Consider the following 54,986-nt stretch of genomic DNA (forward strand, 5'->3'; position numbering starts at 1 on the left):
CGCGGGGTTGCTCGATGGCCGCCAGTGCACCACCCACCACGCGCTGTGCGAGGCATTGCAGGCCCTGGCGCCCAAGGCCCGCGTGTTGGAAAACCGGCTGTATGTGACGGACGGCCCGGTCAGTTGCAGCGCCGGTGTCACGGCGGGCATCGACCTGATGCTGCACCTGCTCGCCGAGTTGGCCGGGCCACGCCTGGCCTGCAGCGTGGCGCGCGACATGGTGGTGTACATGCGCCGCAGCGGCGCCGACCCGCAGCTCTCAGCCTGGATCACCGGTCGCAACCACCTGCACCCGGCCGTGCACCGAGTGCAGGACGCCATCACCGCGGCGCCCTGTGAAGCCTGGACCGTCACACGCATGGCCGAACTGGCGTGCACCAGCAGCCGACACCTGGCGCGGCTGTTCCACGAACACGTTGGCATCAGCCCGCTGGATTACCTGCACACGCTGCGTATCACCGTGGCCCGTGAACTGCTCATGGCGTCGAGCCTGGACATGGAAACCGTCGCCGAGCGCGCAGGCTTTGGGTCAGCCCGGCACCTGCGGCGTATCTGGAGCAAATATGAGGTGGGGACGCCTTCAAGCGGACGTGTCGGCGCCGCTGGTTGAGGCTTGATCGGCCTCGGCTTCGAGTTTGGCGCGGTCTGCCTTGCTGATGTACTTGTCTTTGCTTTTCGGCGCCAGTTTGGCGCTGGCCTTCTTGGCTTTAGCCTTGAAGAGCTGCTTTAGTTTTTTCTGGCGGTTCATGTGTCGGTGCCTGATGGGTGAAGGCCCGGATGATATCAGGTTAAAAACCTGGGTCGCTTTTTAGCGTCAATCTGTGCATTGAACACCCTGGGGTTTTACCAATAATCGGGCCGTGAATTCAGCACAAACGGAAAACACCGATGAGCCTCCACACCCGCACCAAACGCCTCACCGTCCCGCAACTGGTCGCCATGAAGGGCCAGCAGAAAATCGTCTCCCTCACCGCGTACTCCAGCGCCATCGCCAAGCTGATCGACCCGCTGGTCGACTTCATTCTGGTGGGTGATTCCACGGCGATGGTCGGCTACGGCCGGGCCTCGACCTTGAGCATGCAGCTGGAAGAAATCATCGGCCACACCCGCGCCGTGGTCGACAGCACGCGCCTGGCCTGCGTCATTGCCGACATGCCCTTTGGCAGTTATCAGGAATCCAACGAGCAAGCGTTTCGCAACTGCGCCCAAGTGCTGGCGCGCACTGGTTGCGATGCGCTGAAGCTGGAGGCCAACGTGGCGTTGGCGGGCACCGTCGAGTTTCTGGTGGCGCGTGGCATTCCAGTGATGGCCCATGTGGGGTTGATGCCGCAGTTCGTCAACGTGATGGGTGGGTTCAAGGCCCAAGGGCTCACGGCCGAAACCGGCGCAGTGATTGCCGCAGATGCCCGTGCCAATCTGGAGGCGGGCGCCTTCAGCCTGTTGCTCGAAGGTGTGGCCGAAGGCGTCGCGCGGCAGATCACCCTGGATTCAAAGATGCCCACCATCGGCATTGGCGCTTCACCGGCCTGCGATGGCCAAGTGTTGGTGACCGAAGACCTGTTGGGCCTGGGCGGCGAACACCTGCCGCGCTTCGTCAAACAGTACGCAGATGTAGGCGCGGTGATTCGCGATGCCTGCGAGCGGTTTGCCGACGATGTGCGCCATGGCCGTTTCCCTGATGCGCGGCATTGCTACGGGCTTTGATCGATCGCCTCGGCCAATCGCTTCACGGCCTGGGCGATATCCTTGCTCCAGTCGAGGGTGTAGCTCAGGCGCAGGTGTTGCGGCCAGGCGCCATGCTGGCTGAACAGCTCGCCAGGGGCGATGACGATGCGTTGGGCCAGCAGGCGCTCAAATACCTGACGCATATCCACCGCATGCGGTGCTTGCAGCCAGAAGCTGGCGCCGCCTTGGGGCGCGATCACCTGCCAATGTTCCTCCAGCAAGGCTTTCATGCCGGTCATGCGCTCCAGCAGCAGCGCCCGCAGCGCTTTTAAATGCGCGTCGATACGCTTGGAGGTGAGCAGCTTGGCGATCGCCTTTTGCCGGATCGGTGACAGGCGAAACCCACGCTCCAGAAACACCCGCTGCAATTGCGGCGCGTGCCCGTGGCACACCACATAGCCATACGGCGCTTCCGAGCCGATGACTTTATCGAAGGTCGAAAACACCAGCAGCTTCTGCAGGTCGGCGAAGTCGCGATAACGCGGCGGCGGCGCTTCGAAATACAACTCGCCGTAAGTGTCGTTTTCGAACAGCCAGATAGCCCGCGCCGCCAGCCAGCGGCAGATCTGCTGCTTGTCCTGTGCCGGCATCACGCCGCCCTGGGGGATATTCACCGTCGACGACAGCACCGCCAGGCGAATCGGCTCACGCATCAGCACGCCTTCCAGCGCCGCCAGGTCGAAACGCCCGTGGGCGTCGAGCGGCATTTCGATCACGCGAATCTTCGCCGCTTGCAACTGGCGCAAAATCGCCCACGAACACGGTGACTCCACCAGCGCCACGGTGCCGCACAGGTCCAGAGCATTAAGTGCCGCATCCAGCACGCTGTGCAAGTCCGCGCCGATATACACCTGGTCGGCCTGCCAGTAGCGGTCGGCGGATTGGGTGTAGTGCTCGGCCAACGCGGCACGCAACTCGGGCTCACCGAAGGGTAAGTAAAGCGGCGCGAGAGAGCGTGGGTGCTGGCGGGTCAGTTCACGCTCAAGCATCAGCAGCGGGTTTTCCAGCGACAACAGCATGGCCGGTGCATCGCTGCTCAAGGCAAGCATTCCCGGCTGGCGGGCATTGGCAAACACCTGGTCGAGCAGGTTGGTTTCAGTTGTTACCCGTGCAGGCATGGCCCTCGTGAAATAACCCTGTTTGGGCCGCGCGTAGATCCGCCCTTCATCCTCAAGCAAGGCGTAGGCGTACTTGGTGGTCGACACCGATACGCCAAGGCGCTCGGCCAATTGGCGCAGGGACGGCAGTTTGCGTTCGCCTGACAACGGGCTGGCGTCGATCAACTCGACGAGGTAGCGGTAGACCGTCTGATAGGCAAAGCCGGCGTCTTTGGGTTTATCCATGGTCCTTTGAGCTGCGCAAAACAGAGTGGGAAGAGAGCCTGGCAGTATCACTCAAGGCGATCTTATTTGCGCGCGTCTCGGGCTGAACAGCCCATGGCTCGGCCCATTGGATTTGAGGCAACCCATCATGAACAGGGCTAAAGGTTTAGTGAAATCGTTTCATTATCTCTTGCTCTATAGCCAGCATAGACTCCACCTTAATTATTGAAACTGTAAAGACTTGAGTCAAACGTCGGCGTGTTGCTAAAAGGCAAGCAGTGAACTCAAGTCTGTCTCAACTTTTAAGGTGTCAGGTGGTCATGGATAACGCGTTTGAATTTACGATTAAGAGTGTTTGTTTTGACGAGCACTATCGCCCCTCCGAAAACACGCGCACCACCACTAACTTTGCTAATTTGGCCAGGGGCGAGCGTCGTCAGGAAAACTTGCGCAATACCTTGACGATGATTAATAACCGCTTCAATGCCTTGGCGCATTGGGATAACGCTGGCGGTGATCGGTATGCGCTCGAACTCGAGATTGTTTCGGCTGAAATGCAGATCGGTGTTGAAGGCAATGGGCAGGCCATTCCGCTGATTGAAGTGTTGAAAACCACGATTGTGGACCGCAAAACCAATGAGCGCCTTGAGGGCATCGTCGGCAATAATTTTTCTTCGTATGTACGCGACTATGACTTTAGCGTGGTGTTGTTGGGCCACAACAGAGGCCAGGCTGAATTCAGCACGCCCGATAATTTTGGCGACCTGCATGGCAAGCTGTTCAAGTGCTTTGTGAATTCAGCGGCGTACAGGCAGCACTTTAAGAAGTCGCCCGTCATCTGCCTGAGCGTTTCGAATACCAAGACCTATCACCGGACTGAAAACCAGCACCCGGTATTGGGCGTTGAGTACCAGCAGGATGAGTATTCGCTGACCGATGAGTACTTCAAGAAGATGGGCTTGAAGGTGCGCTATTTTATGCCGCCCAACAGTGTTGCACCCTTGGCATTTTATTTTTTCGGTGACGTGCTGAGTGATTACACGACGCTTGAACTTATCAGCACCATTAGCACGATGGACACCTTTCAAAAGATTTACCGGCCTGAAATTTACAATGCCAATTCTGTCGCCGGAAAACGCTACCAACCCAGTTTGAAGCATCAGGATTATTCATTAACACGCATTGTTTATGATCGAGAGGAACGTGGTCGGCTGGCGATTGAGCAGGGCAGGTTTGTTGAGGAAAATTTCATCAAGCCCTATCACGCTGTGCTTGAACAGTGGTCCGCGCAATACGCCGCTTGACTCATCAAACTTACAAGGTTGTGCCTGTCATGAAAAAGTTATTACCCACTTCTACAGCTGGCAGCTTGCCAAAACCGGCCTGGCTTGCTGAGCCCGAGACGCTGTGGTCACCCTGGAAGTTGCAAGGTGACGAATTAATTGAAGGCAAGCAAGATGCCTTGCGCTTGGCATTGCAAGAGCAGCAAGACGCCGGGATTGATATCGTCAGTGATGGCGAGCAAACCCGCCAACACTTTGTCACCACGTTTATCGAACACCTGAGCGGTGTTGATTTCGAGAAGCGTGAAACCGTCAGGATTCGTGATCGCTATGACGCGAGCGTGCCGACGGTTGTAGGCGCCGTTGCGCGCCCAAAGCCGGTGTTTGTCGAAGACGCCAGGTTCTTGCGCCAGCAAACCAACCAGCCGATCAAATGGGCGCTGCCAGGCCCCATGACCATGATCGATACGCTGTATGACAACCACTATAAAAGCCGCGAAAAACTCGCGTGGGAATTCGCCAAGATCCTCAACGAAGAAGCCCGGGAACTGGAAGCGGCGGGCGTCGACATTATTCAGTTTGATGAACCGGCCTTTAACGTGTTCTTTGACGAGGTGAATGACTGGGGCGTCGCCACCCTGGAACGGGCCATTGAAGGCCTTAAATGCGAAACGGCGGTGCATATCTGTTATGGCTATGGCATCAAGGCCAACACCGATTGGAAAAAGACCCTGGGGTCGGAGTGGCGGCAATATGAAGAAGCCTTCCCCAAGCTACAGAAATCCAGCATCGATATCATTTCGCTGGAATGTCACAACTCCCATGTCCCCATGGACCTGATTGAGCTCATTCGTGGCAAAAAAGTCATGGTTGGGGCCATTGATGTGGCAAACCACACCATTGAAACGCCCGAAGAAGTGGCCAATACCCTGCGCAAAGCCCTTCAGTTTGTCGATGCCGACAAGCTTTATCCGTGCACCAACTGTGGCATGGCGCCCTTGCCTCGCCGCGTGGCAAGGGGCAAGTTGAATGCGTTGAGTGCTGGCGCAGAGATCGTTCGAAGAGAGCTCAATAACGCGCGTTGAGCCACCATTGGAAGGGGTGTACCAAGTTGCACTCCCTGTTCAGGATTTACCATGTCATTTCCCACTACGACGGTCGAGCCACTGAGCTTTCGCGAAGCGCTCGGGCACTACGCGTCCGGTATTACGGTGATTACCTCGCACCTGGATGACGAGCCGGTCGGCTTCACGTGTCAGTCGTTCTACAGCGTGTCGATGAGCCCACCGCTGGTGTCATTCAGCGTAATGTCCAATTCGGCCAGCTACCCCAAGATTCGCCAGGCCGGTCGATTCGTGGTCAATATCCTGTCGGGTGAGCAGGCCGGGATTTCCAACCAATTCGCCCGCCGCGGCACAGACAAATGGCACGGCGTGCAATGGCAGCACTCGCCTTTGGGTAATCCGATCATTGCCGGCAGCCTGCACTGGCTGGATTGCGAAATTCACGCCGAACACGCCGCCGGTGACCACCTGATCGTGATTGGTGAAGTAAAGGCGTTAAGTCTGCGAGCAGCGGCTGCGGCGAAGCCCTTGCTGTATTTCAAGGGGCAGTATTGCAACATCGCCGCACAGGGCGTGGTTCACGGGTAGGTAAAGGTGTGGTTAATAATGTAAGTGCCTAGCGTGTTCGTACGCGCTGTCACCCAGGCAACGGTCATACCGCGTTTTATTTGATCGTCAAGTTCTGATCGGGTTGTGCACAGTTCGATATCGCGCTCAGTGTGTAGATCCTTGATCCATAAGCCCGCCTCGCAACGACTATATTTCCCATAAGCCGGTCCCGGAAACCTGATTTCATAGACGGATTTATAGTGGATTACTTCGCCAGGCAGCAGGTAGACGCACACGGCATAACTATTCAGGAGGAAAACGAATCCAAGGCTGAAGCCCCCTAAAAACTTGTTAGTCGAAGACATATTAGTGCTGTTGGGCGGGCGATTGCGTTCGGGCCTGAACGCACAATAGAGGCCTGTCACAACGCCGAATACCACATAGGTCGTCCATTCAGGAATCCATGCCATCAAGATGGTTTGCCTGGCAACCCGAGAGGCCCAGCCCATGTAAAACATCCATGCCCCAAGGACGAGAAGCACTAATATCAACGCCGCTATTCTTTTGAATTGTCTCCCGAGTGAGGGGTGTTTCATTGTTTTTTTTGCTCGGTTCGTTGGTCGGCTGGGTAGCGTTGAGTGAACACCGGTGTGTTCAACCGATCAATCCACTCAAGCAAAATACCATCTAACCGGGCGCGACGACGCCCACTACTTCTCTGTGCGGCGCCGCAGCAACGAGTGACTTAGCTTCGTAAAAACTCAAGCAAATCCGCGTTGATGACATCCGCATTCGTCGTCGGCATCCCATGGGGAAACCCTGCATAGGTCTTCAACGTGCCATTCTTCAACAGTTTTGCCGACAACGGCCCGGAATCTTCATACGGCACAATCTGGTCATCATCGCCGTGCATCACCAGCACGGGGATCGTGATGCGCCGCAAAGCCTCAGTAAAGTCCGTTTGCGAAAACGCCACAATCCCGTCGTAGTGGGCGATTGCGCAACCCATCATGCCTTGTCGCCACCAGTTCTGGATCACGCCTTCCGACGGTTTGGCACCCGGCCGGTTGTAGCCATAAAAAGGCCCCGATGGTACGTCGCGATAGAACTGCGCACGGTTGGCTTTGAGCTGCGCCTGCATGTCGTCGAACACCGACTTGGGCAAGCCGCCTGGATTGCTCGGTGTTTGCAGCATCAACGGTGGCACGGCGCTGATGATGGCGGCTTTGGATACGCGGTCTTCGCCGTGGCGGGCAATGTAGTGAATGACTTCGCCACCGCCGGTGGAGTGGCCCACATGGGCGGCGCCCTGTACACCAAGGTGGTTGACCACGGCGGCGACGTCGTCGACGTAGTGGTCCATGTCGTGGCCGTCCCAGACCTGGCTGGAGCGGCCATGGCCGCGGCGGTCGTGGGCGACGACGCGGTAACCGTTAGCCAGGAAGAACAGCATCTGCGCATCCCAGTCATCGGCGCTCAGTGGCCAGCCGTGGTGGAAGAAGACCACCGGGGCATCGCGTGGGCCCCAGTCTTTGTAAAAGATCTCAACGCCGTCCTGCGTAGTGACATACCCCATGTTCATCTCTCCAAAGTGATTGATCGGCCATCAACAGCAACGTGTTGATCGTGACCGGTTGAACAAAGTGCGGCTCAACCGATGGGCGGCCACGCTTGGCTGCCTGATCACTTGAGGTTTACAGTCCGCCTCAAGGTCAATGTGCGCGCGGAGTGGAACATGAGAATAGGCGAACTGGCGAAACTCAGCGGCTTGGCGCCATCGCGCATCCGTTTCTACGAAGCGAGCGGCCTGATCAAGTCGGTCACGCGCAAGGCCAACGGTTATCGGGACTATGCGCCGGAGGCAGCGGGGATGTTGCAACTGATCACGGGCGCACAGGCGGCAGGGTTTTCCCTGGAAGAAATCCGCCAATTGCTGCCGATGAACGCCGGCGGCTGGCAGCATGAGGCGTTGCTCGGTGGGCTCAAGCGCAAGGTCGAGGAAATCGAGCTGCTGCAGCAACGCCTGGCGCAGAATAAGGCCCAGTTGCTGCGGGTGATTGACGGCATCGAAGGCAAGCCTGAGGGCGTGGCGTGTGCGGACAATGCGCAGTTGTTGCTCAACCGCCTGCAGGATGAGCGCGAGAAAGCCGTGCATTGACCTGAAAAAAGCCATTGACCTTAAAGTTGGCTTTAATCTTATGGTGGTCCCACGCCAACTGAGGACTGCTCCATGAATCTGTTCGATCCCCTGTTATTACCCAACGGTTCGACCATCAACAACCGCATCGCCAAAGCCGCCATGGAAGAGAATATGGCAGACGCCGACCAGGCGCCTTCCGCCGATTTGCTGCGTCTCTACCAGGCCTGGGCCGATGGTGGTGCCGGCCTGATCATCACCGGCAACGTGATGGTTGACGGCCGCGCCATGACCGGCCCCGGTGGCGTGGTGTTGCAGGATGATCAGCAACTGGCCAAGTTCAAGCGCTGGGCGCAAGTGGGGCGCGCAGGTGGCGCGCAATTCTGGTTGCAGATCAATCATCCCGGGCGCCAGATGCAGGCCAATCTGGGGCAACAGACCTGGGCACCCTCGGCGGTTGCCATGGACCTGGGCACGTTATCCAAACACTTCAGCCGACCCCAGGCGATGACCGCCGAGGTGATTGCCGAGGTTATCCAGCGTTTTGCGCGCACCGCTCGCCTGGGCGAACAAGCCGGTTTTACTGGCGTGGAAATTCATGCGGCGCATGGTTATTTGTTGAGTCAGTTTCTCTCACCGTTGAGCAATCAACGCACAGACGCGTGGGGCGGCTCCCTGGAAAACCGCGCGCGGCTGTTGCTCGATATCGTCAAGGCGGTACGGGCGGTGGTTAGCAGGGAATTCGCGGTGGCGGTCAAACTCAACTCCGCGGATTTCCAGCGCGGCGGGTTCACCGCCGATGACGCCAAGCAGGTGGTTGAGTGGCTCAACGACTTGGGCGTGGACCTGGTGGAATTGTCCGGTGGCAGTTACGAAGCGCCCGCCATGCAGGGGGACGCGCGTGACGGCCGAACCCTGGCGCGTGAGGCTTATTTTGTTGAGTTTGCCCACGACATCCAGACGGTCGCCAAGATGCCGGTGATGGTCACCGGCGGTATCCGTCGACGCCCGGTGGCTGAAAGCGTGGTGCACAGCGGCGTGGACATGGTGGGCATCGGCACCGCGTTGGCGATTGATCCGCAACTGCCGCGTGCGTGGCTTGAAGGCAAAGACACAGCGCCCGAACTGCCGCCGATCACTTGGAAAAACAAAGCCTTCGCCTCCTTGGCCAATATGGCGCTGGTCAAGTTCCAGCTGCGCAAACTCAGCCAGCGCAAGCAGCCTGATCCCGGCGTATCACCGTTACGCGCATTGATCGAGCAGCAACTGGGCAACGCTTTGCGCACGCGGCAGTATCGCCGCTGGATCGCCAAGCGTAGCGCGTAGGCGGTGGTCAGGACGGGGTCAGTTGCGCCGCCGCAACCTTCACCCGCGTCGCGCGCCGCGCCATCACCCAGGCCAGCACCGGCGCCAGGGTAAACAGGGCAAACAACCACTGTGCCGCGTTGGCGATGCCGGCATTGCCGGTGGCGTCGTTGATACCCGCCACGTTGGAAATCACTCCCGCCAATGCCGCGCCCAGGGCCATGGCGAACAGCTGCAAGGTGGTGATCGACGCGGCGGCCGTGTCCTTGTCCTGCTCCGACGCCACTTGCAGGATGCGCGTCAGCAGGTGCGGCCAGCCCAGGCCGATGCCGAAACCGACCAGGAACAGCCCGAGGCAGATCGGCGCCAACCGCGCCCATTCACCCAGGCTTTCCACCGGCGTGGTGATGGCTAGCAGCACCAGCCCGGCCACGATAAACAGCGGCCCCGCGAGGATGGCGCGCTGTGCGCTGCGGCCGCTCCAGCTGGAACTGAGGATTTCCGACACGGTCCAGCCGGCCGCCATCAGCGCCGCCATGTACCCGGCAACCAGCGGTGATTGACCATGCAGGTGTTGCAGAAAATACGGCATGAAAATCTCGCTGCTCATGCCGATCACCAGCAGGCAAGTGGTTGCATACAGCGCGCACAGCGGGGCGTCGAACTTCAGTGCGTCCTTGGGCAGCAGGCGTATGGTCGCGGTGGATTCGTGGCGGACCAGTGCATAGACCAGCACGGCGCACACTGCGATGCCCAGCAGGTTCCAGCTCGGCAGCGCCGAAACGCTGCCTGCGCACACGGCCAGCACGGCGGCGGCCAACAGCACCAGTTGCGGCACCGGCAAGCGGCTGGCCGTGCTCGCCGTGGGATCGCGGGGCGGCAGCGCACGGTGGGTGAGTACCATATAAGCAAGGCTTATCGGCACCATGGCGCCGAAGGCGAAACGCCAGGCATCCATCTCGGCGAACACGCCACCGACCGCCGGGCCGACCAAGGTAGCCACGCCCCACATGCCCGATACCAGCGCCATCGCCCGCGGCCATAAGCGCTCTTCGAACACCAGTTGGATCATCGAGTAACACAGGGCCAGCAACATGCCGCCGCCCAACCCCTGAATCAAACGCCCGACCAGCATCACCGGCATGTTTGGCGCCAAGGCGCAGATCAGCACACCGACCATAAAGATCAACGTGGCGACGGTATACGCCAGCCGCGGCCCGGTGCGTTGCAGCAGCTTGGAGGTGAGGGCTGAGCCGATGATCGAGGCCACCACGTACAGGGTGGTGCTCCACGCATACAGGGCCAGACCGCCGATTTCGGCGACCACCGACGGTAGAATGGTCGTGGCGATATAGGTGTTGGTGGCATACAGCGCAATGCCGCCGGAGAGGGCGATGGAACGGGTGGCATTCTTGCCCCGGAGCAACTCGCTCCAGCTGCTGTCTTGGGTGTGCATCGACGATTCCTTGTGCCGCTGGCAGGCTTGGGTTAATTTGCCAAGTAATTGCTTTGAATATTGCGACGAGGCTGTTTATTTTGTCAAGAAACGACTTGGAATATTCGCCGGTGTCGCCGGCGGAGCGTTTGCTGCACCTGCTCAAGACCCGTGGGCCACAATTGGCCAGTGATGCTGGCGAGTTCCTCGGCACCACCGGTGAAGCGGCACGCCAGCAGTTGGTGAAGCTGGCGGCCAGTGGGTTGGTCGAGGCGCGCTCCGAGGTACGCGGGGTAGGGCGCCCGACCCAGGTTTGGCAGCTCACGGCGACGGGGCACGCGCGCTTTCCGGATACCCATTCCGAACTCACCGTGCAACTGTTGCAGACCGTACGCGAGACCTTTGGTGAAGAGGCTATTGAGCGTTTGATTGACGTGCGCGAGCGCCAGACCCTGGCGTTGTATGAACGTGAGATGCAGGGCGTCAGCGGCCTTAAAGCGCGGGTCGAAAAGCTTGCGGCACTGCGCACGCGTGAAGGTTATATGGCCCAGTGCAGCGAGCAGCCGGACGGTGCCCTGATCCTGGTAGAGAACCACTGCCCGATCTGCGCAGCGGCTACTGCGTGCCAAGGGTTTTGCCGCGCAGAATTGCAGGTGTTCGAGCAGGTGCTACAGGCCAAGGTCGAGCGCGTGGAGCATATTCAGTTGGGCGCGCGGCGGTGTGCTTATCGGATTCACTGAACGCGCCGCCGATTAAATGTGGGAGCTGGCTTGCCTGCGATAGCCATCGGTGTCTACACAGCTATTGAAGGTATCCACATTCCCCGGTGGCGAGCGGGCTTGCCCCGCGTTGGGCTGCGAAGCAGCCCTGAAATCAGACGCTGCTTTTTTTCAGAAAGAGCGCGGTGGCATTACTGGGGCCGCTGCGCAGCCCAACGCGGGGCAAGCCCGCTCGCCACAACAGCCCGTTCAGCCTGTAGCATCGCAGCGGTGCGACGATTCGGCACGTCAGCTCCCTTCTCCCAGTGCTACCGCTACCTCTTTGGCCACCTCGATAAACGCCCGCGCCGCCGCACTCTGGTACACACCTTTGCGCTGCATCAACACCGCCGTGCGCTGCAACCGTTGCGGCCCCAGTTCAATGGCTACCAACTCGGGATGCGCCCGTGCAATCGCGGCCGGCAGTAGCGTCGACAGCGTGGTCCGGCGCACCACCTCGATCAATGCGCCAATCACATTGGCCTCCATCACCACGCGTGGGCAGATGCCGTGTTGGTTGCAGTAGCGGTCGATCTGCTCGCGGGTGGCGAACGTCTTGCTGAGCAAGATCAGCGATTCGCTATTGAGCGCCTGCAGCCCAATGGCAGCCTCGCCCGCCAACGGGTGTTGGCTGCCGACCACCAACGCCAGGGTTTCCACCAGCAGCGGGTAGCTGTCGATGTCGGGTGCGTGCGCTTGATCAAAGGCAATGCCCACATCCAGCTCGTCAGCCAGCAACTGGTTCTCCATCTGCTCCTGGGCGACCTCGCGCACGTTCAGCGTGATGTTCGGATAGCGGCGGTGAAAGGTTTCCACCAGCGGCCCCACCAGGTAGGTGGTGAAGGTGGGCGTAACAGCAAACCTCAGCGTCCCACGGCTCAAATCACCCACGTCATGGATTGCACGCTGGCCTTCCTGCAGTTCCTGCGCTGCCCGTAACGCATAGCGCAGGTAAACCTCACCCGCGTCGGTCAGACGCGTCTTGCGCCCTGAGCGATCAAACAACTGCGCGCCGAGGCTTTCTTCCAACTGCCGCACTTGCTGCGACAGCGCCGGCTGCGAGACATGCAGGGCCGTCGCTGCCTTGGTAAAGCCCTGATGCTCTGCGACAGCAAGGAAGTAATGGATATGGCGCGCCAGCATGCTTGTACTCATAAGATTATCTGATGATCCTGATCATATATGAGACTTTTACCTTATTTAAGTGGCTGCGTAACCTTTGCTTCATCGCATCGCGAACCAAAGGAGTCACCCATGCAAGACATCATCGACGGTTTCCTGAAGTTTCAACGTAACGCCTTCCCCGAGCGTGCCGGCCTGTTCAAAGACCTGGCCAACCAGCAGAGCCCGCGGGCGCTGTTCATCTCCTGCTCCGACAGCCGCCTGGTACCAGAGTTGGTCACGCAGCGCGAGCCGGGCGACCTGTTCGTGATCCGTAACGCCGGCAATATCGTGCCGTCCTACGGCCCCGAGCCGGGCGGTGTGTCGGCCTCGGTGGAGTACGCCGTCGCCGCCCTGCAAGTCAGCGACATCGTGATTTGCGGGCATTCCGATTGCGGCGCCATGACCGCCATCGCCACCTGCAAATGCCTGGACCACATGCCCGCCGTGGCCGGCTGGTTGCGCTACGCTGACTCCGGCCGGGTGGTCAACGAGGCCCGCCAGCATGTCGACCAGCACGCCAAAGTCGCCTCCATGGTGCGCGAAAACGTCATCGCGCAATTGGCCAATATCCAGACGCACCCTTCAGTGCGCCTGGCCCTCGAAGAAAAACGCGTAACCCTGCACGGCTGGGTCTACGACATCGAAAGTGGCTGCATCCAGGCCTTCGATGGCCGTACCGGCCAGTTCGTCGCCCTTGCCGACAACCCGACTGCGCGCGCCGTTTCCTACTAACACCTTCCTTTTTACCCACGGAGATAACCCCATGATCCAGTCGCAAATCAGCCAGACCACTCGCCTTGCCCTGACCGACGTCATCCTCTTGGCTAAAGCCCGCAAAGACCTGTCGTTCGCCCAGATCGCCGAAGGCACCGGCCTGCACGAAGCCTTCGTGACCGCCGCCTTGCTCGGCCAGCACCCACTGCCCGCCAGCGCCGCTCAAGTCGTTGCCGACACCCTGGGCCTGGATGCGGATGCCGTGCTCCTGCTGCAAACCATCCCGGTGCGCGGCAGCATCGGCAACGGCATCCCGACCGACCCGACCATCTACCGCTTCTACGAAATGATCCAGGTCTATGGCACCACGCTCAAGGCGCTGGTCCACGAGAAGTTTGGCGACGGCATCATCAGCGCGATCAACTTCAAGCTGGACGTCAAAAAGGTTGAAGACCCGGACGGTGGCTCCCGCGCCGTGATCACCCTGGATGGCAAGTACCTGCCGACCAAACCGTTCTGATCAGCTGAGTAACGGCCCGGCGCTGCAAGGCGCTCGGGCCACGGCAGCTATATGGAGGGTCGCAGTTATGGATTTGATTTTTCGTCATGTACGCATCGACGACGCACGGCCGCTGATGGATGTGATTCTTGATCTGCCCGCGCGGTTGAGGGTGCTCAAGCGCGGGAAGATCGTGGCGATGTCGGTATGTCAGCGGTCGGTGGTTTTCTGATCCTGCGTACTCAGCCTGCCCAGAAACCCCGTAATCAACCCCACCACCTGCTGCTGAATCACCGCCCGTGGCCGACCACCCTCGCCATCGCGGCAAATCATGCCATCGCCCGGCGAGCGTTCCTCAATCAACGCGATTGCGCCCGGTTTGCAGATCGACATAAAGCTGAAGTGCGTGGCGTCGCTGATTTCCACGTACTGCGTCGTGGCTTTTGGCAGGCGCTTGACCAGGTTGGCGGATTCCAGGTTGGGGTCCATATCCTCGGTTGGCACGCCACCTGCGATAACCAACGCAGGCACCTTGAATGCCGCCAGGCTGGCGTCGGTCATGCCGCGTGACAGGCCCAGGTCCAGAGACACGATGGCGGTGACGCGCTTGTCGCTCAAGTCCGCGGCCAGCCGGGCTTTGCCGTCGGGTGTCGCGGCGGGGTTCATCTCATGGTAGCCGATGCAACCGCCCAGCTTCGGGTGTGCGGCGCAGTCGCGGCTGAACAGGTCAGGGTCGAAGCGCGCGCCGGCGATTTCCAGCACGGTCCAGCCGCCGAGGGAATGGCCGACAGCAGTAATGTGTTGGTTCGCCACCGCGCCAAACTGTTGCGGTTGAGCCAGCACGGCGTCGATAGCGCGGCTCAGGTCGGCCGGGCGTTGCCATAGCTGCGCGGCGGCTTGCGGGTTGCGGTCCTTGGTGGTGGTGCCGGGGTGGTTCACCGCCGCGACGATGTAACCCTTGTGCGCCAATGCGCTGGCCAGCCACACCTGCTTGCCCCAGTTGCCGCCGTAACCGTGGGACAGCACCACCAGCGGATGTTCGCCCGCAGCCGGCAGCGCGTCGGGCACGGCGAGGGCGCCGATGAAGACCGCGTTGTCGGCGATCAGCTTGGGTTTGGCTGAGGTGGTAGCGGGGTACCAGACCACCAGCTCCAGCGCGCGAGTGTTGTGCGCATCGGGCAGGGTCGTGGTTTTGAAGCCGACCGGGGCATCGTCGGCGAAGGCGGGTGTGGTCAGGCAAAGCAGGAAGAGGGCGCGTAGAGCGGTTTTCATTGTTGTTATCGTCCTTGATGTTGGTGGCGAATCATCACCTGAAACCCTGTGGTCTGCACATCCCCTGTTTGCACTTAATACCCGCCCCGTTGGGGATCGTTTCGCTAGCCCGTTCGTCTGGCAGCCTTGCCTGAGATTAATCGCCTGTCCCACCTTGGTATTGGCCAACCCAGCCCCATAACTACTTTCGTATCCACTGAGGGCGCAGACCATGACCAACCCAACCGAAACCGCCATCCTTGCCGGCGGCTGCTTCTGGGGCATGCAAGACCTGTTGCGGCGCTACCCTGGCGTGCTGCAAACGCGTGTCGGCTACACCGGCGGCGATGTGCCGAATGCCACGTACCGCAACCACGGCAACCATGCCGAAGCCATCGAGATCGTGTTTGACCCGGCGGTGATCACTTACCGGCAGATTCTGGAGTTCTTTTTCCAGATCCATGACCCGAGCACGCCTAACCGCCAGGGCAATGACACGGGGCCAAGCTATCGCTCGGCGATTTATTATTTGAGTGAACAGCAGCGCGATATTGCCGAAGATACGGCGGCCGACGTGGATGCGTCGAAGCTGTGGCCGGGTCGAGTGGTCACCGAGATTGAGCCGGCAGGGCCGTTCTGGGAAGCGGAGCCTGAGCATCAGGATTATCTGGAGCGGATACCGAATGGGTATACCTGCCACTTTATTCGGCCGAACTGGAAGTTGCCGAAACGGGCTTGAGGCGCGCCGGGCAATGATCGTTCCCACATGTGGGAGCTGGCTTGCCTGCGATTACGGTGTGTCAGTCAATAAATTAGTTAACTGATCCTCCGCCATCGCGGGCAAGCCCGCTCCCACATTAGCTTTATGTTGCCTAATGCTCAGCTATCTACTGTGTAGTTAGCCGGCGGCCTCGCGCTCCAGCAGCCTGTCCATCAGCAACACCCCCAACTCACTCAACTGGTGAATCGCCAGCGCCACGTCGCGCTGTTTTCCCGTCAAATCTTCTGACAGGTCGAGCAACAAGGCAGTGACCGAGGAAAAGGTTTCGTAGCTGTTGGTGATCAGGGTTTCGTTGCTGGCATCGGCCGCGACGTTGAACAGCGAAGGTGGTGACAATGCCGGGTCGGCTTTTGGATTGAGGTAGTGATCAATTGCGCGATGCGCGGCCTGATTGAGTTTCAGGTCCGGTTCGCTGGGAGGGTTCGGCGTTATTTTGAACATGTGTGTTGTACCTGATTAGGGCCGACACCTTTTCGCTACTAAACGAAAGGGTGGCAGCTGTGCACAGGTTAGTAGACCGGGGAAACACACAAAGCCGGCGCGCCCGAGGACGCCCTGCGCACAGCCACCATCAAGCACAGACAAAAACATCTGAGAGATGAGGCTCATGCACTTTATGTTGTCACTCGGGCTACTAAACCCGATCACTGAGTTGTCAGCGACCGAGCAACCTTAGAGACGCCCACCACAGCGCACAAGCCGGCGGATTCTGACGCAAGCGTAGGCAATGGAGCAAGGCGCTGTGGCTTCGGACTTTGCTGTTTCCCGCTTCGTTGTAGGACATGAGCCCTACACTGACCTAAATGTGGGAGCGGGCTTGCTCGCGAAAGCGGTGTATCAGCCAACACATTCAGTGACTGACACTCCGCTTTCGCGAGCAAGCCCGCTCCCACAGGGTTCTGTGTTGGTTGGTGGATTGGTGGGTTGATCAGGCTTTGGCCACACCTACCCGCCACTGCGCCGGCGGCAGCAAGCCATTCACCAGGTAATTACCGACGATCCGCGACTTGTACACCCGCGGGTTATGGTTCGCCAACGTGCGTGCATTGCGCCACAGCCGGTCCAGAGCCTTGTTGCTGGCCGTGGCGCTGGCGCCCAATGCATCGAACAATCCGGTGGTCGCCGCCAACGTCGCATCCACCACGGGATTGACTGCCAGGCACACCTCCAGCTCCGCCAGGGCAACCTGTGGGTCGTCGTCATTAAGGGGCTGGTCCTGCGCAATCACATACTGCGCCGTCTGATCCAGGCGCTGCGCCGCGTGCTGGGTGATGGCTTGTGCGGCGTAGGCTTGACTGGCGACTTCGCCAATCACTTGCAGCAATTGCACATCCTGGGCAGCGGTGTCGGCGTTGCCGGTGGTGAAGGTGCGGGCGCGCTGGCTGAGTTCGGCGGCGCCGCTGAGTGCGGCGCGGCGGGCGATGCCGGCCAGGGTGGCAAGGTGGTAGATCTGGTAGAACGACTGGCCATAGGCGAAGCGTTGGGTGGTGGGGCGCACATCGTCATCCACCACCGGTGCGTTGTCGAAGAGGCAGGTGCCGCTGGCGGTGAGGCGTTGGCCGAAGCCATTCCAGTCGTCGATGATCTGCACACCGGGCGCCTTGAGGTCGACCACCAGGCTGTACACCACACCGTCTTCGCCGGTGGCCACGGTGTTGATCAGGTCACTGTAGAGCGCGCCGGTGGTGTAGAACTTTTTGCCGCTGATGCGCAGTGTGCCATCGGTGTGGCGGTGCAGGCGGGTGCCGAAATCGCCACGGGCCTGGTTGCCGACTTCGGTGCTGCCTGGGGAAAGCAGGGCGCCTTGGCCGAGGCGGTCGAGCCATTGGGCGCGCCAGTCGCGGTCTTTGGCGCATAGCACGTCTTCGCAAAAGCCAAAATGCCCACGCAGTGCCTGGGTGATGTTGGAGTCGGCGGCGGAAAGCTCTGTCAGCAGCGCAAGCAGTTCAGCGAAGGTCGCGCCTTGCCCGCCGTAACTGACTGGCAATCGCCAGCGTGGCAAACCCAGAGCGTTGAGCTGTTGGATCACTGTCGCCAGGCTGGCGCGTGTCTGATCCGCCTCGGCAGCGTGTGCCAGGATCTGCGCAAACAGCGGGCGAAACGGAGCGGCCAGTTGTTCGTAACGGGCGGAGGGCGCAGTGCCCCAGATATTCAATACGGGAGTCGACATGCAATGGACCTTGCAGAAAGGGTTTCAGGCGCGGGGTCCAGTGGTCTGGTGGCGTCACCCTAACTCAGTGGGCAGCAAACTTTTAATACGAAAAATAGCTAACCCACTGTTAGGCGGTTCTATCGATAGTGCACAACAGTATTAAACCCGGCGCTTTTATTGCGTTAGCTTCTACGGGCGCCACGCTCGGCGACTGCCAAAACCCTTCTCTCATTGCCAGACTGCACGCCCACAGATGGTTGAGTCAGCCATTAACTGTGTGGATTCCTCCTATGATCAATCGTCGTAATTTGCTTGCCGTGCTGGGCCTGGCCTCGCTGACACTGCATGGCCCATCGGTGTGGGCGGCAGCGCCGCAGACCCTGACGGTGGGTGACCAGTTCTTCTCCAATCGCATCGTCCTGGAGCTGTCCGGCGAGCTGAAAGACCTGCCGTATCAAATCGACTTCAAACGCTTCAATACCGGCTCCCCGGTGGCCTCGGCGGTCGCCAGTGGCGCGCTGGACGTGGGCATTGTCGGCGATACGCCGGTGATCAGCCTCGCCGCCAATGGCGCGCCGGTGAAAGTGGTCGCCAGCACCCAGACCAGCCTCGATGGCGTGGGCATTGTGGCGCGCAAAGGCATCCATTCGGTGGCCGAGCTCAAAGGCAAAACGGTGGCGATCTGGAACGGTTCATGGAGCCAGCAGCTGGCCTACAAGGCCCTGGATGAGGCCGGTGTGCCGCGCAGCAGCGTGACCTTCAAATACCTGCTGCCGGCCGAAGCCAGCCTGGCGCTGAGCCAGGGCGACATCGATGCCTTCGGCACCTGGGAACCCTACGTGTCGTTGCAGGAGAAAGAGGGCAGCACCCTGATCCGCAATGCCAAGGGCCTGATGAGCGCGCCGACCTACATCGTTGCGTATGAGCCGGCGCTGGCGCAGAAACGCGCGATTATCAAAGATTTTGTGGCGCGTCTCACCCGTGCGCGGGTGTGGAGCAGCAGCCACGTTGATGAGTATGCCCAGGCGTGGTCGAAGGCCAACCAATCTGCACCGGAGATTGCCAAGGTGTGGTTCAAGCGTGATGCGATCAAGGTGCTGCCGATCTCCCCGGCCATTGTCGGCGAAGCCCAGGCCACGGCGGATTTCCTGGTCGATGCGCAGATGCTCAAACAGCCTTATGACGTGACGCCCTTGTTTGATCAGGCCCTTTAAACGCGGACGAAACACGCGCTAATAGTCTCGGGCGCCTGTTGATACGGGGGCTGAGCTAGGGTTTTTGGTTCCGGTTGGCGCCGGAACAAAAAATTCACTAGCATCAGTATGGAGTAGCCAGTAGGCTACAGGTGAGACTTTGACCAATTCGATCGGCAGGACGCCGGAGTTTGATACATGGCTCGACGGTATGAAGGATCTATGGGGCAAAACGGCGGTGCTGACTCGCCTGGACCGCGCCGAAGAAAACAATTTTGGCGATTGCGAGCCGGCCGGTGACGGCCTGAGTGAAATGCGTGTATTCGTCGGGCCTGGCTACAGGATTTATTTTGTACGCACGGGCATCACGGCCTACCTGATGCTGTGGGGCAGTGATAAAACCGACCAAAAAAGAGGCATAAAGCGGGCAAAAGAGATTCTCGATGCCCTGAGAGGTAAATGAAATGAGCAACTCGACATTCAAACCCGAGGACATGCCGATCCTCGATCTTGATACATCCGGCACCAGCGTCTACGAAGCTTCGCGCTTCCTCGACAGCCCGGAAATCATCAGTGCTTATCTGGCACAAAGCATGAAGTCCCAGGACCCGCAGATCCTCATGAAGGCGCTGGCTGAAGTTGCCAAGGCCCAGGGTGTGAACAAGGTGGCCGAGGCGGCGGGGGTCAATCGCGAGAGTCTGTATAAAACCCTGAAGGGCGGCTCTAAAACACGTTTTGAAACGATCAAGAAGCTGATGCTGGCGTTAGGCGTTGAGCTGACTGTGCAGCCCGTTTCAGCTGGCGCGAGCAAAAAAATGCCGCGGCACAACGGACAATAATCAGCAACTGTCAGTTTTCACAGTATCTTTCTCCTTGAAGTCATGGTCTTGTCACACGCTGATGCGAACGTTCCCTAGCCAAAAAACACACGGCACCGGACCGCGCCTGAGTTGTACTTCAAGGAGATTTAATCATGAGGGTCGTGACCTCAGGCTCTGCTTATCTGGATATAGACGCTTATGCGTGCTGCATAGCCTACGCTGAACTGCTGAATCACCAAGGTGTTCAAGCGCGTGCGGTCAGCAGTGCGCCACTCAATTTCAGCGTTTGCGCCAGTGTGCTCGGTTGGAAGGCCTCGCTGGACGATTACCAACCCGGCGCCGACGATGAGTTCGTGTTGGTGGATGTTTCCGACTACCATCATTTTGACCCGGTCGTGGTACTCGATCAGGTGTGCGAAGTGATTGACCATCATCCAGGCTTTGAAATCCACTGGGCGCAGAAGCTGGGTGCGGATGCTGATATCCGGCCAATCGGTGCCGCGGCAACGCTGGTTTTCCAGCGTTGGGAAAGGTCCGGCCTGCTGCCGCAGATCAGCCGGCACAGCGCTGCGTTATTGGCCACGGCGATTCTGGACAATACCCTGAACTTCACCGGAAAAATGACCGCATCCCTGGATATCTGGGCCTACGAGGTGCTGGCGCGGCGGGCGGGGCTGACGGCGGATTGGCCGCAGCGTTATTTCAGCGAATGCCAGGCTGCGATCGAAGCCGACCTTGAGGTCGCCCTGGCGGCTGATATGAAACACATGACGGCCACGCGCAACCTGCCGCAGCTCATTGCGCAAATGACGGTGTGGGATGCGCAGGGGTTGCTCCAGCGGCATCACGCAGCCATTGAACAATGGCTGGCGGCGCAAGGTGAGGACTGGCTGTTGAACGCTATCAGCATCCGCGAGCGCAAGAGCTATTGGTTGGCCGAGCCTTCTCTCAGCCAGCCGAAGCTGAGCCTGCTGCTGTCGCTCGATTGGCAAGGTACACAGGCCGTGCTTGGGCGTGCGATGCAGCGCAAGGAGCTGGTGAAGCTGGCCCTGGCTGCCGCACGCGAAGACCTCAGCGTACGAGGCAAGGCCGTTTGTTGTTGAAGGCCCAGCCCGGTATCAAAAACTGCATCGCCACGCTGTCGTCCCGCGCCCCAAGGCCCATGCCTTTGTACAGTTCGTGGGCCTTTGCCACGGCATCCATATCGATCTCCACGCCCAGGCCCGGTTTGCTCGGCACCTTGACGTAGCCGCCCTCGATTTTCAGCGGTTCCCGGGTCAGGCGTTGGCCGTCCTGCCAGATCCAGTGGGTGTCGATCGCAGTGATGTCGCCCGGCGCGGCGGCGGCCACCTGGGTGAACATCGCCAGGGAAATATCAAAGTGGTTATTGGAGTGCGAGCCCCAGGTCAGGCCCCACTCATTGCACATCTGCGCCACGCGCACCGAGCCTTGCATCGTCCAGAAGTGCGGGTCGGCCAGGGGAATATCCACCGACTGCAGCTGGATCGCGTGGCCCATTTCACGCCAGTCGGTGGCGATCATGTTGGTCGCGGTTTTAAGCCCGGTGGCACGGCGGAATTCGGCCATGACTTCGCGGCCCGAGTAGCCGTTTTCTGCGCCACAGGGGTCTTCGGCGTAGGCCAGCACGTGGTGTTGATCGCGGCATAGGCGGATCGCTTCTTTCAGTGACCATGCGCCGTTCGGGTCGAGGGTGATGCGTGCGTCCGGGAAGCGCTCGGCCAAGGCCGTCACCGCTTCGATTTCTTCATCGCCACTCAATACGCCGCCTTTGAGCTTGAAGTCGTTGAAGCCGTATTTGGCTTTGGCGGCTTCGGCCAGGCGCACCACGGCCTCGCTGGTCAGGGCTTTTTCATGGCGCAGGCGGAACCATTCGTCATCGGTGTCCGCCTCGTTGCGGTAGGCCAGGTCGGTGGCCGTGCGATCACCGACGTAGAACAGGTAGCCGAGCATTTTTACTGCGTCACGCTGTTGGCCTTCGCCCAGCAGGGCGGCGATGGGCACTTCGAGGAATTGACCGAGCAGGTCGAGCAGGGCGGCCTCCATGGCGGTGACGGCGTGGATGGTGATGCGCAGGTCGAAGGTTTGCAGGCCACGGCCGGCGGCGTCCCTTGAGGCAAAGGTGGTGCGCATCTGGTTGAGGATGCGCTGGTACTGGCCGATGGGTTGGCCGATCACCAGGCTGCGGGCGTCCTCCAGGGTTTCGCGGATGCGCTCGCCACCGGGCACTTCACCGACACCGGTGTTGCCCGAACTGTCCTTGAGGATCACGATATTGCGGGTAAAAAATGGCCCATGGGCGCCGCTCAGGTTCAGCAGCATGCTGTCGTGGCCGGCGACGGGAACGACTTGGAAATGGGTGACGACGGGCGTGGTCATGGCAGGATCCTAATAAGCTTAAAGAGGTTTGCTGATAGCGGTGCCTGTTGCTGCAACGCTCTGCGGCGCCAGCACGGCAGAAGGCGAAGTCTTGGCAAAAAACACCAGGATGGCCGCCAGCACCGAGGTGCCGGCCAGGCCATACAGGCCGCCCTGGATCGAGCCGGTGGTCTGCTCCAGAAAGCCGAAGGTCGTAGGCGCCACGAAGCCGCCCAGGTTGCCGATGGAGTTGATCAGCGCGATCACGGCAGCGGCGATGCGCACATCCAGGTAACCCTGTGGGATTGGCCAGAACAGCGAGGACGCGGACTTGAACCCGATGGCCGCAAAGCAGATCGCGACAAAGGCGAAGATCGGCCCGCCGGTGGTGGACATGAACATGCCGGCGGCGGCAATCAACAGCGCGGCGGCGACCCAGGCTTGCTGGAACTTGAACTTGCCCGACAGCGCGGCGAAGGCGTACATGGCGATGATCGAGATCAGCCACGGGATCGAGTTGAAGAAGCCGACCTGCACGTCGCTCAGATCGCCCATCTTCTTGATGATGCTCGGCAGCCAGAAGGTCGCGGCGTAGATCGTCAGTTGGATGCAGAAGTACAAGGCGCAGAACAGCAGGATCTGGCGGTCCTTGAGCAGCTTGGCAATGGTCGGTTTGATGGTGGTCAGCGCCTCACGCTCGCGCTGTTCCTGGTCGATGGCGCCAACTAACGCGTCCTGTTCTTCGCGGGTCAGCCATTGGGCGTCGTGGGGTTTGGAGTCGAGCCAGAACCACACAAAAAAGCCCAGCGCCACAGAAGCCAGGCCTTCGATGGCAAACATCCATTGCCAGCCGTGAAACCCGAACCCTTCTATCTGCAGAAGTGCCCCCGACAGCGGGCCGGAGATCAGCGACGCAACCGCCGAGCCACTGAGGAAGATGGCGATGGCTTTACCGCGCTCCACGCCGGGCAGCCAGCGCGTGAAGTAGTAAATCACCCCAGGGAAAAACCCCGCCTCGGCCACGCCCAGCAGAAAGCGCAGGACGTAGAACTGGGTTTCGTTCTGGATGAACGCCATCAGCGTGGCGACGATGCCCCAGGTGAACATGATGCGGGTCAGCCAGATGCGCGCACCGACCTTTTGCAGCAGCATGTTGGAGGGCACTTCAAAGAGCGCGTAGCCGATGAAAAACAACCCGGCGCCCAAGCCGTAGGCGGCCGCGCCGATACCCAGGTCATGCTCCATGTGCGTGCGCACGAAGCCGATATTGACCCGGTCGATGTAGTTGAGAATAAACATGATCACGAACAGTGGGAGCACGTGGCCCTTCACTTTGCTCACGGCGCGCGTGAGGACCGAATCACTTTCTGGAGCGGCAGATGCGTGGTTTGAATTGCTCACAATTGAAAAACTCCCCCTGATTTATTTTTATGCGGGTTTGCGTATTTTGTTACCAGACATCATACAAGTGGTTTTCTTGAGTTCGCAATGCACCTGCAACTGTTTTTGTTCTTATAAGGCTGCTGATTGGTTGTGTGTTTTGGTTATTTGTCTAGCGTTTGTTGGGTGTATAGATCGATCGGCGATGTAGTTATCGCGATCTTTACCTTCACGCACGGCCCGCAAGGGCCAGCGAGCATTGCGTCATTCTGGTTGGTTGTCATACAAGTTGTGAGCTTTATGAATCAAGCCAGCGCCTACTCGGGGCTGGGTGTTAAGCTCCCCTCAGCCAACCCCGTGGACCCATAGTGATGCCCATTGAAAGCGCAAACCCTGTGCGTAAACGTTCCAATAACCTCGCCCAAGGTGTGGTCGAGGCGCTGACCCAGCGCATCCTGCTGGGCCAGCTCAAACCCGGTGAAAAATTGCCGTCCGAGTCCAGCATCGTGCTGGAGCATGGCGTGAGCCGCACAGTGGTGCGCGAGGCGATCTCCAAGCTGCAGGCGTCGGGGCTGGTGGAGACGCGTCACGGCATCGGCACCTTTGTGTTGGTGCAGCACGCCCAGCAAGGTTTGCGTTTGCATGTGGACACGGTCGCCAGCGTGCGTAACATGCTCGAGCTGCGCTTGGGCCTGGAGGTGCAAGCCGTGGCTTTGGCCGCGCTGCGCAGGAGCGACGAACAGCTCGCACACATGCGCCAGGCGCTGGACGATTACCAGGCCTCGCTGGCCAGCAACGACAGCTGTGTGGAAGAGGACAAGCGCTTTCATCAACTGATCGCCGAGGCCACCGGCAATACCTTTTTTACCGAAATCATGCTGCACCTGGGCAGTGCGATGATCCCGCGCACCCAGGTCAAGGGCGTCGAACGCGGCGGGGCCGACTTCGCCAAGCTGGGGCAGTTGGCGAACCTTGAGCATGAGGCGATCTTCAATGCCATCAAGCGCCAGGACCCGGACGCGGCGCGGGCCGCCATGGTGCTGCACCTGACCAACAGCCGGGACCGGTTTTCCGGGGAATGACAAGGAACCACCGTTGAACGAACACACATTGTCCATGCGCCTGGAGCGCGTGGCCGCCAACGTGCCCGCTGGCGCGCGCCTGGCCGACATCGGCTCGGACCACGGCTACCTGCCGGTGGCCTTGATGCGCCGTGGCGTGATCACGGCAGCGGTGGCGGGGGAAGTGGCGACCACACCCTTTTACGCAGCCCAACGCACCGTGCGCGACAATGGCCTGGAGCAACACATCAGCGTGCGCCTGGCCGATGGCTTGGCGGCGATTGAACCGGGCGATGGGATCACCGCGATCAGCGTCTGTGGCATGGGCGGCGAGACGATCCGCGACATCCTCGACAACGGCAAGGTGCACCTCAGCGGCCAGGAACGCCTGGTCCTGCAACCCAATGGTGGCGAGCAACCCTTGCGCCAATGGCTGATGGACAACGGCTATCGCATCCTCAGCGAAGAGTTGCTGCGGGAAAACCGCTTTTACTACGAGATCATCGTGGCCGAGCGCACAGGCGCCGTGACCTATACCGATCAGCAGCTGTACTTTGGCCCGTTGCAAATGCAAGCCCGCAGCCCGGAGTTCCTGGCCAAGTGGCAGCGGATGCTGCGCCAGAAGCACAAGACCCTGGCCAGTTTTGAGCAGGCACGCCAGGCGGTGCCGGAGCAAAAACTGCAAGAAATTGCCCGGCAGGCGCGGTGGATTACCGAGCTGCTGGCGTGAAGTGACTTGTAACTTTTCCTACGCATGTGCAAGGATCTGCCCATGACTCAATTTTCGCAAAGCAACCGCCATCATCCCCACGGACCTTCCTTCAGGTGCCGTGGTTGCTTGCGCTCACTGATTGACCAGACCCACTGATCACTCAATGAACCCCACCCAAGGCGCCTATGGCGCCTTTTTTATTGCCTGCAAACACTGGAGATTCAACCCATGACAATGCTACGTGGAACCCGAATGGTCACCGGCAAAGAAGCCGCAACGATGCGTGAAGTAGAAGGCCGTTTCCGGAGCTATCTTCATCGAAGCGGGCGCTGAAGAAGTCATCGTGCCGGCCCTTTGGGGCCAGGACACGTTTATCGAAAAAACCGGCGGCAGTGAAATCATCGGGCAGATGTGGGCCTTCGATGACAAGGCGGGCCGCAAGTGCTGCCTGATCCCGGAAGCCACTGCGCTGTTCCAGGAGCGCAACGCCGACTTGCTCGAAGGGCGCGCGGCGGCGATGTTTTTTTACGTGGCGCGGTGTTATCGCTATGAGCGGCCGCAAGCCGGCCGTTATCGTGAGTTCACTCAACTGGGGCTGGAGATTCTAAGCCCTGACCCTGGGTTGGCGTTGCAGCGCAGCCAGGCCCTGTGTACTGGGTTTCTGGACACGCTGGGGCTCGACTATGCGCTGAACCTGGCCGTGAAACGTGGGCTGAGTTACTACCTGGAGGGCAACGGCTTTGAGGTGCGCTGCCCGACATTGGGTGCGCAACAGCAAGTCGTGGGCGGCGGGGCTTACCGTGAAGGCGCGGGCTTCGGTATCGGGCTTGAGCGGTTGGTGCTGGCGTTGGCGTGAAGCACCAGGCGTCTCCCAGTGAGAGGCGCCTGCTTTGCTGGCCTCGAATATGCTCCAATAGCCGCCTTCTTTTGCTGACCCAGGAACCCTGTCATGGCCGAGACCACCGACCAAGCCTTCTACGACCGCGCAGATGCGCATATCGAACTGTCGAACGAGCAGCTCAAGACCTGTGAAAACCTCGGTGAGGTCAGCGCCTCGATGATGTTCGGCACCACGCGGTTCAATGCCTGGGCCAGCGCCCGCAACTTCAAGTCCGGCGCCGAGATGGCCGAGGCCCGTGAGGCGATGCTGAAGTATTTCTGTGATCAGTACAGGATGATGCTTGAGGATAACCTGGATGATCACATCAATAATTTCAGTCAGTACATGCGGGTGAAAGTGGCGGATTAAGAGGGTGGTGGGGGAGGGGCTGTGAGCTTGGCAGCCCCAGCGGATGCCATCGCAGGCAAGCTGGCGCCCACAGTTACCGTTTCACTCTCGTCATTGAGTGTTTTTGCCCCATTTTTGCGCACGCCCGCGCACTTTTTGATTGCCGCACCGCCTATCTCCGGCCCCTCCTGCAACGGCCCGTATCTTGCTAGAACCAAGCTAATCAATGACATGGCATTTTGCTTCTAGTCATTTCCAGCTTGTTTTTGGGAGCGGTCGGCCATGCACACTCTTTTATCACCCGGTATCCATTTGCTCGGCCGTCTCGGTTTTGCGCGCAAATTCCAGGTGCTGTTTTTCCTGTTCATGCTGCCCCTGGCCGGGAGCCTCTGGATGATTGGCTCGGACTATCGCGGCAAATTGAACGTGATTACCAGCGAGCAGTCCGGCGTGCACCAACTGTTGGCCCTGGACACGCTCGATGGCCAATTGACTGCGCAACGCAACCTGGCCGCGCGCTGGAAAGCATTGGATATCCTCCACACCCCAACCCCTGCCGCCCAGGCAGCAATGGATAAAGTGGATGCAGGCAACCCGATGATTATGCAAAGCCTGCAAGGCTTGGGTGAAGCACTCAAAGCCCGCAACGCCAGCGCCGACACGCTTGCGCGGTTCGAGGCATTGCAGGCGGCGGTCAAGGGCATGGACACCCAGTCCCTGCGCACCGTGGGCTGGTGGCCGGACGGCTACGACCGTTTCACTGCTGCGTTGACGGCGCTGCAAACCTTGCGCGAGCAAATCACTCTGGATACTGGCCTGATCCTCGATCCGTGGCTGGAAACCTACCTGCTGATGCAGATCTCCACCCAGCACACCCCGGACCTGATCGAGCGCATCGGTCGCACGGCCAGCGTCGGCCAGTCGTCCATCGCTTCGGGGCAGTTCACCTTGCAAAGCCGCTTGCAGATGCGCGACCTGCGCGGCCGTATTGGCGATGCACGTGACCAATTGGCCAAGGCCGCCGCTTCGCTCAAAGCCAAGCAATATCCTGGGATCGAGCCGTGGACGGCGCAATATGACAGCAGCCTGCTGCTTCTGGATAACGAACTAAAAACCTTGGATGAAGGCGTGTTTGGCGGCACCATCAAATTGGACACCGCCGCCTTCGACCGCAGCGTCGACAGCATGTTGGGCGCGTTGGGGGCGTTGCGCAGCCAGTCGCTTAACTCACTGGATGCGCGCCTCAGTGACTACCGCGAGCGCTCGCTCCAGCACTTTATTCCGGTGGCGGCGACGTTCAGCCTGCTGGCCCTGGCCGCGTTGTACTTGTTTACCTGTCTGCAAGCCTCGATTCGCCGCAGTGCCAGTGGCATCACCACGCTGGCCGAGTCGTTGCGCGACGGCAACCTGTGCGTGGAGGTGGCGGTGGAAGGCCGTGACGAACTGGCGGCCATCAGCCGGGCGCTCAACGTTGCCGTGGTGCAATTGCGCACCAGCCTGCTGGGCGTCAATCACGAAACCCAGCAACTCGGTTCTGCCGTACTCACACTTAACGCGCAGTCAGGCAGCACCCTCACCGAGGTGGAAGACCAGCAACACCAAATCAGCCAGATTGCGGCCGCCGCGACCCAATTGGCCGCCACCTCCATGGGCGTGGCCAAGAGTTGCGAACAGGCCTCGGGCAGCGCGCAGCACACAAGGCGCATCGCCGAAGACAGCAGCCGCGACAGCCTGCGCACCACGGCAAGCATCCAACAGCTCAACCAGCGCCTGACCGACACCGCCAACGCCCTGGAACAGGTCAGCCAGCAGGGCCAGCAGATTCAATCGGTGGTCGACACCATTCGCGGCATCGCCGAACAGACCAACTTGCTGGCGCTCAACGCGGCCATCGAGGCTGCGCGTGCGGGCGAGCAGGGCCGTGGGTTTGCCGTGGTGGCCGATGAAGTGCGCAGCCTGTCGCAACGCACCCAGGCGTCCACCGCACAGATCGCCGGCACCGTGGACAGTTTGCGCGCAACTGTCAGCCAGGCGGTCAGCCTGATGGGCGCGGCGTGCGACCAGGCATTGACCGACGCCGAATCCGTCACCGGCCTGGGCACCCGCCTGGGCGAAATTGCCGGTGCGGTGCAACACGTCACCGACACCCTGGCGCAGATCGCGGCTGCGGTGGAAGAACAGGCTGCAACGGCCGATGAGGTCAGCGGCAATATCCAGCAGGTCGACCAGGCGGCGGGGCGCTTGCTGGACGGCGCACGGGCGGTGAATCAGGCGGCCGATACCTTGCGCAAGGGCAGCCTGGCGCTGAGTGATAACACGGCGCGCTTTCGATTGGGCTGAGGCGCGGGCAGGTCAACAATATCTACCGCAGATACGCTCGGGCTGCGTCTCATGCTGAGGGTTCATTCCATCAGTATGAGGACCGTGCCCATGAGCACGCCGAGCCCTACATCCGCGTCACCGACGTTTCAGGAAATTCGTACACACCTGCTTGAGATCGACCCGGGCCTGCGCACGCAAACCCAGGAGCCTGTCGTATTACCTGCCGAACTGCATGCGCTGGAACAACTGAACACCACCCTGATCAGCGCCAACAACGTCCTGTTGGCGAGGTCACGCAGCTTGTTCGAGGCATTGACGGAGGCAGATCTCACCCAAGCGGCCGGCAAGACGTTGCTTGCCCAACTCAAAACCGACTTGGACAAGCACCTGCTGGGCCTTGACGAAGTCAGCACGGTAGGCATTCAAGGCCGCAAGAGCTACCTCACCCAGGCGGCCGGTCTTGGCGCGTTGGAGCAGCAAGCCAAACTGGATGTGCGTGATTACCTGCTAAGCCCTGCCGAACAACGCATGGTTGAAGACTGCTCCCGAGGCCCGACCTTTCGTCCTGGCATGTACTCGCTTCATTTCAGCTACCAGGACAAAACTGTGGAATTTGCCGGGGCCTTCGTTCTTACGAGAAAGTCCAGCCCAGTCGTGGACAACCTGACGTCGGTAGAAAACCTCGGCCAGGTCTTGTTGTTCACGCCAAACAGGGGGCTGGAGGCCTTCGACTCTCTGGTGCAGCTCGACCAGAGCCTCAAGGCGACTTTGGCGCTACCGGCGGGGCGAGCGGAGTTCTGCCGACACTTGCCTGTACGTTATCAAACGCTGGATGTCGTCGATATCTGGCCCTTGCAATTGCTGCCCATTGACGGCGAGCCACTGTTCGAACACACCTACAACGCGATGATCGACAAGCGCAGCCAGGACATCGAACTGGCATTGAGCCTGCTGGACAACCCATTGCACGAGGCAACGCAGCTCAAGTCAGCATTGGACAACGCGGTGGCAGCAGCGCTGCCAGACTTGTCGTCACGCTTGGCGTTCAGGCGCCAACAGCTACTCGAGCGCAGCGTCTATAACAGCCTGCCGGATTGGTATCGCAACGCGGCTGCGACGGACCAGCAAACCCTGAGTCGTTGCATGCAGGATTACAATCAGGCCCGGGCTACCTATATCGAGCTGCTGGGGCCTGTTGCGTCGCCTCAAGCCCTGGCAAGTTTCCAGTTGACCGAGTATCTGGACGAAGCGCTGGAAATCTACGACCTGGACCCGCGTCACCTGAACATCACCACCCGACGCAACGTCGCCAATGTCGGCACCTATGAGCAGACCCGCAATCTGGTGCAATTAAGCTATGACGGGCTGCATACCGACGACGAGTTGCCCGGCTCTGATTTTTTGACCACGACCGCCCTGACCTATGCCGACGCGCCACTGCAAGGTGACCATGCCGTTCTGAGTGCGCAAAGCCTGCTCCACATCCTCCGCGAACCTGGCCTGCAACCGCGCCTGGACTATGCCGCGCTGCAAAAAAAAATGCAGGCCGAAACTGGCTACAAGCAGGCTACTCGCGACCTGTTTGATCATCGCCTGGTGTTGCTTGCCTTTGTCGCCCGGTTGCGAGGCGACCTGAGCCCGGCAGACCACAGGTTGTTCGAAGCGTTGCGGGCCGGTACGAACCCGCTCCTGTGCGCACGCACCGTGCTGCTGCATGGCGCGCAACTCAAAGACCTGTGGTTATTGCGCGAGGAAGATGCCAACGGCCAAATCCGACGCATGCTGTTGTGCACCCCCGATTCGCCACGTGAGCGACAGTTCCTGGCGTTCACCACCGAGCTCGAATGCCAGGCGCATATCATCGGTTGGGCCGATGACAACACCCGGTTAAAGGGTCGCACCATGAGCGACTACCTGTTGGAGCAATGCCCGCTGCGTTTTCGGCCGAAGATGCACACGTTCCTCAAAGGCTTGGGCTTCAGGCCCGACGCAAAGGAACATGAGGAAGTGACATTTGGCCCTGTGTGCTCCCACACGATATGCCTGGACGCCATGGTCATGCATGGGCAAAGCGCAGCGCAGGACGACTACGAATACAGCACCCCGCTGTGGTATCGCTCAGCCCAGGCGGCGGACCGAACCCGGTTGACCAGCCTTGCCGAAGATGCCGCAGGTGCCTTGCGCGTCTATAACGCCATGCCCGATTCAGAAGCGAACTTCATTACCTTCAATGCCTATCTGCACGATAAAGCCAAACTCAGCCTGAACACGCTGCTTGGTCGCCGTCAGAATGATATCGACCCGGATAGCGTGTTTGTGTCGGCGCCCTGGCCGTTGCTGGGCGGTGCGCCGAAGCCCATTTCCTATACCCGGCTGTACAGGGACGGTTACACGGATAACGTCGGGTTCATCGACCCGAAATTCTCCACTTCGGCCACGTTCAGCGGGCCGGTGGGCGTGGACCTGAGCCGTTTGACCCCGCAGAACGTATCAAGGGCGGTGACGGGTGTATGGATCGGGCAACGCTACACCGACGAAGTGCGCGCCAACTTGCAAAGCGCGAGCAGTCCCGGTTACGCCAAACGGCGCGACGCCACCTTGACGATCACACAACTGCAGATGAAGTACGCCGCACTCGATGGCTGCCTGCGCGGTCATATCGCCCGAGTCGACTTGACCTGGTTGGAGCGTGCGATCGACAGCCTTGGCGACACAGCGGCGGCGACCCGCTCGACTTATCAGGTACATCGCCTGAGCATTGACGGCGATTGGGTGATAGGCAGCTACCTGTTCAGCCATGCAAGCAACCCGGTTTTGCTCTACACCCCCAACGCACCCGATGGCATCGGTTTTCGTGAAGCGAAGCTATTCAACTACTGGCTGAAAAAGGTCGACGGTGTGTCGGACTACCTGCAGGGTCGGGTGCCGGTCCCATCTCAGGTACGGATCGGAGCGTTTCTGAAGACTGCCCGCAATGGCTTACCCGAAACGATTGACCGTACGACCCCAAGCCCGGCGCGCTATGACCGGATAACCCCGGACACCACCGTGAGCGACCCGCGCAATGATTTTTACAACATGGTGTTGCAGCGCAAAATAGACGATGTAGTTGCCACCACGGTCAATCGCACGGAGATGATCACGGGGATTCTTTGGACGTGCGTCGAATTGGTCACTGCCATCGCCACTATCCCTTTTCCCGTATTGAGCCTGGGCCTGGGTGGTTTGCTGGCGTTCAAGGACGCGATGCTCGCTATCAGTGCCTACCAACAGGGTGACACGGGCGAAGCCTTGAAACACTACATTGGCTACCTGGCCAATGTGGGCGGCGCTGTGCTGTTTGACTTTCGCCCGGCCCTTAAAGCACTGCGCGTGCGGCCGGTGACCAAGGCGCTGAAGCAGGCCACGCTGATCAACGATATAGACCCAGGCATTGCTGCCGGAATGAAACCTGTGATGTTCAATTCCGAGCAGTTCTGGATCAAAAACACACCGGACTCCCTGGGGCGGCATCTGCTGTTTCGCCGTGACCCAGTCACCGGGCAAATGCAGTCAACCACACGTGTGGTCAACCAGAACAGCGATGGCCATTGGGTGCGCTTCACGACTCCGGGAGGCGGGCGCCATACACTACTGCGCGAAGAGGTCGACGAGTTACTGGTGCCCTACGAGATTGCACCCGAGCAAGGGAAGTACTTCAGGCGCGCGCTCGACCTTGAATATGTGCGCATCGTTACCAGCCCTCCGGACGACGCCATTGCACAGGGCATAAGTGACGGGGCCTATCTTCAGTTGAAGCCTCTACGCGACAGCTATCTCGATCAGATGAAACACCTGACTCAAGACGCGGACGCGTTTTATGCCTCGCCTCCAGCGCGCCCGGACCGTAGCGGCTTGCCGGTGCTGGCACCGGATTCCAGCCCATCTACTGCGCTTGCCACCCTGTTTCCACTCAAGAAGCGGCTGATCATTGGCGCATCCAATACCAGCGTTGCCAGTAAGCAATTACTCATCGAAAACCTGCAAGCCTTGAAAGCGCAAGGGCTCAAGCGCGTGTACGTTGAAAACCTGCCGGCCGATGTTTTCCGGACCAAACTCAAAATTATCAACGGCGAAACCCAGGGTGACGTGGCGTATGCCTTGAAACAGGTCGAGGACCATCTGGCGCGGGTAGACTCAGGCTTGGGCTGGGACGCGGACGCGCCTTTTACCTACCGTAAACTGATGCTTGAAGCCCACAAGCACAAGGTCGCGATCGACGGCGTGGACGCCTCGAGTTCTTATCATATGGAGCATGTGCTGGCGCTGTCTGAGCAAGAGCGGTTTATCCCTCGCAACAGCAAACTCAGGAACTTCTATTCCCACAAAGCCCTTTCACAAAACGACCCCGATGATGGTTGGATCGCCCTGGTTGATCACACCCGCATAGGGAGCACGGACGAAGTGCCGGGGCTGGCCGATTTGCAGAATGTCATCGCCCTGCGTGTGGAGGATGTTACCCCGGGCCAGGCGGTGGGCATCTCGCCTGATACTGCCTCCGCCGCGTTGTCCCGGGGTGATTACCGGATGACCATGGCGCCGGCATCACAAGCGCTGCCGACGGCGGGTCCTTCAAGGGCGGTGCCGGCGCCCGCTGCACCGTCCCATTACAGTGAGTTCGATCTGCCCGCGTCGTTTAAAGCGCACCTGGATGAAATGGTGCACTCGCATCGTGACTTGGATACTCGCTACGGCTTTGGGATTGGGCACCTGTATGAGGCGGCGTTCAAGGGGTTCAAGAACACCCGTAGTCGTTTGGAGAAGGCCGCCAAAGCCGCCTTTGCCACTTACACGCCCCCGGCACGGTCCACCTTCGTCGAGCTGGGTACGGTGGCCAGCGAAGAGGCGTTCGTCAAGCTACTGTACAAACTCAAGCGCGGACTGATTGTTGCTGAAGCGCATGCGGATAAGGCGAGTAAACAGTTCCTGATTAAATACATGAAGCTATTGAAAGAGCAGGGTGTAAAAACCTTGTATCTGGAACACCTGCTTACCGATCTGCACCAGCTTGAACTGGACGTCTTTTATAACACGCTGAAAATGCCGGAAAATCTCAAGCGCTATCTGAGGGCGCAGGACCTCGGCCATATGGGGAGCGGTTACACGGGAAAAAACACCTACACCAAGGTCGTCAAAGCGGCGAACAAGGCGGGCATCCGCGTGCGGGCTCTCGACTGCACCGCCAGTTACCACGTCAAAGGCATGCACGACTTGAACGCCCGCCAGAGCGTGTTCAGTTACTTTGCCAATGAGGTGATCAAGGCTGATCAGGCGGCACTGGGGCCGCATAAGTGGGTCGCACTCATGGGCACCTCCCACGCCGACATCTATCAGGGCGTGCCAGGCATTGCGCAATTGCAGGATGCGGTCAGCTTGACGGTACGCGATGTCGCGCCCGACCATGCGCTGCCTCTGCACCGTGGAGGCTGGGAAATCCTCGAGCGCGGGGTCAAGACGCCCGCGGGCACGGCCATGCGCAGTGACTTCAAGGTGCATGTCGGTGTGGCCGGTACGCCGGCGCCGCCCCCGATGGTTGCAGCGGATCGTACATGGATCAGAAGTGTCGGCGATTTCCTGATCGAGCGGCCTTCAATGACCCAAGCCAATGTGCTCCATCGTTCTAACACTGGAGATATCATTTCCACGCCTGTTCAAATTGACGATAAGGGGCAGTTCTTTATTGAGCGGTGGCCACAGTTGCAAGCAAAGCGTTACCCAAGTCTGGATTTTTTGATTCATGCACTCAAGACGGATGTGCAGTTGACGGCCGTTTCCGCTTCGACCCTGCCGAGCGTGCGCCTGAAAAACATCGGTGACTTCCTGGTCGAGTACGCTTCATCCACACAAGCCAGTCTGCTTCACCGTTCCAGGACTGGAGAGATTATTACCACCCCAATAAAAAGTGACGAGCTGGGGCAGTTGTCTATCGAGCGCTGGCCGCTGTTGCAAGGCAAGCGGTACGCAACGATAGAAGGCTTGGTGGATGCGCTCAAAAAAGAAGTGCGTTTGACCGCCGTCGCCTGATCACCGCCTCTTGAGGTGCAGCCTCTCGTGAAGGGGCTGCCACAATAAATCGTGGGCACTCCACTGGGCTGGCGTAGTCTCATGGCCAGACACCCACGCTTATCCTGCGGAGCTTCCCATGATCATCGTCCACCACCTCAACAACTCGCGCTCACAGCGCATCCTCTGGCTACTTGAGGAGCTCGGCCTGCCTTACGAGATCAAGCGCTACCAGCGCGACCCGAAAACCAACCTGGCGCCCCCGGAGCTCAAGGCCATCAACCCACTGGGGAAATCCCCGGTTATCGAAGATGGCAGCCTGGTGTTGATCGAATCCGCCGCCATCATCGACTACCTGATCCGCCGCCATGGTCAAGGCCGCCTGCAACCTGATCCTGCCTCTGCGACCTACGACAAATATGTGCAATGGCTGCATTTTGCCGAAGGCTCGGCCATGCTGCCGCTGATGCTCAACCTCTACGTCGGTCGTCTGGGTGAAGCCGGTGCGCCGTTGCACCCGCGTATCGAGTCGGAAGTGGCCAACTACCTGGGCTATCTGAATGACGTGCTGGCGGATACGCCGTATCTGGTCGGTGACGAACTGAGCGGCGCGGACATTCAGATGAGCTTTATCGGTGAAATCGCCAAGGCCCAGGGCAAGTTGCAGGCCTATCCAAACCTGGCGGCCTGGGTGCAACGCTTCCAGGCGCGACCTGCGTACCGCAAGGCGGTGGAGCAGGGCGGGGAATACGCGTTCGCCAAATAGGTCAGGCCAGAAGGCACAATTGCCCCTTGTGGCGAGGGGGGCCAGCCCGCTCGCCACGGGGCTGTGTCCCCCATTCTTAAACGCTATTGCCCTCGAAACGCTTTAACGAAAACGCCGACAGGTCCAGGTCACTCGACCCTCGCATGCACCACTGCGCAAATGCCTCACCCAGCGCCGCCGAATGCTTGAAGCCATGCCCCGAGCACGGCGACACCACCAGGGTGTGCTGCAACGTGGGGTGTTCGTCGATAATGAAATCGTGGTCCGGCGTCACGGTGTAGGCACACACCGCCGCCTTGAGCACTTTGGCCGACACGCCGGTTATACGGCCCTTTACCTGCTGTTCGTACATCTCCTGGGCTTGCGCCGCCGAGACCGTGCGGTCCAGCGTTTCAGGCGTGGCCGTGGTGTGGTACTGCGCCGTAGCCAGCTTCATGCTGCCTTCGCCGGGCAACGCCGGGAACCCATAGTGGGTCTGACCTTGTTCGTGCGTGAGGATATAGGTGGGGGATTTGCCCACCAGGTCGGCCCCAGGCTCCAGCGCGAACCAGAACAGCTGTTGCCGATAAACACTCAGCAACCGGTCAAACGGCGCGCCGAGTAATTCGCCGGCCCAGTTGCCCGCACTCACCACCAGCTTGTCGGCCTGTAGCGTGCGCTGGTCGGTGGTCACCGTCACGCCGTGAACATCCGAACTGATGTGAGTCACCGTCTCGCCCTTGTACAGCGTGGCGCCGTGTTGCTCGGCCAAGGTGAGTTGCACATCAATGCAGCGCTCAGGGCGCACAAAGCCGCCGCCAGGCTCGTAATAGCCGATGGCGCTGTCCGCCACTTGGGCAAATTGCGGGAAACGCTGGCGAATCTGCGCAGCGTCCAGCCGCTCATGTTCAATGCCGTAGGTTTGCGCCAGGCCAATGGTGCGCAGGGTGAAGTCGGTTGCATCGCTGGGGTCAAAGTCATCACGAGAGGTGAGCACCAGCAACCCCGACTGCTCAAACAGCGCCTGCCCCGACAACGCCTCAAGCTCGCGCCAGATAGCGTGCGAACGCCGCACAATGGGCACGTACTGCGCGCCTTCGCCCACCGACAGCCGCGTAATACGCGTATCGCCATGGCTGGAGCCAAAACTGTGGGGCGGGTGGTGGCGGTCGATGCCGGCGACTTTCACACCGGCTTTTGCCAGTTGATACACCGTGGCGGCACCCATGGCGCCCAGGCCGATGACCAGCGATTCATAGCGTTCCAAGGTTGGTACTCGTGTGTGAGGTGAGGGCGTAGTTGAGGCTAAGGCGTGGGAAAAAACAATGGGGATAAGAAGGTAGCCTGTACCCCGTTCAGGAAACCCACAGTTGATCTTCGTCGCCCCGCAATCCCCTTTGGGAGCTGGTTTGAACTGCGATAGCCGGTTAACACGAAGTCTGTGGCAGGTGGGCTGTTGTGGCGAGCAGGCTTGTCCTGCGTTGGGCTGCGAAGCAGCCCCAGTAAAGGCACTGCAATTTTCCTGAAAGAACTCAGCGTCTGGGTTTGGGGCTGCTTCGCAGCCCAACGCAGGACAAGCCTGCTCGCCACAGGAGAAATTGGCTGCCTTCAAACGTTGTGTAGATACCCATAGCTATCGCAGGCAAGCCAGCTCCCACATTAGCGCCGCGTCAGGCCAGGCGTGCCCGCCAGTCGCCGCCATGCTGGAGGTTGCAGGCTTCTTCGCAATCAAAGCGCACGCAGCGCTCGATTTTCACGGGGGCCACTTCGGCGTCGTGCAGCGCAACAGCCGTCAGTTCGTGCATACGTTGGTCCGCGCCGTTTGCCAGGGCCAGCTCCTTATTGGCCCGCGTATCGAACACCCAAATCACCCGCAGGCTTTGCGGGAACGCGGCGTAATCGACCGTGTGAGTCAGCCACTCGAAGCCCGGGATTTCAGCCTTGGCGGTTTCGCAGGCGTCGGTCAACGTGGCGACCAGGCGGCGTTCGAGGCGGGCGGTGTCGCGTTTGGTTGGGGGCATCAAAGGTCCTGAGATTTAATAAAAGTCATAGTAGAGCGCCCATTCGCCCGTGACGGCGTGCTTCCAGAACATCAGGCTTCCACTGTCTACGACGTTCAGGTTTATTTTCGCGTCCGAGGATATCTGGAACACAAACTCAAAGCCCTCACCCGGATCAACACCGGACTGGCAAAAAGATGGGTAACCACCGATCTTGTGCTCGTAGGTGTGCGTCACCAGGTCGTAATAGCTTTGAATTGCATCTGTTCGCTCCAGCTTGAGTATTTCATCCTCAAGGTCGGAAGGCACGCCGCCGCCATCCCACAAAGGGAAGTCTTCAGGCACAACCTCCGCACTCAATGGGAAGGGTTTGAGGAAAGCGCCATCTACCGAGAGCTGCTTGCGAACCAAGAGGTCTTCCGGCCCATATTCACGAATCAGCCAGTTGTTCCCCATCGGTTCGAAGTGTTCGGGAAAAGGCGCTGAGACAAACACTGTCAGTACGCGAATCCCTTCAAGCACTGGGCAATAGAAGGGCAGGTTGGGCAAGTAAAACTGCGCGTACGGGAGTAACTGTACCCCGGCGTCGTTGGTCGGAACGACTTCATCGGGTTTAAACAGAAACACATTTCCAAGCCAGCTTTCCTCATCCGTGCCGGCGGGGCGAAAACCACCGGCAGTCAGTTTGAGCGCAGGTCTGGCCAAGCGTTGCCGGATGTCTTTTATTTCCATGCTGAACTGAAACTCCTTAGACCTGAATGTAACACCGCGCCTCAACAGCGTGCAGCCGCAAGGTCAGACCCGATGCGAAGCACACCACCACGTGATGGTCGGCGGGGAAGGTATCGCAGAGGTAGAACGTTTCTGTCTCGGCGTCGGCCGCCACAATGCCGATGGCGTGAAGCACCATATCGTCTTCAATCGGGCTGTCATGGCGCCCTTCGGCCGAAAAGAAGCTCACGCCATGGAACGTGACGGTGATCTCCCGAGGCTCTTCGGGCGGCACCCAGTCCCCGGTCCGCCGTGTAAACCTGAGCGACAGCGTGCGCTCAGACAGCGCGTAATGGATGTCGCTGGCGACATAGAAATTGTGCAGGTCACAGGCACGTCCTTCGACCTCAACCTCTATATGCCCGAGTGCAAAACCATGGGATTTCATCGCGCCTGCCTATCGCTGCTGAAACGCTACTTTCAGCCCCAGCCCCATAAACAACGTGCCGATGATCTTGCCTTCCCACCGACGCAGCTTGGATAGCCCCTTGAGCCCGCGACTTAACGGGCGAATCGAGAGTGCCAGCAAACTTGTATAAACCGCGCTCAGTACCGAAAAGATCAAGCCCAGCAGCGCAAACTGCACCAGCGACGAACCCGATTCCGGGTGTACAAATTGCGGCAGGAACGCCAGGAAGAAGATCGCCGTTTTCGGGTTCAACACCTCAGCCCCAATCGCCTGGAAAAACGCCTGGCGCGGCGTCACCGCCGGTAGCTCCAATCGCGCATGCGTGCCGGTTTTGGCCATGAACGCCCGCACGCCCAGGTAGATCAGATACGCCGCGCCAGCCCACTTCACCGCGTTAAACGCCGCCGCCGAAGTCATCAAAATCGCCGACAGCCCCAACGCCGCGCACAGGGTGTGAATCAAATCGCCGCACGCCACACCCAGCCCGGTCGTAACACCGACCTTGCGCCCGCCTTGAATTGTGCGGGTGAGCACCAGCAGCACGGAAGGGCCGGGGATCAGGAAAAGGCCGAGCACCACGGCGATGTAGGTGACGAGGGCAGTGAATTCAAACATGGCGGGTTATCTCGCAGATGGGCGCGGCCTACAGTAATCCTCATGTAGGCAGCCAATGCAACGCCGATCAAGCAAACGCGGCGACCATAAACGCCTCCAAGCCTTTCTCCTCCAGAATCTCGATAGAGAAATGCCCGAAGCGCTTAGGCAACCAAATGATCCGTGTGCCGGACGGCGATTGTAGATCCGCCAGGCTCAAGGGCCGGCCGTTTTCATCCTGCGGCTGCACACCCTCGGCCATCAACTCGGCATAGGCCACCTCAATATCCGGCGTGGTGTAGCAATGCCGATAAATCATGCCCTCACCGTGCGCGTCCAACAGCTCGCGCAAGTTGCCCGCCACCGGCTGCACCAGCATAAAACGCTCCAGGCCCATCAACGCCACCGCATATCGCACATGCAGCCCGCCGCGTTCCCACACCTGGGTGTTGGAGATTTTGGCCTTGAGGATCTTGGCGTAATAAGCGCAGGTTTCTTCAAGGTTCTCGACCAGTACGTCGACGTGGCTGAACTTCAGCTCCATTACAGGCCCTCTTGGCGGGTGTGGATTCAGGCGACAGTAGCCGATTTACAACTGTTAACGAATTGAAAGTCGCGTTCGATATAGGCTTCGAACAGTCCTAACCCCTGTTCGCCGAGCCCTCAACCATGAAATTGCCCGCCATCGCTGCCGCATTTTTTGTACTCGCCACCCTGCAATCACCCTGGGCACAGGCCGCAACGCCCATCACCCACGTCGCCATCTACCGAGGCCCGGCGGGCTGTGATGACTGTTCCGAGAACGTCAAAAACGCCTTGCTGCGGCTCAGCCCCAACTATCAGATCGACTTTGTAGGCGCGGATGAAGCCATCGACATCACCCCGCAAAACCTTGCACGCTATGACCTCTATGTTCAGCCGGGCGGCGGGCAGGATATTCCGGCTGCGCTCGACAGCTTCGGTGATGCACGCGTGGGCGCCATTCGAGACTACGTGGCCAAGGGCGGGCGCTACCTGGGGTTATGCATGGGTGCTTATCTTGCCGATAACAGCAACTTCGGGTTGATACCCCAGGACCTCGACTCCGAAGCCGGGCGACCGGGGTTTGAAGTGCGCGGGATTGAAGACGCGGCGGTGCGAGTGGTGTGGGATGGCAAGCCGGACAGTGTGTTCTATCAGGATGGGCCGTACTTTCCCAAGGTTAAGGGGCACGCGCCGTATACGGTGATCGCGACTTATCGCAATGGCGATGTGGCGGCGGCGCGGTATCGGTATGAGAAAGGTGTGGTGGTGCTGAGCGGGCCGCATCCGGAGGCGGGGAAGGAGTGGTTTGAGAATGCGGGGATTGCGCTGAGTGAGATGCCGCGGGGGGAGTTGTTTGGGGTGTTGGTGGGGCGGGTTGGGGAATGATGTATGTGTCTGCGTTTGTTCGGTAGATAATTGTGGGAAGGTCATCTTTCGGTCAGGAGCGGACAGTCGCAGTAGACTCGCGCAAAGCGAATCGAGTAGTGTTTAAGCTGATCTGCTCATGCATCTGCGAGAGTAACCGTGGCTTTCCAACCATGGTGTATAACTCCCTTACGTGGTCATCGGACCGCTGCAAAACCCAGCCTAGGCAGGAAACAAGGAATGTTATCCACCAAGTCCACGAAAGCGTTTTTTGCCCCATTTAGGGCCTATTTGTAGTTATACCGGATCTAAAGACATGGAACGCAAGAATCTGAAGATGATTTTAGTTTCACTTTCAGTAATTACTCACAACGTGTCAGCGGATCAAAAAGGCGTGAATCTTGAACCTCTTGCAATGGCTAATACAAGCTGCGCTGCGTTTTATGCGGCCGCACAAGTATTGATCAAGCCAGAAGCCAAGAAAGAGTACGAATCTAAATTCAGCACACATTACGCCCTATCACACCAACTCAGTTCTTCGTATGAAACACTAGCAGAGAACTTGAACAAAGAAATCCAACGCCAAGCCACCGGTGCCTTATCTTTAAAAGAGAAAGCGCAGATTGTAGACTTCCTATCCAAAAATCTAATTAAGTGCAGCACTATCGAAATCCAATCCACTGCAATAATTAAAAATAACACCACTTACCAAGAATAATTCACTGAATAAATATTTAACCACGACAACTCTATGAGTCGCTCCCATTTTCGTATACGAATCGAATAGTCTTTTCTGGGCAAGATCGGCAGGTGACCACTGTCTGCTTTGGCTCGATTTCTGCCTGTCGGAACGGGCATTAATCGGCCTAACTTGGCGGTGGTAGGTGACCGAAATTGGCAGGTCCAGGCAGGCGCCCTGTACTGAGAACTTAATGCTCGGATAGAACGGACTATTTCGACAGAAATTGTGAGGTGTCGTCTGCTACGTAGTACAGAATGTACCCTGAATACACTAGAGAACCGGCAGCAGCTTCTGCTTTGAAGCACTCTGTGAGTGCATCCTCATCAGCAAAACCGTATTCCGGCAACTTGTCGCCTGCGAAACTAGCAAGTCGCCAAGCGTCGAAGCCACCGATCTCACCATAAGCCCCAAAGTCAAAGTCTACTTTTCCTGTGGGGAGGCTAACCGTGCAGCCATAGCCGTGCTTGAAGTAACGAACTCCGCCTTCTAGCTCTCCGTGCTGAGGAATGTCAGCTCCCACCCAATCCGTATTGGTCAAGGGCCGCGGGATACCAGACCGATGCATCATGTCCACAGCGGCGCCAACACTTGCTTGGTAGTCGCTGATCAAAATGGCGAGTTGGTTATTCCTACGGTCTCACGTTATAAGCAGCACTGAGTCCATTGACCGCAGAGAGTAGCAGTCGACGCAATTGATGGGCAGCAGCAAGACCGAAAGCCTCAAGCCGTATGAGTACATTCCCGTGGCGTTGATGGCTGCAGCGGTCAGCACTGGCACTGGGATTCGTGACCAGGAAACTACCCTGGGTACCGAAGCCAGTTCCTCGATGGCGACAGCGGCAAAGTAGTCGCCCAGGTCGTGCGCAAAGGCACCGGCAAGCCGTTGTCGAACGACTCCCAGGTGATGAAGGCCGATGATGTGAAGAGCGTCATCGACGGCTGGGCTTCGGACCTGCATCAGTCGTACCTGAAGCTTAAAAAGAGCTAAGCCTCAAAACGTATTACGGGCCGGTTTGTTGTAGAAGCTGAGCAAGACGTCGTAGCAGTGGGTGACGAGGGCATAGTCGTCACTCAGCTGCTGCGGCGTCGCATGTTCCTGCCAGTGCTGCTGAAGGGTTTGCAACGCTTGCAGGTACGCGTCCGCCGACGGCGTTATGGTGTACCAGAGGTAGTTGGCAAACTCGTCCCGCGGTGTGCCGGGGTGCAGGCGCACATACGCCTTGCCGTGGGCGCTCGCCCGTTGCACCGCGTCAATCAATGGCGCGAGGGTTTGCGGAGTCAGTGTGGCGAGGTAAACCCCTTGCTCCAGTTCGTCCACCGCTGTTCGTGCGGCAATCATGTAGTTGAGCAGGTGCCAGTGGGTGTCCTGGCCAAAGCGCGCCTGCAGCAGCGCCAGTTGCCCAGGGCGCAGGCGCACGTCCTCGCGCTCCAGGCGCTTGCGCAGCTCGGTGGAGGCGGCCATATAGGCATCGCCCTTGATGGCCATGGCCTGGGCGACTTGCCCTTGGGGCGGTTGAAACCGTGCCATGCCCAGCCGCTGGTAGAAGTCGAACGAATTGGTCAGCGGCGTGACGTCCTGCAAGGCCAGCACGTAGCGTCCGGCAGCATTGATCAATGGGCTATTGGGCTCCAGGCGCTCCAGCTTGCCGGTGATGCGCCGGGCACAGATATCGTTTTGCAGGTCGCGGCCCAGGGCTTCGTCGTGGTCGCCGAACTCCTTGAGGATCCGGTCCATCTGCACGAGGGATTCGTAGGTCTGCTCGTCGAAAATCGAAGGCCTGTACCATTCCTGATGGGTGTAGCCGTAATAGAACAGGCGCCAGTCCCGGTCGACGCGGTTCATGCAGTCGATGATCGGCGCCAGGGCGCTGGCCTTGGCGGTTTCGGGGCCGTCGCGCTTGTCCAGCCAGAGTTGCACTTGCGCCACCTGCTTGCTGGCCCCTGCCAGGCCGAGCAAGCCCAGGCCCAGGGTCAGGGCGATGGGCACCAACCATTTCGGATTCATCGTTTGGCCTCCTGGCCGTACCATTGCGCCTCGGTGGCGGGGGCGTGGCACTCCCGGGCGGTGGCCGGCAGTCGGCTGCACAGGCGTTCGGTCCATTGCTGCAAGCCCTGGTTGGGATTGACCTGGTGTTGGCTGTCGAATGCCTTCAATGCGCTGTACAGCACCACGCAGATGGCAATGCCCAGGGCGATCGCGCGGGTTGACCATTGGGCGTTGTCGGCCTTCCACGGGATGTGGGTTTTCAGGGTGTGCCGCTTGAACAGGCCAATGGCAGCCAGCACGAGCAGCAGCGTCACGCTGGCCGCCGGGCCGATTTTATAACCGGCCGCCACCATCATCACCGCGCCTGGCAGCAGGTCGCGCAACGGTAACAGGGGCAGACGTGTCGGGCTCAACCACCGGGGAAGCAGGGCGCCCAGGCGATCATCCAGCACGCGATACTGGTGGGCCAGCGGGCGCCATACATGCCACCCCACGAAGCCGCCCATCACGATGGGGATCGACCACAACAGGCCGACGCCAACGGTTCTCATCAGGTTGCCGGCCAGGGAATCGGCGTGTATCAGGGCGCCCACCATGCAGCCCACGACGGTTGCCAGCACCAGCGGCCAACTGTCGAACGCACGTTCCCAGCCTTGCCAGAAGTAGGGCGTGCCGCCTGGCATCGAGGCCGCCACCGTGGGGTGGTCGGCATAGATGTCGGCGCTGAGCCGTTGGCAGGCGGCCCAGTCGTCTGCGTCCAGGCGTTGGGCAAAGGCGCGGCGTTGTCCCAGGGTCATGGGTGCCAGCAGCAGGCGGGCGGCGCGTTGCTGCGGGGTGCCGGGAGGCTCCGCCGCCAGCTCGCGTTGCCGGGCGATAAACTGCGGGCTTTGCTGGCGCCGCAGCAACTGCAGCCAATCGTCGGGCGGGCAGGTATGGTTGCTGCCACCGTGCCAGCCCTGGCCGGCGCACACGGCTTCAAACACGCTCGGGGACCAATAGCGGGTGTCCAGCAGCAGCTTGGCCAGCCACGTGTTAAACCACTGTGCGTGGGGCGTCTTGTCAATCCAGGGCTCACGCAAGCGCGCCTCATAGGCGGCCAGGAAGCCGGCCTCATCCTGCTGTTCCAGGGGCAGGCGCAGGGATTTTTGCAGGGCCGCCTTGCTATGCATCTCCAGGGCTTCAATCAGCACGCCGGGCAGCTCCAGGCGTTGCCAGGCGGTCAGCCAATGGAAGGTTTCAAAGGCCCATTGGCGGTCGTCGAGGCTGACGTCGTGGGTGTCGACAATGCGTTGCAGCAGCGTGACTTCAAACATCAGCCCGGTGCCGGTTGCCAGGGCTTGCTGATACTGCTGTTGCAGCGTCCCGACAGTGACGGCAGTGGGCACCGGCTCCACGACCGTAGGCTGATCATCTTCCCGCTGCCATTCGATCCAGTTCAACGCCTCTTCATAGGCTTCCCGCAGGCGTTGAAAGCTCTCGGGGTCATCATCCGGGCGGGTTTTCTTCAGCAGGGCGGCGTATTGACGTTTGATCGTGCGGGTGTCGGCATCGGAAGGCAGGCCGAGGATGTTCCAGCAACTCATGTGCGGCGCAACTCCATGAACAACGGCACCGCCCTCCTGGCGGGCGATGCAATGGGCGAACCTTACCTGTTTGGCGCGAATCTGTCCTCGTTTCAGTGCTGGCTATTGGCCAATCAAAAAACGGGACGGATCTATATGCAGGTAAATAAATCTGTCCCCTTTTTTCCTTTTTGCCAATTAGCCAGTTCTGAATGACGAGAGTGGGTCGGACGCCGCCTGACCCGACCGGCGGCTTTTGGCCGAAAGCCCCCCCTTTCCACGCCAACCGGTCTACCATGGCACCCCCGGCAGTGGTCCATGCGCTCCCGATCATTTTTCTCAAGGTATCGCCATGTCCATCGACCAAATCTCCCTCCCCAAAGGCGTCGGCCCTCACGCCGCTAAGCTTCTCGACGCCATCACTGGCGCCGCGACCCACGAAGAACTCAACCGCGCTGGCGGCAAGGCCGAAGGTTTTGTCTTGGGCCTGGAATCCACCAAAGCCATCAAAAGCCAGATCGCCGAATCCTTGTATGTGGCTTACGACGATGCGGCGAGTAACCGCGCGGGTGAGTTGAAGGGTTAAGCACCCGGCAATGCCGGACGTTGTGCGCGCAGGGCGTTAGACTGGGCGCCTTTTATTGCTCAGGATGAGGCTGTCATGTTCAAGGTTGCTCTCGCGTCACTGCTGCTGGCGTGTGCCTTCGGCGCTCAAGCTGATACGACTGTTGATGTGTCGAAGATTTACGGCAACATCAAGTTCGTCAGTAGCTTCCCGGACTATAAGGTCAAGGTGGTAAACAGTTTCCCTGACCTTAAGGTAAAACAGGTGAGCAGTTTTCCCGACTCGGCCGGCAAGTGGAAAACAGTCGAGAGCTTCCCCGACTACAAGATCCAGATTGTTGACTCCTTTCCAGACTTCACTATTCAGTACGTTGATTCGTTCCCTGGGGTTAATTGAAGGCAGCGCCATCAGCGGCGCTGCCTTGGGCTGTTTATCAGCCAGGGCAAGGTGCTTCACGGTCGAGCAATTTGGCCGTGAGCAGCACGCCCAGTTCGCTTAGTTGGTGGATGGCCAGGGCGATGTCGCGGTGTTTGCCGCACAGGTCTTCGGACAGGTCGAGCAGCAGTGTGCTTACGCTGGTGAAGGTTTCGTAGCTGTTGGTGATTAGGGTTTCGGTGTTGGCGTCGGGGACGACGGTGAAGAGGGTGGTTGAGTCTGTTGTGTCATTAGCCATTGTTAAGTTCCTTGCTTGGGCTACAACCCCATCGCTACTAAACGAAAAGGCGGTAGCTGTACGCAGGTTAGTAGACCGGTGGAACCTAACAAAACCGGCGCGTCCGAGGACGCCCTACGCACAGCCACCATCAAGCACAGACGCAATGTCTGACGGATGAAGCTTGTGCACCTGTTAGGTTAAACCGTGGGCTACTAAACCCGATCACTGAACATTCAGCGACCGAGCCACCTTAGAGACGGCCACCTCAGCACACAAGCCGGCGGATTCTGACGCACGCGTAGGCAATGGAGCAAGGTGGTGCGGGCTTGTTCACAATTCCCTGTGGTTTGCACACTCCCTTGTGGCGAGCAGGCTTGCCCTGCGTTGGGCTGCGAAGCGGCCCCAAAAGCGGCGAACGGGTTTCTCTTTTGGACCGCGGTGGCTGGGTTGGGAGCGCTGCGCACTCCAGCGCAGGGCAAGCCTGCTCGCCACAACAAGCCTGCTTTCCACAACAAGCCTGCTCGCCACAACGAACCCGCTTTCCACAACAGTACTGCTCACCACTTAGAACGCCTGGTTCACCCCAACCCCACGCATGATCGAAAACCGTGGGTCGATCAGCTTCAGCGTTTGCTCACCCTTCAAGCGGCCCACCACCACGGTGTAGGTCTTGGGCACTTCGGAGAGGTTTTCCGGGTTGCGGGCCAGTTTTTCAATCGCCGGGGTGTTGGCCCAGTCGGCGATGGTTTTCTGGCGGATGTCCACGGTCACCACCCAGGATTTATCCACGGCGGCGCCCATCGGGTTGGGGTTGGCGGCGATGTTCTGGATCTTGGCGATTTCATAGCCCTGGGCGTAGCAGAACCCGGACTCTTGCTGCACATAGGCGGCGCGGCCGTTGTCGGTGAGGCTGTAGGTGTTGGCGCTTTTGGCCAGCAGGCCGGCGTCGGTCAGGGCGTCGAAGGCCGGCTGGTTGGCGCTGGAGGTGCCGCTCATGACGCCGTCACCCAAGGTCACCGGGAAGCGGTTGAACATCGCCGCCTTCACGCAGGACGCGCCTTCGAGCCTGGGTTGCAGCGCGGCTTGAATGTCGGTGTCCGACGGGCTGTCGCTGCAGGCGGTGAGCAGCAAAGCGGCGGCGGTGATGAGGGCCATTTCTCTGATTCGCATCGTTTTATCCTTGACGATTGGTGGCGGGCGGGCAAAGTGTATAGAAACATTGCTGTCACGAAACCCTCCCCGCCGTCGTGTAGGTTCGGTGACTTGAACCACCCTGAACACACAAGGATTAAACATGACATTGACCGTCAACACCCTGCTCGAGCTGGCCATGGCCAACCCCATCAACGCCGAAATCACCGCACGCCTGCCCGACCTCGGCGTAGAGCAGTGCATGCTCACGGCGGGCTGCCTGTTCCAGGCCGTATGGAACCATCAGTCAAACTTGCCTGCGGCTCAGGGCGTAAAGGACTACGACGTCTTTTACTTCGACACGGATCTGTCCTACGAAGCGGAGGACAAAGTGATCCGCGCCGCCGAGCGGTTGTTTGAGGATTTGGGCGTCAATGTCGAGGTCAAGAACCAGGCGCGGGTGCACCTTTGGTACAGCGAGCGCTTTGGTCGGCCTTATCCGCAGCTGCACTCGGCTAAACAGGGCGTGGACCGTTACCTGGTGGCCGGCACCTGCATCGGGCTGGAGATCGACACCGGCGAAGTGTACGCGCCCTATGGGTTGGCGGATGTGGAGCAGGGCGTGTTGCGCATTAACCCGCTGCACCGCGAGCCTGAGTTGTTCGCCGCCAAGGCCCGCAGTTATCAGGCGCGCTGGCCTTGGCTCACGATCGTGGCGCCTGAGGTTATGCCGGGCCGAGACTGAGCAGCCATCCGACCCCGGCGCTGCCCAGCACCACCAGCCACGGGGGTAATTTCCACACCATCAACGCCACCAGGGCGATCAGGGCCAGACCGAAGTCCCGGGCGCTGAAGATGGCGCTGGTCCACACCGGTTGGTACAGCGCTGCCAGCAACAGGCCAACCACCGCAGCATTCACGCCCGCGAGAGCCGCTTGGGTGCGCGGGCTGCGGCGCAGGCTTTCCCAGAAGGGCATTGCGCCCATCACCAGCAAAAACGAGGGCGCAAAGATCGCCAGCAGGCAGAGCAAACCGCCAGGCCAACCGGTGGGGGGCTGTTGCATCGACGCGCCAAGGAATGCGGCGAAGGTGAACAGGGGACCGGGCATGGCTTGCGCCGCCCCGTAGCCGGCCAGGAATACGTCGTTGCTCACCCAGAGTGTCGGCACGACCTCCGCTTGCAATAGCGGCAGTACCACGTGGCCGCCACCGAACACGAGTGCACCGGTGCGGTAGAACGCGTCGATCATGGCCACGTCTTGGCGGGTTGTGAACTGCGCCAGCAGCGGCAGGCCCGCCAGTAATATCAGGAACAACGCCAGCCACATTGCCCCGGTTCGACGGCTGAGGGTGATGGGCAGCGCGTCGTGGGTGGTCGGCGGCGGGGTATTGAGCCAGAGCAGGCCGGCCAGTGCCGCTGCGGCTATAACACCCACCTGGCCCCAGGCCGAGGTTTGCAGCAGGGCTATGCAGGCGGCGATCAGCATCACAGTGATGCGCGTTGCGTCGGTGCACAGGTTGCGCGCCATGCCCCACACGGCTTGCGCGACGACGGCGACCGCCACGACTTTAAGGCCGTGCAGCACGCCGGACGGGATGGCCGCGCTGTGTTGGGCAATACCCATTGCAAACAGGATCAGCACCACGGCCGACGGCAGGGTAAACCCCAGCCACGCCGCCAGCGCGCCGCCGTAGCCCGCCCGTGACAGACCCAGCGCAATGCCCACCTGGCTGCTGGCCGGGCCGGGGAGGAATTGGCACAGTGCTACAAGGTCCGCATAAGTGCGCTCACTCAGCCAGCGCCGCCGGGTGACGAACTCGTTGCGAAAGTAACCCAGATGCGCCACCGGACCACCGAATGACGTGAGCCCAAGGCGCAGGAAAATCAGGAATACCGTCCAGGGGCTGGCGCGGTGGTCAACAGTGGAGAGGTTCAAGGCGCAGCATCCCAATGACGGCAAACGGATTAAGGCGTAGAGGCACCCTAGTCGATTTTGATGACGCGAAGAAGAGGCGCTGGTTTGTGCAAATTGCCGCGCTGGATGGAATTTATGCCCGTGTGTTTGAGTCATTGAAATGGCAGGGAACAAGGCCTCCCACCCATCACCGCTGATTTCAGCCCAGGACAGCCCATGATCTTCCTTATTTTCCTCATCGCCTGCGGCGCCGCCGCCAGTACCGGCATCATTTTCAAGCCCGGCCAGTGGTACGAAACCCTGGTCAAGCCCGGCTTCACTCCACCCAATTGGCTGTTTCCGGTGGCCTGGACCGTCATCTACCTGCTGCTCGCCTGGGCGGGTTATCGCCTGACGATGATTCCCGGCAGCCAATTGGCCCTGGGCCTGTGGGCGGCGCAGATTGCGCTGAACACGCTGTGGACGCCGGTGTTTTTCGGCGCGCATAACATCGTGGCCGGGATGGTGGTGATTGTGCTGCTGTGGCTGGTGGTGGCGGCGTTGGTGGTGATGGCGTTGCGGCTGGACTTGATCACCGGCTTGATCCTGTTCCCTTACCTGGCGTGGCTGAGCGTAGCGGCGGCGTTGAATTTCTCGATTTTGCGTAATAACCGCTGATGGCTCATAAACGCTGGCCCGCGAGCGAGGCTGAATTAGTCCAGATGCGCCAGTTCAATAAAAAGCTGGCCTGGCTGCCGCGTTTTAAAATCCGCAATCGCGTCACGCCGCGTTTGATCCAGGCGTTGCTGCGGGTCAGTCAAAAGGTCAAGAAAGCGCCTGCGGCTGAAACCCGCCGAGTGGCCGGTGTGCCCGTGCGTATCCTGCGGCCCGAGGGGAAAACCAACGGCGTGGTGCTGGATATCCACGGCGGCGGTTGGGTGATCGGCAATGCACAGATGGATGACGACCTCAACCTGGGCATGGTGCAGGCGTGTGGTGTGGCGGTGGTGTCGGTGGATTACCGGCTGGCGGTGGACACGCCGGTTGAGGGGCTGATGGAGGACTGCCTGAATGCCGCGCGCTGGTTACTCAGCAGTGATGAGTTTGCCGACTTGCCGGTGTTCGTCGTGGGTGAGTCTGCCGGTGGGCATTTGGCGGCCGCAACCTTGCTGGCGCTTAAGCAATGGCCGGACCTGCTCAAACGTGTCAACGGCGCGGTGCTGTACTACGGCGTATACGACTTGACCGGCACACCGAGCGTGCGCACGGCGGGGCCGCAGACGTTGTTGCTGGACGGACCAGGCATGGTCGAAGCGCTGCGCATGCTCACGCCGGGCTTGAGTGATGAGCAACGTCGGCAGCCGCCGTTGTCACCGTTGTTTGGCGACCTGACCGGCTTGCCGCCGGCGTTGATGTTTGTCGGCGAACTTGACCCGTTGCTGGACGACACGCTGCAGATGGCCGAGCGCTGGGGCATGGCCGCGCAGGTTGAGGCGCACCTGTTGCCGGAATCTGCCCATGGGTTTATTCATTTTCCGGTGGCGATGGCGGATGACGTTCTTGCTTACAGTCGGCGGTGGATATCGGCGAGAATCCAGTCGGTACTCGCTTGTAGTGGTTAGCCATTCACCTGCACCCCGCGTAACCTCTGACACCCTGGTTTCCAGATTCCCGCAAGGACGCACACGTGACCATTTCCCATGCAGTTGTAGGGCTGTCGGCATTTTTGCTGGTGGCAGGTGTTCAAGCCGCCGAATACAACTTCTCGTTTGATGTGCCCTACGGGCAGTACGAGCGGCAATTCAAAATGAAGACCCCAGGTGACGGCACGTTGAGCTGCACGGTGTTCATCGAAAAAGAGTACCGGGGCGAGAAGTGGGTGCCGGCAGTGATTCTGGCGGCTGCCGAAGACGATGCCGAAGACGACACGCTGTTTCTGTCCAGTTCGACCGAGCCCAACGGCGGGCCGCGCACGTTCCACCTGCGCACGTTCAACCAGGCGAAGCCGGTCCTCGACAAGACGCTGTGGGAGGCCCCGGATGAGAAGGGCGTGTATAAGATGGCCGTGTCGTGGTATGCCAATGGCGCCATCGGTTATCAGTACGGCATCTACGCGAGTTGGCAAGAGAAGCAGTTCGTCGAGAAGCCAGGTTTTTCCACGCGGCATGTCAGCGTCCATGCGTCGGGCGTGAAGGGCTCTGCTTTGTGCTACGTGCATACCAAGTGACACTGAGCGATCGAGATTGTATGGCACAAAGCCCGACCATTCGGACGGTGACGGCCGCCGACCTTCCGCAGGTGCTGGCCTTTGTTCTGCAGGCCCGCGCCGAGCTTTTCCCCAAACTCAGCGCCACGGGCCTGCCGGATGACTTGGCGCGATTTGAGGCCGTTTACCTAAAGGGTGACGGCCAGTTTCTGCTGGCCTGTGTTGAAGATCAAATCGTGGCTGCCGTCGGCTATCTGCCGTATGACGGGCGCTTCCCGCAGTTGAATTACCAGGGCCGCAAAGTCGTCGAGGTGGTGCGCCTGTTTGTGCTGCCGGCGTTTCGCCGTTTTGGTTTGGCAGGGGAGTTGTATCGCGCATTGGAGATGAAGGCACAGGCGGATGGGGTAGAGGTGGTTTACCTGCACACCCATCCGTTTTTGCCGGGTGCGATTGATTTTTGGCGGCGGCAGGGGTTTGAGGTGATCGACGTCGAAGCCGACCCGGTGTGGCAGACCACGCATATGCAGCGGGCTCTATAGATCAAGGTGGGAGCTGGCTTGCCTGCGATAGCCATAGAACGGTTAGAAGTCTGTCGCAAGTGGACTGTTGTGGCGAGCAGGCTTGTCCTGCGTTGGGCTGCGAAGCGGCCCCAAACCCAGACGCTGAGTACTTTCAGGAAAATTGCAGTGCCTTTACTGGGGCTGCTTCGCAGCCCAACGCAGGACAAGCCTGCTCGCCACAGGAGAAATGGGATGCCTCTAAAAGTTGTGTAGATACCTATGCTGCGATAGCGGTGTGTCAGCCCCAGCTATGGCACTGATCCGCCGGCATCGCAGGCAAGCCAGCTCCCACCTTTGCGCGGTGTGCAGTCCATTAAATGGGGCGTAACCGCAGGATTTGCGCGCCGTCGAACGGGTCCGTCAGGTAATGCGCCTGCACCCCGAATGTTTCCTGTAGCCGCTGCGGCGTCAGCACCTCCAGCGGTTTGCCCAATGCCACCAGGCAGCCGCGATCCAGTATCGCCAAACGATCACAGGTCAGCGCCTGGTTCAGGTCATGCGTGGCAGACGACACATATGCAGCGGGCTCTATAGATCAAGGTGGGAGCTGGCTTGCCTGCGATAGCCATAGGTGTCTACACAACGGTTAGAAGTCTGTCGCAAGTGGACTGTTGTGGCGAGCAGGCTTGCCCTGCGTTGGGCTGCGAAGCGGCCCCAAACCCAGACGCTGAGTACTTTCAGGAAAATTGCAGTGCCTTTACTGGGGCTGCTTCGCAGCCCAACGCAGGACAAGCCTGCTCGCCACAGGAGAAATGGGATGCCTCTAAAAGTTGTGTAGATACCTATGCTGCGATAGCGGTGTGTCAGCCCCAGCTATGGCACTGATCCGCCGGCATCGCAGGCAAGCCAGCTCCCACCTTTGCGCGGTGTGCAGTCCATTAAATGGGGCGTAACCGCAGGATTTGCGCGCCGTCGAACGGGTCCGTGAGGTAATGCGCCTGCACCCCGAATGTTTCCTGTAGCCGCTGCGGCGTCAGCACCTCCAGCGGCGTGCCCAATGCCACCAGGCAGCCGCGATCCAGTACCGCCAAGCGATCACAGGTCAGCGCCTGGTTCAGGTCATGCAGCGCAATCAGCGTGGTCACCGGCAGCGCCTGCACACCTTTCAAAATCGCCAGTTGATGTTGGATATCCAGGTGATTGGTCGGCTCATCCAGCAACAAGATCTGCGGTCGTTGCGCCAATGCGCGGGCGATGTGCACGCGTTGGCGCTCGCCGCCAGAGAGGCTGCGCCAGGCGCGTTGGCTCAGGTGGGTGGCATCGACGTCGTGCAGCGCCTGGCGCACGATGGCATCGTCTTCGGCAGACCACGGGCTCAGCGCCGACAGCCAGGGCGTGCGGCCCAGCGCCACGGCATCGAACACGCGGATGGCATCGTCGGTATCAGCCTGCTGCTCCACCACCGCCAGGTGTTGCGCAACAAGGCGACGGGGCAGTTTGGTCAGGCGCTGGCCGCCCAGTAACACCTCGCCGGACGCAGGCACACGCAAACCGGCGAGCAATTTAAGCAGGGTGGATTTGCCCGAGCCGTTCGGCCCGACAATGCCCAAGGTTTCACCTGGCTGAACTTCAAGATCAATGTCGCGCAGCAAATGCGTTTCACGCACCTTGAAGCCCAGGCCGGTGCAACTGAGTACCGTCATCGCGCATTCCTCCGGCCAATCAGGATCAATGCAAAGACTGGCGCGCCGACCAAGGCAGTGACCACACCGACGGGAATCACCTGGCCTTTGATCAAGGTGCGCGACAGCACATCAGCAGCGATCAAGAACAACGCGCCACCCAGCGCACTGGCGGGCAGCAACCGCGAATGCCCGGTGCCCAGCAGCAGGCGCACGGCGTGGGGAATCACCAGCCCGACAAAACCGATGGAGCCGACAATCGACACCATCACCGCCGTCACCAGCGCCGCGCAACCGACAAGCACAAATTGCACACGGCGCACTGGAATACCCAACGAAGCCGCCGAGTCGGTGCCAAAGGTAAACGCATCCAGCGCACGCCGATGCCACAAGCACACCGCCAGGCCTGCGACTGCCACCGGTACCGCCAGCCACACCGACGGCCAGCGCACGCCGCTGAGGTTGCCCAGCAGCCAGAACATGATGCCGCGCGCCTGTTCGGAACTGGCGGACTTGGTGATCAGGAACGCGGTGAGGGCATTGAACAGCTGCGAACCGGCGATGCCGGCGAGGATGATCTGGCCGGTGCCGCTGACTGAGCCGCTGGCCCGTGCCAGCAATATCACCAACGCAAACGCCGCCATCGCGCCGACAAACGCGCCCGCCGACAGCGAAATCAGCCCGCCGCCCACGCCCATCAATGCCACCAACACTGCACCGGTCGAGGCGCCCGCGCTGATGCCCAGCAGGTACGGATCGGCCAATGGGTTGCGCAGCAGCGACTGCAGGATCACCCCGCAGGTGGCCAGCCCGGCGCCACACGCGGCGGCAACCAGCGCCCGTGTCAGGCGGTAGTTCCACACCACGCCTTCATCGATC

General features: G+C 59.9%; 57 protein-coding genes and 2 pseudogenes (2 of these 59 running past the window's edge). 34 read left to right on the forward strand and 25 right to left on the reverse strand.

Annotation, left to right across the window (positions count from 1 at the left end; all coding sequences use genetic code 11):
- Positions 1-610 carry the 3' portion of a GlxA family transcriptional regulator gene (locus AB4P96_RS11530; protein WP_017136987.1) on the forward strand. The gene continues 374 nt to the left of window position 1, outside the view, so only the last 610 of its 984 coding nucleotides appear in the window; its start codon lies off the left edge, out of view; the stop codon is at positions 608-610.
- Here the strand turns inward: AB4P96_RS11530 and AB4P96_RS11535 are convergent.
- Entirely contained in the window at positions 581-748 is a 168-nt protein-coding gene (locus AB4P96_RS11535; protein WP_395600783.1) for a DUF2986 domain-containing protein, read from the reverse strand. The two genes, AB4P96_RS11530 and AB4P96_RS11535, sit on opposite strands and share 30 nt — an antisense overlap.
- 140 nt (positions 749-888) lie before the next feature.
- Between AB4P96_RS11535 and panB the strand changes: the two genes are divergently transcribed.
- Complete coding sequence (gene panB, locus AB4P96_RS11540) at positions 889-1,704, forward strand: 3-methyl-2-oxobutanoate hydroxymethyltransferase (protein ID WP_395600784.1); 816 nt, start codon at positions 889-891, stop codon at positions 1,702-1,704.
- Here panB and AB4P96_RS11545 read toward each other — a convergent pair.
- On the reverse strand, positions 1,692-3,068 hold the full coding sequence (locus AB4P96_RS11545) for a PLP-dependent aminotransferase family protein (RefSeq protein WP_395600785.1): 1,377 nt from the start codon (positions 3,066-3,068) through the stop codon (positions 1,692-1,694). The two genes, panB and AB4P96_RS11545, sit on opposite strands and share 13 nt — an antisense overlap.
- Positions 3,069-3,367: 299 nt before the next feature.
- Here AB4P96_RS11545 and AB4P96_RS11550 point away from each other — a divergent pair, with 299 nt between their 5' ends.
- From AB4P96_RS11550 to AB4P96_RS11560, 3 genes are read left to right on the forward strand one after another with little or no spacing between them, the layout of a single operon-like run.
- Entirely contained in the window at positions 3,368-4,351 is a 984-nt protein-coding gene (locus tag AB4P96_RS11550) for a DUF1852 domain-containing protein (RefSeq protein WP_236460819.1), read from the forward strand.
- Between the two features lie 29 nt (positions 4,352-4,380).
- Complete coding sequence (locus AB4P96_RS11555; protein ID WP_017136982.1) at positions 4,381-5,415, forward strand: methionine synthase; 1,035 nt, start codon at positions 4,381-4,383, stop codon at positions 5,413-5,415.
- Positions 5,416-5,466: 51 nt separating this feature from the next.
- Positions 5,467-5,982: a flavin reductase family protein gene (locus AB4P96_RS11560; RefSeq protein WP_017136981.1), complete on the forward strand. Its 516-nt coding sequence runs from the start codon at positions 5,467-5,469 to the stop codon at positions 5,980-5,982.
- 706 nt (positions 5,983-6,688) lie between these two features.
- On the opposite strand, the gene AB4P96_RS11565 is transcribed toward AB4P96_RS11560, so the two are convergent.
- Positions 6,689-7,519, reverse strand: a complete 831-nt coding sequence (locus AB4P96_RS11565; protein ID WP_236446951.1) for an alpha/beta fold hydrolase — start codon at positions 7,517-7,519, stop codon at positions 6,689-6,691.
- Between the two features lie 159 nt (positions 7,520-7,678).
- Between AB4P96_RS11565 and AB4P96_RS11570 the strand changes: the two genes are divergently transcribed.
- Complete coding sequence (locus AB4P96_RS11570; RefSeq protein ID WP_395600786.1) at positions 7,679-8,101, forward strand: MerR family transcriptional regulator; 423 nt, start codon at positions 7,679-7,681, stop codon at positions 8,099-8,101.
- 72 nt (positions 8,102-8,173) lie between these two features.
- A complete protein-coding gene (locus AB4P96_RS11575) occupies positions 8,174-9,406 on the forward strand; it encodes an NADH:flavin oxidoreductase/NADH oxidase family protein (protein ID WP_170037890.1) in 1,233 nt (410 codons plus the stop codon).
- A 7-nt stretch (positions 9,407-9,413) separates the two neighbouring features.
- Here AB4P96_RS11575 and AB4P96_RS11580 read toward each other — a convergent pair whose 3' ends face one another.
- The gene (locus tag AB4P96_RS11580) at positions 9,414-10,841 is read right to left on the reverse strand and encodes an MFS transporter (protein WP_170037892.1); all 1,428 of its coding nucleotides are present in this window, start codon (positions 10,839-10,841) and stop codon (positions 9,414-9,416) included.
- A 95-nt stretch (positions 10,842-10,936) separates the two neighbouring features.
- On the opposite strand from AB4P96_RS11580, the gene AB4P96_RS11585 reads away from it, so the two are divergent.
- On the forward strand, positions 10,937-11,560 hold the full coding sequence (locus AB4P96_RS11585; protein ID WP_205894401.1) for a metalloregulator ArsR/SmtB family transcription factor: 624 nt from the start codon (positions 10,937-10,939) through the stop codon (positions 11,558-11,560).
- 267 nt (positions 11,561-11,827) lie between these two features.
- On the opposite strand, the gene cynR is transcribed toward AB4P96_RS11585, so the two are convergent.
- On the reverse strand, positions 11,828-12,721 hold the full coding sequence (gene cynR / locus AB4P96_RS11590; RefSeq protein WP_395600975.1) for a transcriptional regulator CynR: 894 nt from the start codon (positions 12,719-12,721) through the stop codon (positions 11,828-11,830).
- 111 nt (positions 12,722-12,832) lie between these two features.
- On the opposite strand from cynR, the gene AB4P96_RS11595 reads away from it, so the two are divergent.
- The 3 genes from AB4P96_RS11595 to AB4P96_RS11605 all read left to right on the forward strand — a co-directional run bounded on the left by AB4P96_RS11595 (position 12,833) and on the right by AB4P96_RS11605 (position 14,187).
- Positions 12,833-13,474 carry a carbonic anhydrase gene (locus tag AB4P96_RS11595; protein WP_017136973.1) on the forward strand — a complete coding sequence of 214 codons (642 nt, stop codon included), beginning with the start codon at positions 12,833-12,835 and terminating at the stop codon, positions 13,472-13,474.
- 31 nt (positions 13,475-13,505) lie between these two features.
- Positions 13,506-13,976: a cyanase gene (cynS, locus tag AB4P96_RS11600; protein WP_177034776.1), complete on the forward strand. Its 471-nt coding sequence runs from the start codon at positions 13,506-13,508 to the stop codon at positions 13,974-13,976.
- Between the two features lie 67 nt (positions 13,977-14,043).
- Complete coding sequence (locus AB4P96_RS11605) at positions 14,044-14,187, forward strand: hypothetical protein (RefSeq protein ID WP_395600787.1); 144 nt, start codon at positions 14,044-14,046, stop codon at positions 14,185-14,187.
- Here AB4P96_RS11605 and AB4P96_RS11610 read toward each other — a convergent pair.
- Positions 14,166-15,227, reverse strand: coding sequence for an alpha/beta hydrolase family protein (locus tag AB4P96_RS11610; RefSeq protein ID WP_395600788.1), 1,062 nt, complete (start codon positions 15,225-15,227; stop codon positions 14,166-14,168). The genes AB4P96_RS11605 and AB4P96_RS11610 overlap by 22 nt on opposite strands.
- A 211-nt stretch (positions 15,228-15,438) precedes the next feature.
- Between AB4P96_RS11610 and msrA the strand changes: the two genes are divergently transcribed.
- Entirely contained in the window at positions 15,439-15,945 is a 507-nt protein-coding gene (gene msrA, locus AB4P96_RS11615; RefSeq protein ID WP_285679150.1) for a peptide-methionine (S)-S-oxide reductase MsrA, read from the forward strand.
- Positions 15,946-16,104: 159 nt separating this feature from the next.
- Here msrA and AB4P96_RS11620 read toward each other — a convergent pair whose 3' ends face one another.
- The gene (locus AB4P96_RS11620) at positions 16,105-16,428 is read right to left on the reverse strand and encodes a DUF6124 family protein (RefSeq protein ID WP_138451181.1); all 324 of its coding nucleotides are present in this window, start codon (positions 16,426-16,428) and stop codon (positions 16,105-16,107) included.
- Positions 16,429-16,915: 487 nt separating this feature from the next.
- A complete protein-coding gene (locus AB4P96_RS11625; RefSeq protein WP_395600789.1) occupies positions 16,916-18,157 on the reverse strand; it encodes an acyl-CoA dehydrogenase family protein in 1,242 nt (413 codons plus the stop codon).
- 272 nt (positions 18,158-18,429) lie between these two features.
- Here AB4P96_RS11625 and AB4P96_RS11630 point away from each other — a divergent pair, with 272 nt between their 5' ends.
- The 4 genes from AB4P96_RS11630 (at position 18,430) to AB4P96_RS11645 (ending at position 21,256) form a co-directional block, all read left to right on the forward strand.
- Positions 18,430-19,353, forward strand: coding sequence for an ABC transporter substrate-binding protein (locus tag AB4P96_RS11630; RefSeq protein WP_176992051.1), 924 nt, complete (start codon positions 18,430-18,432; stop codon positions 19,351-19,353).
- Positions 19,354-19,492: 139 nt separating this feature from the next.
- Entirely contained in the window at positions 19,493-19,795 is a 303-nt protein-coding gene (locus AB4P96_RS11635) for a type II toxin-antitoxin system RelE/ParE family toxin (protein ID WP_017136964.1), read from the forward strand.
- 1 nt (position 19,796) lies between these two features.
- On the forward strand, positions 19,797-20,171 hold the full coding sequence (locus tag AB4P96_RS11640) for an addiction module antidote protein (RefSeq protein ID WP_395600790.1): 375 nt from the start codon (positions 19,797-19,799) through the stop codon (positions 20,169-20,171).
- Between the two features lie 134 nt (positions 20,172-20,305).
- Positions 20,306-21,256 (forward strand): DHH family protein, encoded by a 951-nt coding sequence (locus AB4P96_RS11645; protein WP_395600791.1) that lies wholly within the window; start codon positions 20,306-20,308, stop codon positions 21,254-21,256.
- Here AB4P96_RS11645 and gudD read toward each other — a convergent pair.
- Positions 21,225-22,550: a glucarate dehydratase gene (gudD, locus tag AB4P96_RS11650; protein WP_017136961.1), complete on the reverse strand. Its 1,326-nt coding sequence runs from the start codon at positions 22,548-22,550 to the stop codon at positions 21,225-21,227. The two genes, AB4P96_RS11645 and gudD, sit on opposite strands and share 32 nt — an antisense overlap.
- An 18-nt stretch (positions 22,551-22,568) precedes the next feature.
- On the reverse strand, positions 22,569-23,930 hold the full coding sequence (locus tag AB4P96_RS11655; RefSeq protein ID WP_170037910.1) for an MFS transporter: 1,362 nt from the start codon (positions 23,928-23,930) through the stop codon (positions 22,569-22,571).
- A gap of 350 nt (positions 23,931-24,280) precedes the next feature.
- On the opposite strand from AB4P96_RS11655, the gene AB4P96_RS11660 reads away from it, so the two are divergent.
- The 7 genes from AB4P96_RS11660 to AB4P96_RS11690 all read left to right on the forward strand — a co-directional run bounded on the left by AB4P96_RS11660 (position 24,281) and on the right by AB4P96_RS11690 (position 36,040).
- Entirely contained in the window at positions 24,281-24,991 is a 711-nt protein-coding gene (locus AB4P96_RS11660; RefSeq protein WP_099548970.1) for a FadR/GntR family transcriptional regulator, read from the forward strand.
- Between the two features lie 13 nt (positions 24,992-25,004).
- Positions 25,005-25,700: a tRNA (adenine(22)-N(1))-methyltransferase TrmK gene (locus AB4P96_RS11665; RefSeq protein WP_017136958.1), complete on the forward strand. Its 696-nt coding sequence runs from the start codon at positions 25,005-25,007 to the stop codon at positions 25,698-25,700.
- Positions 25,701-26,025: 325 nt separating this feature from the next.
- Positions 26,026-26,538: an ATP phosphoribosyltransferase regulatory subunit gene (locus tag AB4P96_RS11670; RefSeq protein WP_017136957.1), complete on the forward strand. Its 513-nt coding sequence runs from the start codon at positions 26,026-26,028 to the stop codon at positions 26,536-26,538.
- 93 nt (positions 26,539-26,631) lie between these two features.
- Positions 26,632-26,931, forward strand: a complete 300-nt coding sequence (locus tag AB4P96_RS11675; RefSeq protein WP_017136956.1) for a DUF3144 domain-containing protein — start codon at positions 26,632-26,634, stop codon at positions 26,929-26,931.
- 1,626 nt (positions 26,932-28,557) lie between these two features.
- Complete coding sequence (locus AB4P96_RS11680) at positions 28,558-29,250, forward strand: methyl-accepting chemotaxis protein (protein WP_371318505.1); 693 nt, start codon at positions 28,558-28,560, stop codon at positions 29,248-29,250.
- A 510-nt stretch (positions 29,251-29,760) separates the two neighbouring features.
- Positions 29,761-35,295 carry a dermonecrotic toxin domain-containing protein gene (locus AB4P96_RS11685; RefSeq protein WP_395600792.1) on the forward strand — a complete coding sequence of 1,845 codons (5,535 nt, stop codon included), beginning with the start codon at positions 29,761-29,763 and terminating at the stop codon, positions 35,293-35,295.
- A 118-nt stretch (positions 35,296-35,413) separates the two neighbouring features.
- Positions 35,414-36,040 carry a glutathione S-transferase family protein gene (locus tag AB4P96_RS11690; RefSeq protein WP_017136952.1) on the forward strand — a complete coding sequence of 209 codons (627 nt, stop codon included), beginning with the start codon at positions 35,414-35,416 and terminating at the stop codon, positions 36,038-36,040.
- 76 nt (positions 36,041-36,116) lie between these two features.
- On the opposite strand, the gene solA is transcribed toward AB4P96_RS11690, so the two are convergent.
- The 6 genes from solA to AB4P96_RS11720 form a co-directional block, all read right to left on the reverse strand.
- Positions 36,117-37,286 carry an N-methyl-L-tryptophan oxidase gene (solA, locus tag AB4P96_RS11695; RefSeq protein ID WP_099548973.1) on the reverse strand — a complete coding sequence of 390 codons (1,170 nt, stop codon included), beginning with the start codon at positions 37,284-37,286 and terminating at the stop codon, positions 36,117-36,119.
- Positions 37,287-37,689: 403 nt separating this feature from the next.
- Complete coding sequence (locus AB4P96_RS11700) at positions 37,690-38,040, reverse strand: hypothetical protein (RefSeq protein WP_395600793.1); 351 nt, start codon at positions 38,038-38,040, stop codon at positions 37,690-37,692.
- A gap of 15 nt (positions 38,041-38,055) precedes the next feature.
- Complete coding sequence (locus AB4P96_RS11705) at positions 38,056-38,751, reverse strand: DUF1963 domain-containing protein (RefSeq protein ID WP_395600794.1); 696 nt, start codon at positions 38,749-38,751, stop codon at positions 38,056-38,058.
- A 16-nt stretch (positions 38,752-38,767) separates the two neighbouring features.
- A complete protein-coding gene (locus tag AB4P96_RS11710) occupies positions 38,768-39,178 on the reverse strand; it encodes a hypothetical protein (protein ID WP_395600795.1) in 411 nt (136 codons plus the stop codon).
- Positions 39,179-39,187: 9 nt separating this feature from the next.
- Entirely contained in the window at positions 39,188-39,814 is a 627-nt protein-coding gene (locus AB4P96_RS11715; protein WP_395600796.1) for a LysE family translocator, read from the reverse strand.
- Positions 39,815-39,881: 67 nt separating this feature from the next.
- Complete coding sequence (locus AB4P96_RS11720; protein WP_099548977.1) at positions 39,882-40,337, reverse strand: VOC family protein; 456 nt, start codon at positions 40,335-40,337, stop codon at positions 39,882-39,884.
- 125 nt (positions 40,338-40,462) lie between these two features.
- Between AB4P96_RS11720 and AB4P96_RS11725 the strand changes: the two genes are divergently transcribed.
- Both AB4P96_RS11725 and AB4P96_RS11730 read left to right on the forward strand, forming a co-directional pair.
- Entirely contained in the window at positions 40,463-41,203 is a 741-nt protein-coding gene (locus tag AB4P96_RS11725) for a BPL-N domain-containing protein (RefSeq protein ID WP_236447251.1), read from the forward strand.
- Between the two features lie 295 nt (positions 41,204-41,498).
- Positions 41,499-41,900: a hypothetical protein gene (locus AB4P96_RS11730; RefSeq protein WP_395600797.1), complete on the forward strand. Its 402-nt coding sequence runs from the start codon at positions 41,499-41,501 to the stop codon at positions 41,898-41,900.
- A gap of 232 nt (positions 41,901-42,132) precedes the next feature.
- On the opposite strand, the gene AB4P96_RS11735 is transcribed toward AB4P96_RS11730, so the two are convergent.
- Positions 42,133-42,492, reverse strand: coding sequence for a DUF6896 domain-containing protein (locus AB4P96_RS11735; RefSeq protein WP_395600976.1), 360 nt, complete (start codon positions 42,490-42,492; stop codon positions 42,133-42,135).
- Positions 42,493-42,625: 133 nt separating this feature from the next.
- Between AB4P96_RS11735 and AB4P96_RS11740 the strand changes: the two are divergent.
- A pseudogene (locus tag AB4P96_RS11740) lies at positions 42,626-42,912 on the forward strand (DUF3313 family protein); the annotation flags it as partial.
- 3 nt (positions 42,913-42,915) lie between these two features.
- Here the strand turns inward: AB4P96_RS11740 and AB4P96_RS11745 are convergent.
- Entirely contained in the window at positions 42,916-43,929 is a 1,014-nt protein-coding gene (locus AB4P96_RS11745) for a DUF3829 domain-containing protein (RefSeq protein ID WP_236462836.1), read from the reverse strand.
- Entirely contained in the window at positions 43,926-45,494 is a 1,569-nt protein-coding gene (locus AB4P96_RS11750) for a J domain-containing protein (protein WP_395600798.1), read from the reverse strand. The genes AB4P96_RS11745 and AB4P96_RS11750 overlap by 4 nt, the downstream gene beginning before the upstream one ends.
- Before the next feature lie 15 nt (positions 45,495-45,509).
- Between AB4P96_RS11750 and AB4P96_RS11755 the strand changes: the two genes are divergently transcribed.
- The 3 genes from AB4P96_RS11755 (at position 45,510) to AB4P96_RS11765 (ending at position 46,434) form a co-directional block, all read left to right on the forward strand.
- Complete coding sequence (locus AB4P96_RS11755; RefSeq protein WP_236462841.1) at positions 45,510-45,689, forward strand: hypothetical protein; 180 nt, start codon at positions 45,510-45,512, stop codon at positions 45,687-45,689.
- A 136-nt stretch (positions 45,690-45,825) separates the two neighbouring features.
- The gene (locus tag AB4P96_RS11760) at positions 45,826-46,059 is read left to right on the forward strand and encodes a hypothetical protein (RefSeq protein ID WP_017136893.1); all 234 of its coding nucleotides are present in this window, start codon (positions 45,826-45,828) and stop codon (positions 46,057-46,059) included.
- 75 nt (positions 46,060-46,134) lie between these two features.
- Positions 46,135-46,434, forward strand: coding sequence for a hypothetical protein (locus AB4P96_RS11765; protein ID WP_017136894.1), 300 nt, complete (start codon positions 46,135-46,137; stop codon positions 46,432-46,434).
- A 37-nt stretch (positions 46,435-46,471) separates the two neighbouring features.
- Here the strand turns inward: AB4P96_RS11765 and AB4P96_RS11770 are convergent, their stop codons facing one another.
- The gene (locus AB4P96_RS11770) at positions 46,472-46,711 is read right to left on the reverse strand and encodes a DUF6124 family protein (protein ID WP_069786600.1); all 240 of its coding nucleotides are present in this window, start codon (positions 46,709-46,711) and stop codon (positions 46,472-46,474) included.
- A 546-nt stretch (positions 46,712-47,257) separates the two neighbouring features.
- Entirely contained in the window at positions 47,258-47,863 is a 606-nt protein-coding gene (locus AB4P96_RS11775; RefSeq protein ID WP_169988614.1) for a hypothetical protein, read from the reverse strand.
- Between the two features lie 124 nt (positions 47,864-47,987).
- Between AB4P96_RS11775 and AB4P96_RS11780 the strand changes: the two genes are divergently transcribed.
- Positions 47,988-48,569 carry a nucleotidyltransferase family protein gene (locus AB4P96_RS11780; protein WP_236462845.1) on the forward strand — a complete coding sequence of 194 codons (582 nt, stop codon included), beginning with the start codon at positions 47,988-47,990 and terminating at the stop codon, positions 48,567-48,569.
- On the opposite strand, the gene chrA is transcribed toward AB4P96_RS11780, so the two are convergent.
- Complete coding sequence (gene chrA, locus AB4P96_RS11785; RefSeq protein ID WP_395600799.1) at positions 48,550-49,761, reverse strand: chromate efflux transporter; 1,212 nt, start codon at positions 49,759-49,761, stop codon at positions 48,550-48,552. The two genes, AB4P96_RS11780 and chrA, sit on opposite strands and share 20 nt — an antisense overlap.
- A gap of 195 nt (positions 49,762-49,956) precedes the next feature.
- Between chrA and AB4P96_RS11790 the strand changes: the two genes are divergently transcribed.
- From AB4P96_RS11790 to AB4P96_RS11805, 4 genes are all read left to right on the forward strand, one after another.
- A complete protein-coding gene (locus AB4P96_RS11790; RefSeq protein ID WP_017136899.1) occupies positions 49,957-50,397 on the forward strand; it encodes a TspO/MBR family protein in 441 nt (146 codons plus the stop codon).
- Positions 50,397-51,341 (forward strand): alpha/beta hydrolase, encoded by a 945-nt coding sequence (locus AB4P96_RS11795; RefSeq protein WP_236462851.1) that lies wholly within the window; start codon positions 50,397-50,399, stop codon positions 51,339-51,341. The genes AB4P96_RS11790 and AB4P96_RS11795 overlap by 1 nt, the downstream gene beginning before the upstream one ends.
- Positions 51,342-51,406: 65 nt before the next feature.
- Positions 51,407-51,946 (forward strand): hypothetical protein, encoded by a 540-nt coding sequence (locus AB4P96_RS11800; protein WP_176992079.1) that lies wholly within the window; start codon positions 51,407-51,409, stop codon positions 51,944-51,946.
- Positions 51,947-51,966: 20 nt separating this feature from the next.
- Positions 51,967-52,464 (forward strand): GNAT family N-acetyltransferase, encoded by a 498-nt coding sequence (locus tag AB4P96_RS11805; RefSeq protein ID WP_170037934.1) that lies wholly within the window; start codon positions 51,967-51,969, stop codon positions 52,462-52,464.
- 334 nt (positions 52,465-52,798) lie between these two features.
- Here AB4P96_RS11805 and AB4P96_RS11810 read toward each other — a convergent pair.
- From AB4P96_RS11810 to AB4P96_RS11820, 3 genes and pseudogenes are all read right to left on the reverse strand, one after another.
- Positions 52,799-52,990 (reverse strand): annotated as a pseudogene (locus tag AB4P96_RS11810) (histidinol phosphatase); the annotation flags it as partial.
- A gap of 373 nt (positions 52,991-53,363) precedes the next feature.
- Positions 53,364-54,128, reverse strand: coding sequence for an ABC transporter ATP-binding protein (locus AB4P96_RS11815; RefSeq protein WP_395600800.1), 765 nt, complete (start codon positions 54,126-54,128; stop codon positions 53,364-53,366).
- Positions 54,125-54,986, reverse strand: partial view of an iron ABC transporter permease gene (locus AB4P96_RS11820; protein WP_017138720.1) — the 3' portion only. It continues 143 nt past the right edge of the window; the window shows 862 of its 1,005 coding nt (coding positions 144-1,005); the start codon falls outside the window, past its right edge; the stop codon is at positions 54,125-54,127. Before AB4P96_RS11820 ends, AB4P96_RS11815 begins: the two co-directional genes overlap by 4 nt.

The organism is Pseudomonas sp. B19125 (assembly GCF_044218855.1).
GTDB lineage: Bacteria > Pseudomonadota > Gammaproteobacteria > Pseudomonadales > Pseudomonadaceae > Aquipseudomonas > Aquipseudomonas edaphica.

What these genes read in the sequence shown, in the direction of transcription:
- AB4P96_RS11535 (WP_395600783.1), bottom strand. Translation starts at nt 748, where the DNA reads ATGAACCGCCAGAAAAAACTAAAGCAGCTCTTCAAGGCTAAAGCCAAG.
- panB (WP_395600784.1), top strand. Translation starts at nt 889, where the DNA reads ATGAGCCTCCACACCCGCACCAAACGCCTCACCGTCCCGCAACTGGTC.
- AB4P96_RS11545 (WP_395600785.1), bottom strand. Translation starts at nt 3,068, where the DNA reads ATGGATAAACCCAAAGACGCCGGCTTTGCCTATCAGACGGTCTACCGC.
- AB4P96_RS11550 (WP_236460819.1), top strand. Translation starts at nt 3,368, where the DNA reads ATGGATAACGCGTTTGAATTTACGATTAAGAGTGTTTGTTTTGACGAG.
- AB4P96_RS11555 (WP_017136982.1), top strand. Translation starts at nt 4,381, where the DNA reads ATGAAAAAGTTATTACCCACTTCTACAGCTGGCAGCTTGCCAAAACCG.
- AB4P96_RS11560 (WP_017136981.1), top strand. Translation starts at nt 5,467, where the DNA reads ATGTCATTTCCCACTACGACGGTCGAGCCACTGAGCTTTCGCGAAGCG.
- AB4P96_RS11565 (WP_236446951.1), bottom strand. Translation starts at nt 7,519, where the DNA reads ATGGGGTATGTCACTACGCAGGACGGCGTTGAGATCTTTTACAAAGAC.
- AB4P96_RS11570 (WP_395600786.1), top strand. Translation starts at nt 7,679, where the DNA reads ATGAGAATAGGCGAACTGGCGAAACTCAGCGGCTTGGCGCCATCGCGC.
- AB4P96_RS11575 (WP_170037890.1), top strand. Translation starts at nt 8,174, where the DNA reads ATGAATCTGTTCGATCCCCTGTTATTACCCAACGGTTCGACCATCAAC.
- AB4P96_RS11580 (WP_170037892.1), bottom strand. Translation starts at nt 10,841, where the DNA reads ATGCACACCCAAGACAGCAGCTGGAGCGAGTTGCTCCGGGGCAAGAAT.
- cynR (WP_395600975.1), bottom strand. Translation starts at nt 12,721, where the DNA reads ATGCTGGCGCGCCATATCCATTACTTCCTTGCTGTCGCAGAGCATCAG.
- AB4P96_RS11595 (WP_017136973.1), top strand. Translation starts at nt 12,833, where the DNA reads ATGCAAGACATCATCGACGGTTTCCTGAAGTTTCAACGTAACGCCTTC.
- cynS (WP_177034776.1), top strand. Translation starts at nt 13,506, where the DNA reads ATGATCCAGTCGCAAATCAGCCAGACCACTCGCCTTGCCCTGACCGAC.
- AB4P96_RS11605 (WP_395600787.1), top strand. Translation starts at nt 14,044, where the DNA reads ATGGATTTGATTTTTCGTCATGTACGCATCGACGACGCACGGCCGCTG.
- AB4P96_RS11610 (WP_395600788.1), bottom strand. Translation starts at nt 15,227, where the DNA reads ATGAAAACCGCTCTACGCGCCCTCTTCCTGCTTTGCCTGACCACACCC.
- msrA (WP_285679150.1), top strand. Translation starts at nt 15,439, where the DNA reads ATGACCAACCCAACCGAAACCGCCATCCTTGCCGGCGGCTGCTTCTGG.
- AB4P96_RS11620 (WP_138451181.1), bottom strand. Translation starts at nt 16,428, where the DNA reads ATGTTCAAAATAACGCCGAACCCTCCCAGCGAACCGGACCTGAAACTC.
- AB4P96_RS11625 (WP_395600789.1), bottom strand. Translation starts at nt 18,157, where the DNA reads ATGTCGACTCCCGTATTGAATATCTGGGGCACTGCGCCCTCCGCCCGT.
- AB4P96_RS11630 (WP_176992051.1), top strand. Translation starts at nt 18,430, where the DNA reads ATGATCAATCGTCGTAATTTGCTTGCCGTGCTGGGCCTGGCCTCGCTG.
- AB4P96_RS11640 (WP_395600790.1), top strand. Translation starts at nt 19,797, where the DNA reads ATGAGCAACTCGACATTCAAACCCGAGGACATGCCGATCCTCGATCTT.
- AB4P96_RS11645 (WP_395600791.1), top strand. Translation starts at nt 20,306, where the DNA reads ATGAGGGTCGTGACCTCAGGCTCTGCTTATCTGGATATAGACGCTTAT.
- gudD (WP_017136961.1), bottom strand. Translation starts at nt 22,550, where the DNA reads ATGACCACGCCCGTCGTCACCCATTTCCAAGTCGTTCCCGTCGCCGGC.
- AB4P96_RS11660 (WP_099548970.1), top strand. Translation starts at nt 24,281, where the DNA reads ATGCCCATTGAAAGCGCAAACCCTGTGCGTAAACGTTCCAATAACCTC.
- AB4P96_RS11675 (WP_017136956.1), top strand. Translation starts at nt 26,632, where the DNA reads ATGGCCGAGACCACCGACCAAGCCTTCTACGACCGCGCAGATGCGCAT.
- AB4P96_RS11680 (WP_371318505.1), top strand. Translation starts at nt 28,558, where the DNA reads ATGGGCGTGGCCAAGAGTTGCGAACAGGCCTCGGGCAGCGCGCAGCAC.
- AB4P96_RS11685 (WP_395600792.1), top strand. Translation starts at nt 29,761, where the DNA reads ATGGTTGAAGACTGCTCCCGAGGCCCGACCTTTCGTCCTGGCATGTAC.
- AB4P96_RS11690 (WP_017136952.1), top strand. Translation starts at nt 35,414, where the DNA reads ATGATCATCGTCCACCACCTCAACAACTCGCGCTCACAGCGCATCCTC.
- AB4P96_RS11700 (WP_395600793.1), bottom strand. Translation starts at nt 38,040, where the DNA reads ATGCCCCCAACCAAACGCGACACCGCCCGCCTCGAACGCCGCCTGGTC.
- AB4P96_RS11705 (WP_395600794.1), bottom strand. Translation starts at nt 38,751, where the DNA reads ATGGAAATAAAAGACATCCGGCAACGCTTGGCCAGACCTGCGCTCAAA.
- AB4P96_RS11710 (WP_395600795.1), bottom strand. Translation starts at nt 39,178, where the DNA reads ATGAAATCCCATGGTTTTGCACTCGGGCATATAGAGGTTGAGGTCGAA.
- AB4P96_RS11715 (WP_395600796.1), bottom strand. Translation starts at nt 39,814, where the DNA reads ATGTTTGAATTCACTGCCCTCGTCACCTACATCGCCGTGGTGCTCGGC.
- AB4P96_RS11720 (WP_099548977.1), bottom strand. Translation starts at nt 40,337, where the DNA reads ATGGAGCTGAAGTTCAGCCACGTCGACGTACTGGTCGAGAACCTTGAA.
- AB4P96_RS11725 (WP_236447251.1), top strand. Translation starts at nt 40,463, where the DNA reads ATGAAATTGCCCGCCATCGCTGCCGCATTTTTTGTACTCGCCACCCTG.
- AB4P96_RS11730 (WP_395600797.1), top strand. Translation starts at nt 41,499, where the DNA reads ATGGAACGCAAGAATCTGAAGATGATTTTAGTTTCACTTTCAGTAATT.
- AB4P96_RS11735 (WP_395600976.1), bottom strand. Translation starts at nt 42,492, where the DNA reads ATGATGCATCGGTCTGGTATCCCGCGGCCCTTGACCAATACGGATTGG.
- AB4P96_RS11745 (WP_236462836.1), bottom strand. Translation starts at nt 43,929, where the DNA reads ATGAATCCGAAATGGTTGGTGCCCATCGCCCTGACCCTGGGCCTGGGC.
- AB4P96_RS11750 (WP_395600798.1), bottom strand. Translation starts at nt 45,494, where the DNA reads ATGAGTTGCTGGAACATCCTCGGCCTGCCTTCCGATGCCGACACCCGC.
- AB4P96_RS11755 (WP_236462841.1), top strand. Translation starts at nt 45,510, where the DNA reads ATGAACAACGGCACCGCCCTCCTGGCGGGCGATGCAATGGGCGAACCT.
- AB4P96_RS11760 (WP_017136893.1), top strand. Translation starts at nt 45,826, where the DNA reads ATGTCCATCGACCAAATCTCCCTCCCCAAAGGCGTCGGCCCTCACGCC.
- AB4P96_RS11765 (WP_017136894.1), top strand. Translation starts at nt 46,135, where the DNA reads ATGTTCAAGGTTGCTCTCGCGTCACTGCTGCTGGCGTGTGCCTTCGGC.
- AB4P96_RS11770 (WP_069786600.1), bottom strand. Translation starts at nt 46,711, where the DNA reads ATGGCTAATGACACAACAGACTCAACCACCCTCTTCACCGTCGTCCCC.
- AB4P96_RS11775 (WP_169988614.1), bottom strand. Translation starts at nt 47,863, where the DNA reads ATGCGAATCAGAGAAATGGCCCTCATCACCGCCGCCGCTTTGCTGCTC.
- AB4P96_RS11780 (WP_236462845.1), top strand. Translation starts at nt 47,988, where the DNA reads ATGACATTGACCGTCAACACCCTGCTCGAGCTGGCCATGGCCAACCCC.
- AB4P96_RS11790 (WP_017136899.1), top strand. Translation starts at nt 49,957, where the DNA reads ATGATCTTCCTTATTTTCCTCATCGCCTGCGGCGCCGCCGCCAGTACC.
- AB4P96_RS11795 (WP_236462851.1), top strand. Translation starts at nt 50,397, where the DNA reads ATGGCTCATAAACGCTGGCCCGCGAGCGAGGCTGAATTAGTCCAGATG.
- AB4P96_RS11805 (WP_170037934.1), top strand. Translation starts at nt 51,967, where the DNA reads ATGGCACAAAGCCCGACCATTCGGACGGTGACGGCCGCCGACCTTCCG.
- AB4P96_RS11815 (WP_395600800.1), bottom strand. Translation starts at nt 54,128, where the DNA reads ATGACGGTACTCAGTTGCACCGGCCTGGGCTTCAAGGTGCGTGAAACG.